Genomic DNA, 56,981 nt, shown 5'->3' with positions numbered 1-56,981 from the left:
GTCTCTTCGCCCTCGGCGCCGCGCTCGGCGTCCACCAGGACAGCTCGGCCCTGATGCTCGGCCTGGCGATCCTGCTCGGGGTCCGCTCCGGCATCCTCGTCTGGCGGGCGCAGTCCCTCCATACCGCCCCGTCCGCCGGCGGCCCTGCCCGGGCGTACCGTGACGGAATGGCCCGGGTCACCAGGAAGGAAGGGGTGTGACGGAGAACGCCTGGACGCGCTGGCCCTCGCGTGAAGCGCTGAGCCGCGCGGGGATCTCCCAGCCCAGGCGCATGCTCGCCTGGGGGGTGAGGCTGCTCGTCCTCGCCCTGCTGTTGTGGAGCGCCTTCAACCAGTCCCATGTCTGCGGCTGGGACGTGGCCGCGGCCGTGACGGGCGTTCTCGTGACCGCCGCGGCCTCCTGGGGCTTCTACCGGACGACCTACGCCCACCGGCTGGTGCCCTCCCTCGTCCTCATCGCCGTCCTCCTGGCCATCGCCGTGCTCGCGGAGGTCACGGGGTTCCGGGGCCCGGCGCTCGTGATCTGGTGCGGCTGCGGCATCTCGGCCCTGGAGCGGCTGCCGATCGCGGTCGCGGTGCCCGTCACCTCGGTGGCCCTGGCCTCGTACTCCGCGTTCAACAACGACGTGTGGCTGACCACCGCGGCCACCGTCGTCGGGATGGCCCTCGCCGGCTATGTCATGAGACTCGACGCCGAGGCCCGCGGTCACGCACAGCGGCTGCTGGCCCAGGAGCGTGCCGCGAGAGCGGCCGAGGCCGAGTCGGCGGCGCTCGCGGAGCGGGCCAGGATCGCCCGGGAGATCCACGACGTCCTGGCCCACAGCCTCTCGGCCCAGATGGTGCACCTGGAAGCCGCGCGACTGCTGATCGAGCGCGGCGCCGACCGGGAGCAGATCCTCGAACGCGTGGTGGCCGCCAGGGGAATGGCCCGCGACGGTCTGGCCGAGACCCGCCAGGCCCTGTCGGCGCTCCGTGGCGAGCTGACCCCGCTGGAGGACTTCCTCACCGAGCTCGTCGGCTCGGCCGACGGCGCGGAGGTCACCGTCACGGGCGAACGCAGAGCCCTGCCCGCCGAGGCCTCGCAGACGGTACGACGCGTCGCCCAGGAGGCGCTGACGAACGTCCGCAAGCACGCCCACGGCGCCAAGGTGCGGGTGCGGCTGGACTACGGCGAGCACGACGTGACGTTGAACGTGCGGGACTCGGGCGGACGTCCGGGCGAACTCACGGGCGCCGGCAGCGGGTACGGTCTGCTCGGCATGCGGGAGCGGGCCGAGCTGCTGGGCGGGTCGCTGGAGGCAGCACGTGATGACGAGGGGTTCGAGGTGCGGTTGAGGGTGCCTGTATGACGGAGGGCGGGAAGAAGCCCGCGCGGGTGGTGGTCGCGGACGACCAGACGGTGGTCAGGGAGGGCATCGTGATGCTCCTCGGGCTGCTGCCCGGTGTGGAGGTCGTCGGAGCGGCGGGCGACGGGGAGGAGGCGGTGCGGCTGGTCGGTGAGCTGGCCCCGGACGTGGTGCTGATGGACCTGCGGATGCCGCGCTGCGACGGGGTGGAGGCGACCCGGCGGATCCGCTCGCAGTACCCGGGGACCCAGGTCGTGGTGCTCACCACGTTCGCGGACGACGAGTCGCTGTTCCCGGCGCTGCGGGCCGGCGCCCGCGGCTACCTGACCAAGGACGCGGGTGGCGACGAGATCGTCCGGGCCGTGGAGAGCGTGCTCTCGGGAGACGCGGGACTCTCACCGAGCATCCAGCGACGGCTGCTGGAAAGACTGTCGCAGCCCGAGCAGCCGCCCCCGCCCGCGGCCGAGGCACCGGACGGACTGACCGTACGGGAGACCGAGGTCCTGGTGCTGATCGCCGAGGGGCTCAGCAACCAGGAGATCGCGCGGAGACTGCACGTCTCGACCGCGACGGTGAAGACACACATCAACAACCTGTTCGCCAAGACGGGACTCAAGGACCGCGCGCAGGCGGTGCGTTACGCCTACGGGAAGGGACTGGTGAGGCCACCGGCGAACTGAGTCACCTGATGGGGTGAAGAGACTTGAGAAGAGAGTCAGGGATCTTCCCGATCTGTCCATCCTTGGGCATGCAGTCAAGCAACGGACGTCACCGCGACGGCGGGGACGGCTCCGAGAGTTCGGCCGAACGGCACGCGGACCAGGGCGAGTACGGCACGACCTCCGGAGAAGTCAGGTACGAGGACCCCTGGTACGACGCGCTGGCCTCCGGCTGGGGCGATGTGGAGGGCGCCGGAAGGCCGGCCCCCGCCGTACCGCCGGCACGAACCGAGCCGGAAGGGCCGGCGGTCCGGGCCCGGGACGTGTATCTGGAGGTGCAGCGCAGCGCGGCCTTCCAGGAGGTGCGCGGCCGCTACCGGAGGTTCGTGGTGCCGGGGGCCGTCGTCTTCCTCACCTGGTACGTGGCGTACGTGGTCGCTGCGACGACCGCGCCCGGTCTGATGGCGAGGCCCGTCGCCGGAGCGGTGAACGTGGCGATGGTCGCGGGGCTCGGGCAGTTCCTCACGACGTTCGTTCTCACCTGGGCCTACGCACGGCACGCGCGGCTGCGCCGGGATCGTGCCGCGCTGGACCTGCGCTGGGACACCCAGGAACTGGCCCGTGGCGCGCGGGGCGGTGTCCTGTGACGCTCCATCATCAGACCCTGGCGCTGCTTCTGTTCAGCGCGTTCGTCGCGGTAACCCTGGGGATCACGACGTGGGTGAGCAGGAAACGGCATGGTTCGGCGGAGGAGTTCTATGCCGGCGGCCGGTTGTTCTCGCCGCTGGAGAATGGTTTGGCCATCGCGGGTGACTACATGTCGGCGGCCTCCTTCCTCGGTGTCACCGGGCTCATCGCGCTGTTCGGCTACGACGGACTGCTGTATGTGGTGGGTTTCCTGGTGGCATGGCTGGTCGTGCTGTTCGTGGTGGCCGAACTGGTCCGCAACTGCGGGCGGTTCACCCTCGCCGACGTGATCGCGGCGCGGATGACCGAGCGGCCGGTGCGGATCGCGGCGGGCACGTCCTCGGTCACGGTCTCCGTTCTCTACCTGGTGGCGCAGATGGTGGGGGCGGGCAGCCTGGTGGCCCTGCTGCTGGGACGGACCGGCGGGGCCGCCCAGGCGTGGACGGTCATCGGGGTCGGCGCGCTGATGGTGATCTACGTGTCGCTGGGCGGGATGCGGGCCACCACCTGGATCCAGATCGTGAAGGCGGTCCTGCTGATGGGCGGGACGGTGACACTGACCGTGCTGGTGCTGCTGCGCTTCCACGGCGACGTCGACCAGTTGCTGCTCACGGCCGCGGAGCGCAGCGGGCACGGCAAGGCGTTCCTCGCGCCGGGGCTCAAGTACGGCGGGACCTGGAGCGCGCGGCTGGACTTCATCAGCCTGGGCCTGGCGCTGGTGTTGGGCACGGCGGGGCTGCCGCACATCCTGTCGCGGTTCTACACGGTGCCGACCGCGAGGGCGGCCCGGCGGTCCACGGTGTGGTCGATCGGGCTGATCGGCGGCTTCTATCTGATGGCGATCGTGCTGGGCTTCGGAGCCGCCGCCGTCGTCGGGACGGACACGGTGCGCTCGTCGAACGAGTCGGGGAACACCGCGGTCCCCCTGCTGGCACTCGACCTGGGCGGCGGCGTGGGTTCCACCGGTGGAACGGTTCTGTTCGCGGTCGTCGCCGCCGTCGCCTTCGCGACCATCCTCGCCGTGGTCGCCGGGATCACCCTCGCCTCCTCGGCGTCCGTCGCCCACGACCTGTACGCCACGCTGCGCAGGCCGCACGCACGACAGCGCAGCGAGGTGGCGGTGGCGCGCACGGCCGCGGTGGGCATCGGGGTGGTGGCCATCGCCCTCGGCCTGCTGGCCCGTGACCTCAACGTCGCCTTCCTGGTGGGCCTGGCCTTCGCGGTGGCCGCCTCGGCCAACCTGCCGGTGCTGCTGTACTCGCTGTTCTGGGGAGGCTTCACGACCCGCGGCGCGGTGTGGGCCGTATACGGCGGACTCGTCCCCGCTCTGGTGCTGGTCGCGCTGTCCCCGGTGGTGTCCGGGAGCCCGGGGGCGCTCTTCCCGGACGTCGACTTCCAGTACTTCCCGCTGCAGAACCCGGGGATCGTCTCCATTCCGCTGGGTTTCCTGGCCGGCTGGCTCGGCACGGTCACCTCGGACGAGGTACCGGACGAGGGCAGGTACGCGGAGACCGAGGTGCGGTCGCTGACCGGGGCGGGGGCCGTGTAGGAGCTACGGCGCCACCCAGGCGTACCGGTGTTCCGGGCGGCCCGTGTCGCCGTACTTCAGGGTGAGGCGCAGCCGGCCTGCCTGTTCGAGGTGGCGGAGGTAGCGCTGGGCGGTCGAGCGGCTCAGACCGGTCTCGGCGGCGACCTCGTGGGCCGACAGCGGATGGCCGGCGCGGTGCAGGACACCGCAGATGAGGTCCGTGGTCGGCTCGGAGTGCCCACTGGGCAGCCCGGGTGCCGACGGGGCGGGTGAGGTGCGCAGGGCGCCGAAGATCCGGTCGACCTGCTCCTGCCCGGTCAGGCCCCGGCCGCCGACCCGGTCGACGGTGCGGCGCAGTGCCGCGTACGAGTCGAGGCGGGTGCGCAGCGCGGCGAAGGTGAACGGCTTGACCAGGTAGTGCAGGGCACCCAGGCGCATCGCGCGCTGGACGGTGGTCACGTCACTGGCCGCCGTGATCATGATGACGTCGGCGCCATGGCCGTGTTCGCGCATCCGGTGGACGAGTTCGAGACCGGTCTGGTCCGGCAGGTAGTGGTCCAGCAGGACCAGGTCGATGGTGCCGCGTTCCACGGCGGCCAGCGCCTGGGCAGCACTGTGTGCGCGGGCGGCCACCCGGAAGCCGGGAACCTTCCCCACGTACTTGGCGTTTATCTCAGCGACGCGGAAGTCGTCGTCGACCACCAGAACGTCAATCATCAGGCCTCTCCTTCAAGGCCGGCGAGCGTTAAGCCCGTGTTTCGTCTGCGCAGTTGTAGCGCGCGCAAAATGAGCACAACAGGTGCTTGCGAGCAAAAGAACGGCTTGCGCCCAGAAGACTGCTGCTGTGGTCCGTGCCACACCTACCGTCCCGGCCCATGAGCGCAGACACCAGCCCCGCCATCGAGCTACGGGGCGCGAGCAAGATCTTCAAGACCCCGTCGGGGGGTCTGCACACGGCTGTCCGCGACCTCGACCTCACCGTCGGACGTGGTGAGTTCGTGGCCGTGGTGGGGCCGACGGGTTGTGGCAAGTCCACCACGCTGACCCTGGTCAGCGGGCTGGAGGAGCCCACTGAGGGCGATGTCCTGGTGGCCGGTCAGCCGGTCGCCGGCGTCGGTGACAAGGTCGGTTTCGTCTTCCAGCAGGACGCCACCTTCCCCTGGCGGACCGTGCTGTCCAACGTGATGGCGGGACCCCGCTTCCGGGGCGTGCCCAAGGCGGAGGCGAAGGAGAAGGCCCGCGCCTGGCTGGCCAGGGTCGGCCTCGCCGCCTTCGAGGACCGCTACCCGCACCAGCTCTCCGGCGGCCAGCGCAAGCGGGTGGCGCTCGCCGCGACCTTCGTCAACGACCCCGAGATCCTGCTCATGGACGAGCCGTTCTCCGCGCTCGACGTGCAGACCCGGGCGCTGATGTCGGACGAACTCCTCGAGCTGTGGGAGGGCACCGGCGCCTCCGTCGTGTTCGTCACGCACGACCTGGAGGAGTCCATCGCGCTGGCCGACAAGGTGGTCGTCATGACCGCCGGGCCCGCGACCGTGAAGCAGGTCTTCGACATCGACCTGCCCCGCCCCCGCAAGGTCGAGTCGGTGCGTCTGGAGCCGCGGTTCATCGAGATCTACCGCGAGATCTGGGAGTCCCTCGGCGAAGAGGTCCGCATCACCCGTGAGAGGGGCGCCGCCCATGTCGCCTGACGTCCTCAGCACACCGGTCGTCGAGACGGCCAAGACCTCGGACCGCGCCCAGACGCGGGCCCAGGCCGCCCGCAGACGCAAGGTGATCGTGTACACCGTGCGGGTGCTGCTCCTGGTGGCCGTCCTCGGCCTGTGGGAGGTCCTGTCCCGGGCCGGTGTCATCGACCCGTTCAACTTCTCGATGCCGTCGAAGATCTGGGACCAGATCTGGACCTGGGTGACCCACGGCACCGCACTCGGCTCCCTCGGCGAGCAGATCTGGTACACGCTGTACGAGGCGCTGCTCGGCTGGGTCATCGGGGTCGCCGCCGGTGTCGTCTTCGGCATCGCCCTGGGACGGATCGCGTTCCTCGCCGACGTCCTCGGCCCCTACATCAAGGTGCTCAACTCGATCCCCAGGATCGTGCTGGCCCCGATCTTCGTGATCTGGTTCGGGCTCGGCGCCTCCTCCAAGGTCGCCTCGGCCGTCGTCCTGGTGTTCTTCCCGGTGTTCTTCAACGCCTTCCAGGGTGCCCGCGAGGTGGACCGCAACCTCGTCGCCAACGCCCGGATCCTGGGCGCCAGCGACCGCCGGGTGACCCTCCAGGTGGTCATCCCGTCCGCCACCTCGTGGATCTTCACCAGCCTCCACGTCAGCTTCGGCTTCGCCCTCATCGGCGCCATCGTCGGCGAGTACATCGGTGCCACCAAGGGCATCGGCCTGCTCGTCGCGCAGTCGCAGGGCACCTTCAACGCGGCCGGTGTGTACGCCGCGATGGTCATCCTCGCCGTCGTCGCGCTCGCCGCCGAAGGGCTGCTCACCTTCGCCGAGCGCCGCATCTTCCGCTGGAAGCCGTCGGACTCCGACAGCTGAACCCGGCCTTCTCCTCCCGCACCGCCACTCACAAGGACGTGAACGTCATGCGCAAGTCCGCCAGATACACCACCCTGGCCGCCGCCGGCCTGCTCGCCCTGTCCTCCCTCACCGCCTGTGCCAACGACGCGGCGAGCACGACCTCCAGCGGCTCCGCCGGCAAGGGCGACGGAAAGGGCACGAAGGTCAAGATCATGGTCGGCGGCCTGGACAAGGTCATCTACCTCCCGGCGATGCTCACCCAGCGGCTCGGCTACTTCGACGCCGAGGGACTCGACGTGGAACTGCTGACCGAGCCGGCCGGTGTGCAGGCCGAGACGGCCCTCGTCGCCGGGCAGGTCCAGGGCACGGTCGGCTTCTACGACCACACGCTGGACCTCCAGACCAAGGGCAAGGCGGTGGAGTCCGTCGTGCAGTTCTCCCGGGCGCCCGGCGAGGTCGAGATCGTCTCCACCAAGGCCGCCGGTGACATCACCTCGCCCAAGGACTTCAAGGGCAAGAAGCTCGGCATCACCAGCCTCGGTTCGTCGACCGACTTCCTGACCAAGTACCTCGCCGTCAAGAACGGCGTGAAGGTCAGCGACTTCTCGCCGGTCGCCGTCGGTGCGGGCGCGACCTTCATCTCGGCGCTCCAGCAGGGGTCCATCGACGGTGGGATGACGACGGATCCGACCGTCGCGACCATCCTGGACAAGAAGGCGGGCAAGATCCTCCTGGACATGCGGACGCCGGAGGGTTCCCAGAAGGCGCTCGGCGGTCCGTACCCGTCGTCCAGCCTGTACATGCAGACGGACTGGGTCAACAGCCACAAGGACACCGTCCAGAAGATGGTCAATGCGTTCGTCAAGACGCTCAAGTGGATGTCCACCCACAGCGCCGCCGAGATCGCGGCCAAGATGCCGGCCGACTACGCCCAGGGCGACAAGGCCCTCTACACGCAGTCCATCAAGAGCACGCTGCCGATGTTCACCGACGACGGTGTGATGCCCGAGAACGGCCCCGAGACCGTGGAGAAGGTGCTCAAGGCGTTCAACACGAACATCCAGAACCACGATGTCGACCTCAGCAAGACCTACACGACGGAGTTCGTCAAGGCTGCCAAGTAGCAGTACGTCTCAGCCGCGGGTCGCCCACACGTAACGGTGTTCGGGGCGGCCCGCGTCGCCGTACTTGAGGGTCAGCCGGGCCCGTCCGGTGCGCTCCAGGAGCTTGAGGTAGCGCTGGGCGGTCTGCCGGCTCACCCCGGTCCGCTCGGCGATCTCCTGGGCCGACAGCGGGCTCTCGGCGTTCATCAGCGACCGGCGGACCAGCTCGGCGGTGGTGGGGGAGTGCCCCTTGGGCAGCTCCGGCTCGGACGGCGCGGACAGGGCGCCGAAGATGCGGTCCACCTCGGCCTGTTCGGCCTCGCCGCCGCCGTCCAGGGTGCGCCGCAGCTGCGCGTACGCCTCCAGCTTGGTCCGCAGCCCCGCGAACGCGAACGGCTTCACCAGGTACTGCAGGGCACCCTGGCGCATGGCCGCCTGGACGGTCGAGACGTCCCGGGCCGCCGTCACCATGATCACATCGGTCTGGTGGCCGCGCCGCCGCATCTCCTGGACCACCGCGAGGCCCGTGTCGTCGGGCAGGTAGTGGTCCATCAGGACCAGGTCGAGGCAGGGGAGCGCCTCCAGCTGGCGCAGCGCCTCGGCCGCGTTGTGGGCCTCGCCGGCCACGTGGAAGCCGGGCACCTTCTCGACGTAGGCCGCGTTGACCCGGGCGACCCGGGTGTCGTCGTCCACGACCAGGACCTCGATCACGGCGCTTCCTCGTCCCTCGGTCATCGTGCGTCCTCGTCGGCCGGTACGGGCACCGGTTCCAGCTCCGGCTCGGTCAGCGCCTCGGGCAGCACCACCGTGAACTGCGCGCCGCCGCCGTCCGCGTCGCCCACGGACGCGCTGCCGCCCTGGCGTTCGGCGAGCCGGCGCACCAGGGGGAGTCCGATGCCGCGCTTGCCGTGCGCGGGCGGCTTCTTGGTGGACCACCCCTCGGTGAACGCCAGCTCCCGTTGTTCCGCCGGGATCCCCGGCCCGGTGTCGCGCACCCTGAGGACGACCGCGCGTCCCTCGGTGCGCAGTTCGACCTCCACGCGCGCGTGCGGAGTGCCGGCGACCGCGTCCAGCGCGTTGTCGACGAGGTTGCCCACGACCGTGACCAGCCCCCTGGGGTCCACCAGCCGGTCCGGCAGCCAGGTGCGGTCCGACACCCACAGGGCGACCCCGCGCTCGGCCGCGACGGTCGCCTTGCCGACCAGCAGCGCGGCCAGCAGCGGGTCCTGGATCTTCTCCGTGACCTGCTCGGCGGTGACCCGGTGGTCGCCGACCACCTCGCCGACGAACTCCACGGCGTCGTCGTACATCTCCAGTTCCAGCAGCCCGAGCAGGGTGTGCATGCGGTTGGCGTGCTCGTGGTCCTGGGCGCGCAGGGCGTCGATCAGCCCGCGCGTGGAGTCGAGTTCGCGGCCCAGCTGTTCCAGCTCGGTGCGGTCGCGCAGGGTGGCGACGGCGCCGCCGTCGTCGGTGGGCATCCGGTTGGCGACCAGGACCCGCTGACCGCGCACGGTGAGCAGGTCGGTGCCGGTCACCCGGCCGGCCAGCACATCGGTGGTACGGCCCGCGCCGAGCGCCTCGTCGGGGGACCGGCCGACGGCCTCGTCACCGATGCCGAGCAACCGGCGGGCCTCGTCGTTCAGCAGCCGAATCCGGCCGCCGCGGTCGAGGGCGACGACGCCTTCCCGGATGCCGTGCAGCATCGCCTCGCGCTCCGCGAGCAGCGCTGAGATGTCGGAGAAAGCCAGGTCACGGGTCTGCCGCTGGACCCTCCGGGAGATCAGCCAGGCGGCCAGCGCACCGACCGCGAGAGCGCCGCCGGCGTACGCGAACAGTCCCGGGATCGTGCTGAGCAACCGGGCCCGGACGCTGTTGTACGCGATTCCGACCGAGACCGCCCCGATGATCCGGTGCTTCGAGTCGTACAGCGGCACCTTGCCCCGTGCGGAGCGGCCCAGGGTGCCGTCGTCGATCTGCATGACCTCCTGGCCGTCCAGTGCCTCCTTGGGGCTGGTCGACACATGCTGGCCGATCTCCGAGGGCGTGGTGTGCGACCAGCGGAATCCGCCCTTGTCCATCACCACGATGTACTCGGCGCCGGTGGCCTTCCGGATCCGCTCCGCCTCCTTCTGCACCGGACCGCTCGCGCTGGGCGGGGTGGTCAGGACACCTTCGGCGATCTGCGGGTCCTGGGCCGTGGTCTGGGCGATGGCCAGGGCCCTGTGCATGGCCTCCTGGTCCAGCTGCTTGCTGAGCGGCGCGAGAAAGAGCCCGGTCGCGAGCACCGCCACCCCCGCGGCGATCGCCAGCTGCATCAGCAGGACCTGCGAGAACACCTTTCGGGGCAGCCGGGGGCGCAGTCGGCGCGCGGGGGGCGTGGGGCTCATACCCACGACGGTACGTGCGCGGGTGCGCCGTACCTAAGAGGTGTGGTGTGGATCTCTTGACCAGATCTTGGGAAAGCCGGGACCGCCGAGATCAGCCCGATCCGTGAGATCGGCGGGATCAGGCGAGATCAGCTCGCCAGGGCCGACGCCGTCCGCAGCTCCCGCAGTGACACCACGTCCATCCGGGCCGGGGATCCGAGCACGGAGACCCCGCAGCTCTCCGGGCGGGGCGGCAGGGACGCGCCCTGGGCCACCTCCACCCGCCAGCGGCGGCCGTCGGCGTGGTCGACGGTGACCTGCCAGCGCGGGGCCGCGCCCTCGGTCCGTACGACGCTCAGCGCGCCCGCCGCGTACTCGCCCGCCGCCTCGCGGACGGCCAGCTCGGCCGCCTGGCCGGGCCGCCCCCAGGCGGAGCACCCGCGGCACCCCTCCAGCACCACACGGCCCTCCTGGGCGCCGTGCAGGACCTCCTTGATGGCATGGGCCTCGGCGCGCCCGTACGCGTAGCCGTACGGCAGCACGAGCACCGTCGGTGAGAAGCGATGACCACCCAGATGGGTGACCTCCCAGGTGCCCCGTACGCCGGACGCGGCCAGTTCGGCGGCGAGCGGGCGGCCCAGCAGGGCGCAGCAGCGGTCACGCTTGCCGTTGGTGCAGACGAGGGCGAGCGGGCTGCCGGAGTGCGGCCGGCCGCCGAGCGCCGTGCCGAAGGAACGGTGGTCGCCCGCGCCGAGCGCGGCGAGGTCGAGGTCGAGCAGCCGGCGGGGATCGCGGGTCTCGGCGCTGTGCAGCCACAGGTTCCCGGGAACGGTGTGGGCCGCGTACACCTGCCGAACGGCGGGCGTGCCCGGGTCGGCATGGCGGCCGGGGCGGCGGATGAGCGCGATCCGCACGCCGGTCCCGTCGGCGGCGGCCTCCAGGGCGCGGCCGAGCGCGGGGTCCAGATGGCTCGAAGTGAGCGCCTTGGCACCCCAGGGGCCCGGCTGTTCCAGCAGCAGCCACGTCGTCGCTGTGGCGGCGGTGCCAGAGACGGGCTCGTCGAGCATCCGGGAGACGGTTGCGCACCTACTCACAGAGGTGAGCCTAACCTGACTTTGCCCGGACCGACTTCCGGGCCCCGCCCGTTCGGCCGCCGAAGGGGTTACTCCGGCAGCGGCTGCGGCGGTCTGGGGCCGACGTAGTGGCCGCTGGGGCGCATGCGGAGCGGGCGTTCGCCGTACTCCTCCAGGGTGTGGGCGATCCAGCCCGCCGTCCGGGCGACGGCGAAGATCGTCTCGCCCGCGGTGGCGGGCATCCCGCAGGAGGCCGTGAACACGGCCAGCGCCAGGTCGACGTTGGCGTGCAGCGGAGCGTGCCGGGCGGTCGTGGCCACGATGTCCCGCGCGGCGAGGAGGGCGGGCTCCGCGCGCGGGATCCCCTCCAGGAGGTCGAAGAGCACGCGCGCGCGTGGATCCTCCCCCTGGTAGAGCCGGTGACCGAGGCCCGGGATACGGCGGCCGGCCCGCAGTTCGTCCGCGATCACCGGCACGGCGGTGCCCTGGTCCAGGACGTCGAGCAGCAGCCGGTGCGCGAGTCCGCTGGAGGCGCCGTGCAAGGGGCCTTCGAGTGCGCCGAGGCCGGCCGACACGGCCGCGTACGTGTGGGCGCGCGCGGAGGCGGCCACCCGGACCGCGAGGGTGGAGGCGGCCAGGTCGTGGTCGACGAGCAGCGCGAGGGCGGTGTCCAGGACGCGCAGGGCGGCCTCGGTGGGTTCGACACCGGTCAGCCGGCGCCACAGCCGGTGGGCCAGCGGGCCGTCGTCGGGCCCGCGCCGTTGCTGCGGCGGCAGCGCGGCGACGAGGGTGGGGATCAGGACCCGCGCGGTGCCGAGGACGGCTTCCTCGGACAGGTCGAAGCGCAGTGGATCCTCGGCGGCCGCGGCGATCGTGGCGACCCGCAGCCGGTCGGTGGGGGTGGTGTGCTCGGGCAGCGCGTCGACGGCCCGGCGGGCGACGGCGACCGTGGCCTTCGGTGCGGTGAAGGTCGTGCCCCGTTCCATCCGGCCCGTCCACAGCCACTCGGCCACCTCCTCGTAGGAGTGGCGGGCGGCCAGTTCGGTGGCGTCGACGCCCCGGTAGAAGTACCGGTCACCGTCGATCAGCGTGATCCGGGTGCGTACCGAGAGGTCGCCGCCTCCGGGTGCGGAACCGGCCGCCGTCTCCCGCCGGTTGCGCCGGGCCAGCGCCGCCACCTCCGCGGCGTCGAAGGTGCTGGCCCGGCCACCGGGCTCGCGCCTGCTGCTGAGCTGACCGCGGCTCACATAGGCGTACACGGTCTCGGGTTTCACGCCGAGCAGTTCGGCGGTCTCCTTGGTGCTCAGCCGCCGCGCGGAGCTGTCGGGAGCGGGGTGTTGATCGCGCATGCCGCCACCGTAGCCGTCCTGACACATATTGATTCAATCAATGTTGACAGGAGTTGAGTCAAGCATAGACAGTCGAATCAAGTTCAGGCTGGACAGCGGAGGCACGTCATGACCGTCAACAGGACCGCGTCGACCCTTGTCGAGGTGCCGCGCGGACTCGCCGGTGTCGTCGTCACGGACACCGAAGTGGGAGATGTGCGGGGGAGCGAGGGCTACTACCACTACCGGCAGTACTCGGCCGTGGAACTCGCCCGCACCCGGAGCTTCGAGGACGTCTGGCACCTGCTGGTCCACGGCGACCTGCCGGACCCCGGACGCGCCGCGGCCTTCGCCGCGGAGACCGCCGCACTGCGGCGGCTGCCCGAGGAGGTCCGTACCGCCCTGCCCGCGGTGGCGGCGGCGAGTGCTGTCTCCGGTCCGCTCGCCGGGATGCGCACCGCGCTCTCCCTGCTCGGCGCGGCCAGAGGACTGCGGCCGGTGTACGACATAGACGCGGACCGGCGGCGGGCCGACACGGTCGCCGCGTGCGCCGCCGTACCCACGCTGCTCACGGCGCTGTACCGGCTGGGGCGGGGGCTCGAGCCGGTGGAACCGCGCGCGGACCTCCCGTACGCGGCCAACTACTTGTACATGTTGACGGGCTCGGAACCGGATCCCCGAAGGGCCCGTGCGGTCGAGCAGTACTTGATCTCAACCATTGACCACGGATTCAATGCGTCAACCTTCACCGCACGTGTCATCGCGTCGACCGGCGCGGATGTCGCGGCCTGCCTCGTGGGAGCGGTCGGTGCGCTGTCCGGGCCGCTGCACGGGGGCGCGCCCAGCCGGGCACTGGACACCCTGGACGCGATCGGGACGCCGGACCGGATCGACCCGTGGATCCGCGACCGGGTACGCGCCGGTGACCGCGTGATGGGCTTCGGGCACGCGGTCTACCGCACGGAGGACCCGCGTTCCCGCATGCTGCGCGAGATCGCCCAGGGCTTCGGCGGCCCCCGGGTCGAGTTCGCCGTCGAGGTCGAGCGCCAGGTGGAACGCATCCTCGCCGAGCTGAAGCCTGGCCGTGAACTCCACACCAACGTCGAGTTCTACGCGGGCGTCGTCATGGAACTGTGCGGCCTGCCCCGGGAGATGTTCACGCCGACGTTCGCGGCCGGGCGGGTGATCGGCTGGAGCGCGAACATCCTGGAGCAGGCGGCCGACTCGAAGATCATCCGGCCGGTGGCGCGGTACGTGGGGCCCGAGCCGGAGGTGACCGTCGAGGTCACCGTGTAGGGCACGCCGTCGACCGCCGGCGGCGGCTGTGGCGGGGGCGCGGATCCCGGCCCCGGCCGTTTCCTATCCTGGACCGGCCCGCCACCGTCACCGCGTCAGAGAGGCCGCCCCTTGGAGCAGCACCACCCTTCCCCGCAGATCCCGGTCGTGGTCCTCGCCGGATTCCTGGGCTCCGGGAAGACCACGCTCCTGAACCACCTGCTGCACCGCAGCGGAGGCAGCCGGATCGGAGCGATCGTCAACGACTTCGGGGCCATCGAGATCGACGCGATGGCGGTGGCCGGTGCCCTCGGGGACTCGACCGTCTCGCTCGGCAACGGCTGCCTGTGCTGCGCCGTCGACGCCAGTGAACTGGACCTGTACCTGGAGCGGCTCGCCAACCCGGCCACCGGGATCGACGTCGTCGTCATCGAGGCCAGCGGACTCGCCGAACCCCAGGAACTCGTCCGGATGCTGCTCGCCAGCGAGCACCCCGGGATCGTCTACGGCGGCCTCGTCGAGGTCGTGGACGCCGCCGAGTTCGACGACACGCGCGCCAAGCACCCCGAGATCGACCGGCACCTCGCCCTCGCGGACCTCGTCGTCGTGAACAAGCTCGACCGGGCCGAGCAGAACGGCGAGCGCGTCCTGGGGCTCGTGCGGTCGCTCACCGACGCGGCCGCCGCCGTCGTACCGGCCACCTATGGCCGGATCGACCCGGAGTTCCTGTTCGACTGCCGGCCCGTCGAAGACCGCATCGGCCAGCTGTCCTTCGACGATCTGCACGAGCACGAGCACGAGAACGAGCACGGCGACGGGAACCGGCACCGGCACGGGGACGGAGACGGCAGCGGGCACGTGGGGCACCTGCACAGCTCCTACGAGAGTCTGTCCTTCGTCTCCGGGCTGCCGCTGGACCCCCGCCGGCTCATGGCCTTCCTCGACAGCCGGCCCGAGGGGCTTTACCGGATCAAGGGGTACGTCGACTTCGGGCCGTACGACCCAGGGAACCGGTACGCCGTGCACGCCGTCGGGCGCTTCCTGCGGTTCTATCCGGAGGCCCGGGAGCCCGGCGGGGCACGGCTCACGCAGCTCGTGCTGATCGGTGCCGGCATCGACGCGGCCGCGCTCCGCAAGGAGCTGGAGGCGTGCACGAACGACGCCCCGCACGCCGACGAGCACGGCATGTGGGGCGTCCTGCGCTACGTACAGGGCCTCTCCGAAGGCCCGGACGAGGCGTAGACCGGACCTGGACTGGACCCGGACCGGACCTAGACCGGGCCGGCCACCACCCACACCGTCTTCGCCAGGGAGACACCGGAGCCGTCGCGGCGGGGGTCGGCCTCCGGGAGGTCGGCCGGGGTGCCGTTCTTCTGGGCCGCCTTCGCCGGCACCGGACCCGCCCAGCCGAAGGACAGGCAGTCCTCGCCCTTCAGGAAACGCTGGCAGCGCACCCCGCCGGTGGCCCGGCCCTTGCGCGGGTACTGGTCGAACGGGGTCAGCTTGGCCGTCGTCTGCACCGAGTCGTCGAGAGTGCCACGCGAGCCGGCCACCGTGAAGACCACCGCGTCGGCCGCCGGGTCCACCGCGGTGAAGGAGATGACCTTCGCGCCCTCGGCGAGCTTGATGCCCGCCATGCCGCCCGCCGGACGGCCCTGCGGGCGCACCTGGGAGGCCTGGTAGCGCAGGAGCTGCGCGTCGTCCGTGATGAAGACCAGGTCCTCCTCGCCGGTCCGCAGTTCCACCGCGCCGACGATCCGGTCGCCCTCCCTGAGGGTGATGACCTCCAACTCGCCCTTGTTGGACGGGTAGTCGGGCACCACCCGCTTGACGACACCCTGCGCGGTGCCGAGGGCCAGACCGGGCGAGGACTCGTCCAGCGTGGTCAGGCAGACCACGCTCTCGCCGTCCTCCAGGGAGAGGAACTCCGACAGGGGAGCGCCGCCCGCGAGGGTGGGCGCGGCCGCCGTCTCCGGGAGCTGCGGCAGGTCGACCACGTTGATCCGGAGCAGACGGCCCGTCGAGGTCACCGCGCCGATCTCGCCGCGCGCGGTCGCCGGGACCGCCGAGACGATCACGTCGTGCTTGGCCCGCTTGCCGTCGGCGTCGGCCGGGAAGGGCTCGCCGTTCATCGTGCGCGCCAGCAGACCCGTCGAGGACAGCAGCACCCGGCACGGGTCGTCGGCCACCTGGAGCGGCACCACGGCCGCCGGGGCGCCCGAGGCCTCCAGCAGGACCGTGCGCCGCTCGGTGCCGAACTTCTTCGCCACCGCGGCCAGTTCGGCCGAGACCAGCTTGCGCAGCTCCGCGTCCGAGTCCAGGATCCGGGTCAGCTCGGCGATCTCCGCGGTGAGCTTCTCCTTCTCCGCCTCCAGCTCGATACGGTCGTACTTGGTGAGGCGCCGCAGCGGCGTGTCCAGGATGTACTGGGTCTGGATCTCCGACAGCGAGAAGCGCTCCATCAGGCGCTCCTTCGCCTGCGCGCTGTTCTCGCTGGAGCGGATCAGCCGGATGACCTCGTCGATGTCCACCAGGGCGGTGAGCAGGCCCTCGACCAGGTGCAGACGGTCGCGGCGCTTGGTGCGGCGGAACTCGCTGCGGCGGCGGACCACGTCGAAGCGGTGGTCCAGGTAGACCTCGAGCAGTTCCTTGAGGCCCAGCGTGAGCGGCTGGCCGTCCACCAGGGCCACGTTGTTGATGCCGAAGGACTCCTCCATCGGCGTCAGCTTGTAGAGCTGCTCCAGGACCGCCTCCGGCACGAAGCCGTTCTTGATCTCGACGACCAGGCGCAGCCCGTGCTCGCGGTCGGTGAGGTCCTTGACGTCGGCGATGCCCTGCAGCTTCTTGGCGTTGACCAGGTCCTTGATCTTGCCGATGACCTTCTCGGGACCGACCGCGAAGGGCAGTTCGGTGATGACCAGGCCCTTGCGGCGGGCCGTCACCGTCTCCACCGCCACCGTGGCCCGGATCTTGAAGGTGCCACGGCCCGTCTCGTACGCGTCCCGGACGCCCTCCAGGCCGACGATCCGGCCGCCGGTGGGCAGATCGGGGCCCGGGACGTGCTTCATCAGCGTGTCCAGGTCCGCGTTCGGGTAGCGGATCAGGTGCCGGGCGGCGGCGATCACCTCGCCGAGGTTGTGCGGCGGCATGTTGGTGGCCATGCCGACGGCGATGCCCGAGGATCCGTTCACCAGCAGGTTCGGGAACGCGGCGGGCAGCGCCACCGGCTCCTGCTCCTGGCCGTCGTAGTTGGGCGCGAAGTCGACCGTGTCCTCGTCGATCGACTCGGTCATCAGGCTGGTCGCCGCGGCCATCCGGCACTCGGTGTACCGCATGGCGGCCGGCGGGTCGTCGTTGCCCAGGGAGCCGAAGTTGCCGTGGCCGTCGACCAGCGGGACACGCATCGAGAACGGCTGGGCCATCCGCACCAGCGCGTCGTAGATCGACGAGTCGCCGTGCGGGTGCAGCTTGCCCATCACCTCGCCGACCACGCGCGCGCACTTCACGTAGCCGCGCTCGGGGCGCAGCCCCATCTCGTTCATCTGGTAGACGATCCGGCGGTGCACCGGCTTGAGCCCGTCCCGGGCGTCCGGCAGGGCGCGCGAGTAGATGACCGAGTACGCGTACTCGAGGTAGGAGCCGCGCATCTCGTCCACGACGTCGATGTCGAGGATCCTCTCCTCGAACGAGTCGTCGGGCGGCGGGGTCTTCGTGCTGCGGCGGGCCATCGCTGCCGGCTCCTTGCTCATGCGTGAACGGGATCTGACGCGGACCATTGTGGACCGCCGTACTGACAACCCGGGTCAGGACCCGGTCTCCGCGGCCCGCTCCGCCGCCCGGTGGCGTTCGAGAGCGGGTCTGACGCAGGCTACGCGATCCGCTGTGGGCGTACGTCGTGCGGGAACTTCGCCGGGTCCCCGCACGCTTGCATACAGTGGCAGGACCGGCAGAAAAACCGCGGTTCGAGACCGCTTCCGCGAGCGAAGGGACGTACATGCCCATGGGTCACACGACCACGGCCGAGACAGGCTCCGGAGGCCTGACAGCGACCGAGCACCGCTTGGCCAACGGTCTGCGCGTGGTGCTCTCCGAGGACCACCTGACCCCGGTCGCGGCGGTCTGCCTCTGGTACGACGTCGGTTCCCGGCACGAAGTCAAGGGCCGTACCGGCCTGGCTCACCTTTTCGAGCACTTGATGTTCCAGGGCTCGGCCCAGGTGACGGGCAACGGCCACTTCGAGCTGGTGCAGGGCGCCGGCGGCTCGCTCAACGGCACCACGAGCTTCGAGCGGACCAACTACTTCGAGACCATGCCCGCCCACCAGCTGGAGCTCGCCCTCTGGCTGGAGGCCGACCGCATGGGCTCGCTGCTCGCCGCCCTGGACGACGAGTCGATGGAGAACCAGCGCGACGTCGTCAAGAACGAGCGCCGCCAGCGCTACGACAACGTGCCCTACGGCACGGCGTTCGAGAAGCTGACCGCGCTCGCCTACCCGGAGGGCCACCCCTACCACCACACGCCCATCGGCTCGATGGCCGACCTGGACGCGGCCACCCTGGAGGACGCGCGCGCGTTCTTCCGCACCTACTACGCGCCCAACAACGCCGTCCTGTCGGTCGTCGGTGACATCGACCCGCGGCAGACGCTCGCCTGGATCGAGAAGTACTTCGGCTCCATCCCGGCCCACGACGGCAAGCCCACCCCGCGCGACGGCTCGCTGCCCGAGATCATGGGCGAACAGCTGCGCGAGGTCGTCGAGGAGGAGGTCCCCGCGCGGGCGCTGATGGCCGCCTACCGGCTCCCGGAGGACGGCACGCGCGCGTCCGACGCGGCCGACCTGGCCCTCACCGTCCTCGGTGGCGGCGAGTCCTCCCGCCTCTACAACCGTCTGGTGCGCCGCGACCGTACGGCCGTCGCGGCCGGCTTCGGCCTGCTGCGGCTCGCCGGCGCGCCCTCCCTGGGCTGGCTGGACGTGAAGACCTCCGGTGACGTCGAGGTACCGGTCATCGAGACCGCCATCGACGAGGAACTCGCCCGGTTCGCCGAGGAGGGCCCCACGCCGGAGGAGATGGAGCGCGCCCAGGCCCAGTTGGAGCGCGAGTGGCTGGACCGGCTCGGCACGGTGGCCGGCCGCGCGGACGAACTGTGCCGGTTCGCCGTCCTGTTCGGTGACCCCCAGCTCGCCCTGACCGCGGTCCAGCGTGTCCTCCAGGTCACCCCCGAGGAGGTCCGGGAGGTCGCCAAGGCCCGGCTGCGCCCCGACAACCGCGCGGTGCTCGTGTACGAGCCCAAGTCCCCGGAGACGGCCCAGGACGCCGACGTACCCGAGGACCCGGAGGCCGAAGCCACGGTCGAAGCCGGCGACAACGATGAGGAGGCGGCCAAGTGACCGAGCTCGCCAGCATGGACTTCCACCCGCAGCCACAGCCGGGCGAGGCCAGGCCCTGGGCCTTCCCCGCCCCCGAGCGCACCACCCTGGACAACGGCCTGACCGTGCTCCGCTGCCACCGCCCCGGCCAGCAGGTCGTCGCCGTGGAGGTGCTTTTGGACGCCCCCCTGGACGCCGAACCGGCCGGCCTGGACGGCGTCGCCACGATCATGGCGCGCGCCTTCTCCGAGGGCACCGACCGGCACTCCGCCGAGGACTACGCCGCCGAGCTGGAGCGGGCCGGGGCGACCCTCGACGCGCACGCCGACCACCCCGGCGTCCGCATCAGCCTGGAGGTCCCGGCCTCCCGCCTCGGCAAGGGCCTCGGCCTGCTCGCCGACGCCCTCAGGGCGCCCGCCTTCGCCGACAGCGAGGTCGAGCGGCTGGTCCGCAACCGCCTCGACGAGATCCCGCACGAGCTGGCCAACCCGAGCCGCCGGGCCGCCAAGCAGCTCTACAAGGAGCTGTTCCCGGCGACCGCGCGGATGTCCCGTCCGCGCCAGGGCACCGAGGACACCGTCGAGAAGATCGACGCGGCCGCCGTACGGGCGTTCTACGACCGTCATGTGCGCCCCGCGACCGCCACCGCGGTGGTCGTCGGCGACCTGACCGGCATCGACCTGGACGCGCTGCTCGGCGACACCCTCGGCGCCTGGAGCGGCTCCGCCGCCCAGCCCCGTCCGGTCCCGCCGGTGACCGCCGACGACACCGGCCGGGTCGTCATCGTGGACCGCCCCGGCGCCGTCCAGACGCAGCTGCTCATCGGCCGCGTCGGACCCGACCGGCACGACCGGGTCTGGCCCGCCCAGGTGCTCGGCACCTACTGCCTGGGCGGCACCCTCACCTCCCGCCTGGACCGCGTCCTGCGCGAGGAGAAGGGCTACACCTACGGCGTCCGCTCCTTCGGGCAGGTCCTGCGTTCCGCCCCGGACGGCACCGGCGCGGCCATGCTGGCCATCAGCGGCTCGGTGGACACCCCGAACACCGGCCCGGCCCTGCTGGACCTGTGGACGGTCCTGCGGACCCTCGCCGCCGAGGGCCTCACGGACGCCGAGCGCGACGTCGCCGTGCAGAACCTCGTCGGTGTGGCGCCGCTCAAGTACGAGACGGCGGCGGCCGTCGCGGGCACCCTGGCCGACCAGGTCGAGCAGCACCTGCCCGACGACTTCCAGGCCACGCTCTACCGGCAACTGGCCGCCACCGGCACGGTGGAGGCCACCGCGGCGGTCGTGAACGCCTTCCCGGTGGACCGTCTGGTGACCGTCCTCGTCGGCGACGCGGCGCAGATCAAGGAGCCCGTCGAAGCCCTCGGCATCGGGGAAGTGACCGTCGTCGCGGCGGAGTAACTCCACGCGCGCGTACGGAGCCCTGGTGGCCGTCGGCCACCAGGGCTCTCGAATGTCCGAATTGGGGCGGAGGTTGCCTGTCTGCCCTGTGGGATGCGCTACAAAAACCGCGATCCGTTTGAGTCTTGAAAGAACGCCCCCGTAGGTTCCTTCGGGCTGTCCGTCAGGCACCGCGCCGCATCCGCGGCACCGGACAGTCATCGCCGAGTCCCCGTCCGGCGCGAGCCAGGGGAGCCGGGGACCCACGCAGTCCCTGGGGTGAATCGGGCGCCCGCGTGTCTCGCGAGGGGGCCCGTAGGAGACCTTCCTGCTCCGAACCCGTCAGCTAACCCGGTAGGCGAGAGGGAAGGAAAGGACCAGCCTCTACATGGCGTTCATGTGCGCCTCCGGGAAGCACCGTCGTCCCGGCCGGGTGAAGCGCACCACCGCGCAGGCCGCCGGCATCGCGGCCCTCACCACCACCGGTGTCATCGGCACCGTCTCCGCCGCCCCGGCGCTCGCCGCCGAGAACTCCGTCGAGCAGACCGGCCTCACCCCGGTCATCACGGTCAGCGACTCGGTCGCCGACCAGATCGACGCCCAGGCCGCCGCCCAGCAGGCCGCCGCCGAACGCAAGGCCGCCGAGCAGGCCGCCCGCGAGGAGGCCGCGGCGCGGGCCAAGAAGGAGCGCGAGGCCAAGGCACGCGCCGCGCGGGAGGCCGAACGCAAGCGCCTCAACGCCTTCGTCGCGCCGATCAGCGGCTCGTACGTCTCCACCGGCTACAAGACCGGCGGCTCCCTGTGGTCCTCCGGCTCCCACACCGGCATCGACTTCCACGCCGCCAGTGGCACGGTCGTGCACGCGGTCGGCACCGGCACGGTCGTCTCCACCGGCTGGGGCGGGGCGTACGGCAACCAGATCGTCATCAAGATGGCCGACGGCATGTACACCCAGTACGGCCACCTGTCGTCCATAGGCGTCTCGGTGGGCCAGCGGGTCACCCCCGGCCAGCAGATCGGCCTCTCCGGTTCCACCGGCAACACGACCGGCCCCCACCTCCACTTCGAGGCCCGCACGACCGCGGAGTACGGCTCCGACGTCGACCCGGTCGCCTACCTCCGCAAGCACGGCGTGAACGTCTGACGTCCGCTCTTACGGCGACACCTCCGAAGCCCCGGCAGCCCGCCGGGGCTTTCGCCGTTTTCGCGCCGTCCGCTGTCCAAAAAATACGCATGGATTCCGACCCGCCTTCGGAAATTCCCGCCCATTGCAATAGAGTCACGGAACCGGCGTCACTCGGCGGCGTTTCACGGGGATTAAGGCGGAGGTCGGACATGCGTATTCCGGCGCACTCGGTATGCACGGCGATCCGGGACGACATCGTCGCGGGTGTCTACGAGCGGGGCGGCCGGCTCACCGAGGAACTCCTGGCCCGCCGCTACGGCGTCTCGCGCGTCCCCGTCCGCGAGGCGCTGCGCACCCTGGAGGCCGAGGGCTTCGTCGTGACCCGCCGGCACGCGGGCGCGTGCGTCGCCGAACCGACCGAGCACGAGGCCGCCGACCTGCTGGAGATGCGCCTCCTGCTGGAGCCGCTCGGCGCCGCCCGGGCCGCCCAGCGCCGCACCGAGGCCCACCTCAAGGTGTTGCGCGGGCTGGTCAGGCTGGGTCAGGAGCGGGCCAGGAGGGGCAACAGCGACGATCTGCGCTCACTGGGCGGCTGGTTCCACGAGACGCTCGCCCAGGCCTCCGGCAGCCAGGCACTGACCTCGACGCTCACCCAGCTGCGGCACAAGATCGCCTGGATGTACACCGTGGAGGCACCGGTCAGCCCGGCGGACTCCTGGGCGGAGCACGGCGTGATCGTGGACGCGGTGGCGCGCGGCGACGGTGAGCGCGCGCGGGCGGTCACGGCCCTGCACACCGAGCGCTCGACGGCCGCCCACCGGCTCCGTTTTCCCGGCGCCACCGAACGCGCGAACGGTGTGAGGACTTCGCAACACCCCGTAAACATGTCGGGCCTGCGGCATTAACACGCGAGCCGTATACAAAGAGGTGCTATTCGGTGGGGCGTTATTCCGCTGCCCCAATTCAGGCCTGCCGTGAATTCACGGAGGTTCCGCTTTCGCGCGCCCTTCGTAAAGTCACGCTCGCGTTCGCCGTAAAGCCGCGTCCGCACTTGTCGTAAAGCCGCGCCACGCTCGTCATATCGAGGTGCGCGCTCGTTGTGGAGCCGTGCGCGCGGTTGCCGCAGAAGTAGGGCGCGCGGTGGCTTCGTGGAACGGGCGAGGCCGCGCCGGCCCCGGAGGGGCGACGCGGCCTCGGCCGTGGTGCGCGGGTGCTCAGACGGTCTCGGGGAGTTCCTCGAGGCCCTCGGCGACCAGCTTGGCCAGGCGGTCGAGGGCGGCGTCCGCGCCCTCGGCGTCGGAGGCGAGGACGATCTCCTCGCCGCCCCGGGCGCCCAGGCCCAGGACAGCCAGCATGGAGGCCGCGTTGACGGGGTTGCCGTCGGCCTTGGCGATCGTCACCGGGACGCCTGTGGCCGTGGCGGCTCGGACGAAGATGGAAGCGGGGCGGGCGTGAAGGCCCTCGGCCCAGCCGACGTTGACGCGGCGCTCAGCCATGTGATGCTGCCCTTCGGTTTTCAGGGTTGTCTAGACCAGTTTCCCATATCGTGAAGCATGCCCGGAGGGGACACGGATCCCGTCCGGGTGTGTCGTCGGACCGCGGCCTCGGCCCGACTTCCGTCCTCCACAGACTGCCTCGCGCCGTTGTCGGACGCGAGCCGTACTCTGGGGCCCATGCAGACCCCGGCGGACCGGCAGGACCGGCACGAGTACCCCGCCCACTGGGAGGCGGACGTGGTGCTGCGCGACGGGGGTACCGCGCGCATCCGGCCCATCACCGTCGATGACGCCGACCGTCTGGTCAGCTTCTACGAGCAGGTGTCGGACGAGTCGAAGTACTACCGCTTCTTCGCGCCCTACCCCAGGCTCTCCGCCAAGGACGTCCACCGCTTCACGCACCACGACTTTGTGGACAGGGTGGGACTCGCGGCCACCATCGGCGGCGAGTTCATCGCCACCGTACGCTATGACCGCATTGGCGCCGACGGGACGCCCGCCTCGGCCCCCGCCGACGAGGCCGAGGTCGCCTTCCTCGTCCAGGACGCCCACCAGGGCCGTGGGGTCGCCTCCGCCCTCCTGGAGCACATCGCGGCCGTCGCGCGGGAGCGCGGGATCCGCCGGTTCGCGGCCGAGGTGCTGCCCGCCAACAGCAAGATGATCAAGGTGTTCACGGACGCCGGCTACACCCAGAGGCGCAGCTTCGAGGACGGCGTGGTCCGCCTGGAGTTCGGCCTGGAGCCCACGGACCGCTCGGTCGCCGTCCAGCGGGCCCGGGAGCAGCGCGCCGAGGCCCGTTCGGTACGACGGCTGCTGGCGCCCGGCTCCGTGGCCGTGATCGGGGTGGGCCGGGCGCCCGGCGGGGTCGGCCGCGGCGTCCTCGGCAACCTCCGGGGCGCCGGGTTCACCGGCAGCCTGCACGCCGTGAACCGCGCCTTCCCGGAGGACCTGAAGGAGGTCGACGGGGTACAGGCGCACCGTTCCGTGCGGGAGATCGACGCACCGGTGGACCTCGCGGTCGTCGCCGTACCGGCCGACCAGGTCCTGGACGTCGTCACCGAGTGCGGGGAACACGGGGTCCAGGGCCTCGTCGTCCTGACCGCCGGCTACGCGGAGAGCGGGCCCGACGGCCGCGAACGCCAGCGTGAACTGGTCCGGCACGCGCGCACGTACGGGATGCGGATCATCGGGCCCAACGCCTTCGGCGTCGTCAACACCGCGGACGACGTCCGGCTGAACGCCTCCCTCGCCCCCGAGATGCCCCGCCCCGGCCGCATCGGCCTGTTCGCCCAGTCCGGCGCCATCGGCATCGCCCTGCTGTCCCGGCTGCACCGGCGGGGCGGGGGAGTCACCGGCGTCACCGGCATCTCCACGTTCGTGTCGTCGGGCAACCGCGCGGACGTCTCCGGCAACGACGTCCTCCAGTACTGGTACGACGACCCCGAGACCGACGTCGTCCTCATGTACCTGGAGTCCATCGGCAACCCCCGCAAGTTCACCCGGCTCTCGCGGCGCACGGCCGCGGCCAAACCACTGGTCGTGGTGCAGGGCGCGGGCTCGGCGCCGCAGGGGCACGCGGTACGGGCGACGCGGCTGCCGCACGCCACGGTGTCCGCGCTGCTGCGGCAGGCCGGGGTGATCCGCGTCGACACGATCACCGAGCTGGTCGACGCGGGGCTGCTGCTCGCCCGGCAGCCGTTGCCCGCCGGGCCGCGGGTGGCGATCCTCGGGAACTCCGAGTCGCTGGGGTTGCTCACGTACGACCGCTGCCTGGCAGAGGGGCTGCGCCCGGACCGGCCGCTGGACCTCACGACCGGGGCGACCGCGGCCGACTTCCACCGGGCGCTGGCCCGGGCGCTGGCGGACGAGTCCTGCGACGCGGTGGTGGTGACGGCGATACCGGCGATCGGGGAGGGCGCGGTCGAGGACGCGGAGCTGGCGGAGGCGCTCAGGTCGGCGGCCGAGGCGGTGCCCGGGAAACCCGTGCTGGTGGTGCACGTGGAGCTCGGTGGCCTCGCGGAGGCACTCTCGGCAGCGGGCCGCACCGCCCCCCAGACACCCGCACCCCCCACCACCGCCACACCGGCACCCACCACCGCCACCACCACGCCCCCCGGCCCCGGCACCACGGCACCCGCCACCCCCGGCGCCACGCCCCCCGGCCCCGGCGGCGCGACGACGCCCGTCGTCGGCGGCGGTGGTGACCTTCGTCCCGCGGAACGTGTGTCCGCCGTCGTGAGCCATTCGTACTCCCGGCTCATCCCCGCCTACCCCGCCGCCGAGAGGGCCGTGCGGGCCCTCGCCGAGGCGGTGAAGTACGCGCGGTGGCGGCGGGAGGCCGCCGAGCCCGGACGAGTGCCCGAGTACGACGACATCGACGAGAAGGGGGCCGCCGAGCTGATCGGCGCGCTGCTGGAGCATGGGCAGGGGCTCACCCTCGGTGTCGAGGAGACCTGCGCGCTGCTCGGCAAGTACGGCATCGACGTGCACCGAGCGCTGCCCGCGGCCGACCCCGACGCCGGCGTCCGGGCCGCCCGGGACCTCGGCTACCCCGTCGCCCTCAAGGCTACCGCTCCTCATCTGCGCCACCGCGCCGACCTGGGCGGTGTCCGCCTCGAGCTCGCCGACGAGGAACAACTGCGCAGGGCCTACGCGGAGTTGGCACAGCTGTTCGGGCCGCCGGAGGAGCTGCGCCCGGTGGTGCAGCGGATGGCGCCCCGGGGCGTGGACACCGTCGTACGGGCCGTGATCGACCCGGCGGCCGGAGCCGTGCTGTCGTTCGGGCTCGCCGGGGCCGCCTCGGAGCTGCTCGACGACATGGCGCACCGGCTGGTTCCGGTCACCGACCGGGACGCGGCCTCACTGGTGCGGTCGATCCGGACCGCACCCCTGCTGTTCGGCTGGCGCGGCTCGGCCCCCGCCGACACGCCCGCCCTGGAGGAGCTGCTGCTCCGGGTGTCCCGGCTGGTCGACGACCACCCGGAGGTGGTGGCGGTCACCCTGGAGCCCGTCGTGGTCGCCCGGCACGGGGTGAGCGTCCTGGGTGCCACGGTCCGCCTCGCACCCCCGCCGGCCCGCGACGATCTCGGCCCCCGCACGCTCCCCGCCTACTGAGGGCCGCGAACGCCCGCACCCGGCGGCGGCGTTCGAGGAGGTCCGCGCGACTGGCCCGGGCCCCCTTGCCCACGGATTAGGATGGACGCCATGGCCAAGACCAGTACGACGACCCAGGGGCTGCGCGTCGCGATCGAGCGCAGCGGCTACTACCCGGCCCTCGTGGCCGAGGCGGTGGAGGCTGCCGTGGGCGGTGAGCCGATCCGGTCGTACCTGGTCCACCAGGAGACGACGTTCGACCAGAACGAGGTGCGGCGGCACGTCACCGTGCTCGTCCTCACCGGCAACCGCTTCATCGTCAGCCACACCGACGAGCAGGCCGCCGACAGCACCTCCCCGACGCCGTACGCCACCACCTCGACGGAGTCGGTCAAGCTCGGCCGGATCTCGTCGGTCGTGGTCAGCCGGGTGGTGGCCAACCCGGAGCAGTACACGCCGGGCACCCTGCCGCGCGAGATCGTGCTGACCATCGGCTGGGGGGCCGTCGCCCGGATCGACCTGGAGCCCGCCGCCTGCGGCGACCCCAACTGCGAGGCCGACCACGGCTACACGGGCAGCTCCACGGCGGACGACCTCAGCCTGCGCGTGAGCGAGGCCGGGGACGGCCCGGAGACGGTGCGTCAGGCACTCGCCTTCGCACAGGCCATCTCCGAGGCGACCGCGGACGTCACCCGCTGATGGCGTACGCCGCCTGGGACCATCCGGAACCCCTCACCCTCGGCTCCGCGCCGCTGCCCGAGTACGGCAGCGGTTCCCTCGCCGACCTCCTGCCCACCCTGGCCGCGGGCATGTCCGTCCCCGGAATGACCGCGTCGATCACCGAGCTGACGCCCGCCGACCGCAACTGCGTCTTCCTGATCGACGGGCTGGGCTGGGAGCAGATCAGGGCCCACCCGGACGAGGCGCCCTTCCTGACCTCGCTGCTCGGCAGCTCGCGCGGCGGGACGGGACGGCCGATCACCGCCGGCTACCCGGCGACCACCGCGACCTCCCTCGCCTCCGTGGGCACCGGCCTGCCGCCCGGCGCGCACGGCCTGCCCGGCTACACGGTCCGCAACCCGGAGACCAGGGAGCTGATGAACCAGCTCCGCTGGCAGCCCTGGACCGACCCGGCCGCCTGGCAGCCGTACCCCACCGTCTTCCAGCTCGCCCAGGCCGCCGGTGTGCACTCCGCCCAGGTGTCCTCGCCGACCTTCGAGCGCACCCCGCTCACCAAGGTCGCGCTCAGCGGCGGAACGTTTCACGGGCGGCTGACCGGCGAGGAGCGGATGGACCTCGCCGCGGAGCAGCTCGCCGCCGCCGACCGTGCCCTCGTGTACACGTACTACGCCGAACTGGACGGCGCCGGGCACCGCTACGGCGTCGACTCCGACACCTGGCGCGGCCAGCTGATGCACGTCGACCGGCTGGTGCAGCGGCTCGCCGAGCAGTTGCCGTCGCGCAGCGCGCTCTATGTCACCGCCGACCACGGCATGGTCGACATCCCGTTCGACGAGCAGCACCGCATCGACTTCGACGAGGACTGGGAGCTGCGGGCCGGGGTCGCCCTGCTCGGCGGGGAGGGCCGGGCCCGGCACGTGTACGCGGTGCCGGGCGCGGAGAACGACGTGCTGACCTGCTGGCGCGAGGTCCTCGGCGAGCAGTTCTGGGTGGCCTCGCGGGAGGAGGCGATCACAGCGGGCTGGTTCGGCCCGCCGGACCGGTTCGACGACCGGGTGTACGAGCGGATCGGTGACGTGGTCGCGGCCGCGCACGACGACGTCCTGATCATCGCCTCCGAGCGGGAGCCCAAGGAGTCGGCGATGGTCGGCAACCACGGTTCCATGACCCCCGCCGAGCAGCTGGTGCCGCTGCTCGAAGTACGCTCCTGACCCCCACTGACCCACATCTCGCCGAAAGGTGCTCGATCCTCCATGCCCGAGCTGGTGTTCTTCTCCGGAACGATGGACTGCGGGAAGTCGACGCTTGCTCTGCAGATCGAGCACAACCGCTCGGCGCGCGGTCTCGTCGGCATGATCTTCAGCCGCGACGACCGCGCGGGCCACGGCAAGCTGTCCTCCCGCCTGGGCCTGGTCACGGACGCCGTGGAGGTCGAGGACGAGCAGGACCTGTACGCCTACCTCGTCGACCATCTCTCCCAGGGCGGCCGTGCCGACTACGTCATCGCCGACGAGGCGCAGTTCCTGGCACCGGAGCAGATCGACCAGCTCGCGCGCGTGGTGGACGATCTGGGGCTGGACGTCTACGCGTTCGGCATCACCACGGACTTCCGGTCCAAGCTGTTCCCCGGCTCCCAGCGGCTGGTGGAGCTGGCCGATCGCGTCGAGGTCCTCCAGGTCGAGGCCCTGTGCTGGTGCGGTGCCCGCGCCACCCACAACGCCCGTACGGTCGGCGGGGAGATGGTCGTCGAGGGTGCGCAGGTGGTCGTGGGCGACGTCAACGGGTCGGCCGGGGAGGTCGGTTACGAGGTGCTCTGCCGGCGCCATCACCGGCGCCGGATGACCGCGGCGTCGGCCCGCGCGGCGGCCCTGTCCCCGGACGTGCTCCCGGTCACCACCTAGGGCGACGCGGCACCGACCGGCGCGTCAGCGCGGGCTCTGGATCACCGAGAAGACCGCGCCCTCCGGGTCGGACACCGTGGCGACCCGGCCGTGTGCGCTGTCCCGGGCCGGCTTCAGGACCAGCCCGCCCAGCGCGGTGACCTCGCGCACCGTCGAGTCCGCGTCGGCCACCTCGAAGTAGGTGAGCCAGTGCGGCCCCCGGTCGCGGGGCAGGGAGAGGCCGACGCCGTGGATGCCGGCCACCGGGCGGCCTCCGACGTGCAGGGTGACGTAGTCGAAGTCGGCGGACACCACCGGCTCCTCCTCGTAGCCGAACACGGTCTCGTAGAACTTGGCGACGCCGCCGGTGTCATAGGTGAGCAACTCGTCCCAGACGGGGGTGCCGTGGACTCCGCTGACCGCCGTGCCGAGGTGGGCCGACGCCTGCCAGATGCCGAACACCGCGCCCGACGGGTCCGAGCCGATGGCCATCCGCCCGGCCTCGGCCGCGTCCAGCGGGCCGACACCCACGGTGCCGCCGCACAGCCGTACCGTCTCGGCCGTATGGTCCACGTCGTCCGAGGCGAAGTAAGGGGTCCAGGCGATCGGCAGCTCTAGGTCCGGCGGCAGTTGGCCGATGTCCGCGACCTCCCGTCCGTCGAGCAGGGCCCGGACACTGGGGCCGAGTTGCTGGGGGCCGGGCTCGAACTCCCAGCCGAACAGCGCTCCGTAGAACTCCTCGGTCGTGGTCAATCCGTGCACCATCAGACTCACCCAGCAGGGGGTGCCGGGTGCGCGCCGGGCGTGCGTGCCGTTCGCGCCGGCCGATCCCCGTACCTCGGTCATCGTCACTCTCTCCTCGGCCCCTCGCGGTGGCCGTGTCGCTTCCGCGCTGCGGACCGGTCGTACCGCAGCCGCGGGCACGCCCCGTGGCTGGGCTCGCACCCTCCGTGGCGACTTGTGTCCACGGCTGGGGGGCGGCTTCGCCGCGAGGATGCCTGGTCTGCCGTTTCTCGCCCGTTTCCGGTCGACTGTCGCCGGGTGTCCATCAGCTGTACAGCACGTGCCCGATCCCGTACGCGGGGTGATCGAGCCTGTCCGGCCGAGCAGAGTAGTCGTACCTGGACGCCGCGGCCACCCCTGGCGTAAGGATGGGGCCATGGAAGCCATCATCACCGCAACCGAACTCGCCGACGCCCTGACGGGGCCGAACCCGCCCGTCCTGCTGGACGTCCGCTGGCGGTTGACCACACCCGGAGCCCCGGCCTTCGACGGCCGGGCCGCGTACACGGAGGGCCATCTGCCGGGCGCCGTCTTCGTGGAGCTGGACGGGGAACTCGCCTCCGCGCCCGGCGAGAACGGCCGGCATCCGCTGCCCGACCTGGCCGTCTTCGGCGCGGCGATGCGCCGCGCGGGCGTCTCGGCGGACCTGCCGGTCGTCGTCTACGACGGGGGGCAGGGCTGGGCCGCAGCGCGCGCCTGGTGGCTGCTGCGCTGGACGGGTCACCCGGACGTGCGGGTCCTCGACGGCGGGTTGCCGTCCTGGCAGGGCGCTCTTTCGACTGACGTGCCCGCCCCGGTCCAGGGTGACTTCGAACCGGCGCCGGGCGCCACCGAGTTGCTCGACGCCGACGGGGCGGCCGCACTGGCCCGCTCGGGTGTGCTGCTCGACGCCCGCGCGGGGGAGCGGTACCGAGGTGAGGTGGAGCCGATCGACCGGGTCGGCGGACACATCCCGGGTGCGGTGTCGGCGCCGACCACCGAGAACGTCGGCCCGGACGGCCGTTTCCTGCCCGCCGCCGAACTCCAGGACCGTTTCAAGGGCTTGGGCGCCGCCCAGGGGGCCGAGGTCGGGGTGTACTGCGGTTCGGGCGTATCGGGCGCCCACGAGGTGCTGGCGCTGGCCGTCGCCGGGATCCCCGCCGCGCTCTACGTCGGTTCCTGGTCGGAGTGGTCGGCCGACCCGTCCCGCCCGGTCGCGGTCGGCCCCGACCCGCAGTAGGCCGGTACGGCCCGCCACGGGACGGCATGAGGAAGGGGGCACGCGCGCGTGCCCCCTTCCTCGTACGGTCACAGGACCGCTGTCACTCCTGCTTCTTGCGGCGCGTACCGAAGACGATCTCGTCCCAGCTCGGTACGGCGGCCCGGCGCCCCGGGCGGACGCCGTCGGCCTCGGCCTGGCGGTCGGTGGCGCCGATCAGCCGGTCGCGGTGGGCGCCGACGGAACGGGGCATGAGGACGTCCGCGTAGGCGGACCCGGCCGAGGCCGCGGGGGCCGGCGGCTCCTCGGGCACCGGTTCCTCGACGGGCTCCTCCTGGGGCTCCGCCGGGCGTTCCGGCACCACCATGTCGCCCCGGAAGCTCGGCACCGCCTCCAACAGGCTGGTCAGCGAGTCGCGTTCACCGACCGTCTCCTCGACCGGCTCGGACGACTGTGCGGGCAGGCTCGGCCGCTCGCGGTCCCGGTCGCCGGGGCGGTCCAGCGGCCGGTCACGCGGCAGCCGCGCGATCCGGGGCACGAACGGAAAGCTGGGCTCCGGTACGGCGAGGTCGTCGGACTCGCCGATCAGCGAGCGCGCCTCGTCGTCGACCGCCTGGACGAGCCGCCGGGGCGGGTCGTAGGTCCAGCTCGCCGAGTGCGGTTCGCCCGCGACCCGGTAGACGAGCAGGACCTCCCAGGTGCCGTCGTCGCGGCGCCAGGAGTCCCACTGGACGGTGTCCTTCTCGGCGCCGCGCAGCACCAGCCGCTCCTGCACGGCCTCGCCGAGCAGCGGACCGGAGTTCTCGCCGGGCCGGCGGACGGGCGTCTTGCGGGCCCGTTCGGCCATGAAGGCGCGTTCGGCCAGTACCGGACCCTCGAAGCGCCGCACCCGGTCGACGGGGATCCCGGCGAGCTGCGCGACCTCTTCCGCCGTCGCGCCCGCACGTATCCGCGCCTGGATGTCTCGCGGCCGGAGATGGCTCTCGACCTCGATCTCGATCTGACCGAGCCGGGGCCGGTCGCCGCGTACGGCGGCCCGGAGCCGTTCGTCGATCGGAAGGGTGTACTCCGTAGAGTCGGCAGCCTTGAGCACCAGCCGTGTGCCGTCATTGGAGACGGCCACGACACGCAGTTCGGGCATGGGGACCTCCCGGGTGGTGCCTGCCGACGTCACGTGCGTCGCTGCTTCCGCTAGTCGAGTGTGGCCTGCCCGGGTGCAGCCTGCCACAACCTTGCCGAGTTGCCCGGCGTGTCGGGCACGGGCCCGGGAACGCCGTTATGGCACGGTTACCTATTCGCAACGCTAAGTGACCAACTCCGTCACCCTGTGCAACGAGCCCCCCTCCCGGCGGTCCTGCAAGGCCCCGGACACCCTGGCGGGAGACCGGACCCAGGGCTCGCAACAGTACTCCATTTGGGCCACGTGCGTGGATTGGCGCGCCGCCGAACTTCTGGCAACAACCGCTCTCCGGCCGTCGGTTGCCCGTTTCCAGGAATCTTGAACGTGGCGTACTTCACGTAATCCCCGGAAACGGAACCAATTGTTTCGTTCGTACGTCCCCTTCTTGCGTGGCCGGTCGAACAAGTACCGGAAGGCCGGGGCCACTTCACCTGCCCGTCGTCGCCCCGGTCGCCGGCGCTGCCTACTGCCCCAGAACCCGCCGCAGGTAGTCGTTCTGGAACAGCCGGTCCGGGTCGAGCCGGTCCCGCAGTGCCGTGAACTCGCCGAAGCGCGGGTAGACCTCGGCGAAGTAGCCCGCGTCGCGGGTGTGCACCTTGCCCCAGTGCGGGCGCCCCTCGTGCGCGGTGAAGATCCGCTCGGCGGCCGTGAAGTAGGCCTGGTACGGGGTGCCCCGGTACATGTGCACGGCGATGTAGGCGCTGTCGCGGGCGGACGCGGTGGACAGGGCGATGTCGTCGGCGGGGGCGGTGCGGACCTCCACCGGGTAGCTGATCCGGAGATCCGAACGGTCGACCATGGCCTTGAGTTCCCGCAGCGTGTCCACCAGGGCCGCGCGCGGGACGGCGTACTCCATCTCGACGAACCGTACCCGGCGGGGTGACGTGAAGACCTTGTAAGGGATGTCGGTGTACGTCCGTGCGGACCACGCCCGGGTGGAGATCCGCGCGATGGCCGGGATGCTGGCGGGGGCCGCGCGGCCGACCGTGTTCACCGCCTGCCAGAGGCCGTTGGCGACGAACTCGTCCTCGAACCAGCCGGACAGCCGGCCCACCGGCTGCGCCGGACCGGCGCTGCGGTTGTTGCGCTTGGTGTTGGTCGACGCGGTGTGCGGGAACCAGTAGAACTCGAAGTGCTCGTTCTCCGTGCTGTGTTCCTCGAACTCGGCGAGCACCCGGTCGAAGGGCATCGGCTCCTCGCGCGCGGTGAGCAGGAAGAGCGGCTCCACGGCGAAGGTGATCGCGGTGACGATGCCGAGGGCGCCCAGCCCGATCCGGGCGGCCGCGAAGACCTCCGGATTCTCCTTCTCCGAACACGTGAGCACCGACCCGTCGGCGGTGACCAGTTCGAGTTCCCTGATCTGGGCGGCGAGCGAGGCGGACTCGCGGCCGGTGCCGTGGGTGCCGGTGCTGGTGGCCCCGGAGACCGTCTGCTCCATGATGTCGCCCATGTTGGTCAGCGACAGGCCCTCACGGGCCAGGGCCACGTTGAGTCTCTTGAGCGGGGTGCCGGCCTCGACCGTGACGGTCATGGCCTTGCGGTCGATGTCGCGGATGCCCGTCAGCAGTTGAGGGCGGATCGAGAGACCGTCGGTGGCGGCGATCGCGGTGAAGGAGTGGCCGCTGCCGACCGCCTTCACCTTCAGGCCGTCCTCCGCCGCCTGCCGTACGGCCGCGGCCAGCTCGTCCACGGAGGCGGGGGTGGCCTCCCGGGCGGGGCGGACGGTGACGTTCCCTCCCCAGTTACGCCACGTGCCGCTCTTGCCGCTCGCTGTGCTGCCCAACGGTGCCTCCCCGACGCGTGACCGGCCTGTTGAGCCGGCGGTACCCGAGGAAACCGACCGCGACCGCGACGGCCCCGGACACGGCCGGGACCCCGTACCCGGCACGGGCGCCGGCCGCGTCGATCACCCAGCCGGCGACCGAGGAGCCGAGCGCCACCCCGACCGCGAGGCCGGTGCTCACCCAGGTCATGCCCTCGGTGAGCTTCGCGCGTGGTACGTGCTCTTCGATGAGGGACATCGTCGTGATCATCGTCGGTGCGATGGACAGGCCCGAAACGAACAGCGCCACGGCCAGAAGCGGCAAGTTTCCGACCAGTAGGAGGGGGATCATACTCACGGCCATCGCACATATGCCCAGCAGCCACCTGCGTTCCGGCTTCCCCGCGAACCGCATCAGGCCGAAGACCACGCCCGCCGCGCAGGAGCCGGCCGCGTACAGGGCCAGGACCACGCTGGAGGCCCCCTTGTGGCCGCGCTCGTCGGCGAAGGCGACGGTCACCACGTCCACCGCTCCGAAGATCGCTCCGGTGGCCACGAAGGTCGCCACCAGCACCTGGAGGCCGGGGGCGCGCAGCGCCGAACCGCCGCCGTGGTGCTCGCGCGGGTGCGGCCGCGGTTCGGTGGCGTGCTGGGCGGTGAGCCAGAGGACGCCGGCCGCGAGGAAACCGGCGGCCAGCAGCGGGCCCGCCTCCGGGAACCAGGTCGTGGACAGTCCGATGGAGATGATCGGCCCGAAGATGAAGCAGATCTCGTCGACCACCGACTCGAACGAGTAGGCGGTGTGCAACTGCGGGGTGCCCCGGTACAGGGTGGCCCAGCGGGCCCGGATCATCGCGCCGAGGCTCGGCACCGCGCCGATCCCGGCCGCGCACACGAACAGCGCCCAGTCCGGCCACCCGTAGTGCGCGGCGGACAGCAGCCCGGCGGCCGCCGCGAGCGCGAGCAGCGTCGCGGGACGCAGCACCCGGCGCTGGCCGTACTGGTCGACCAGCCGGGACACCTGCGGGCCGATCGCGGCGGCGGACAGCGCGATGGTCGCGGAGAGCGCACCCGCGAGGCCGTACCGCCCGGTCAGCTGGGAGATCATCGTGACCACGCCGATGCCCATCATCGACAGCGGCATCCGGCCGACGAAGCCCGCGGCGGAGAAGGCCTTGGTGCCGGGTGCGGCGAACAGGGCGCGATAGGGGCTGGGCACGGGGGTCTCCGACGGCTGGGTAAGGCGTGACTGCGGCTGATACAGCTTACGAGCGGGGAGGGCCGGACGCACCTGCCGGGCGCCGGGGATAAACCTCCCGAATCCGACTCTTCACCCTCCTGTTTCCGGGCCGTCAGTGCCGGGTGGCAGGATCGGCTCATGCCAGACGCGCTCGATGCCACCCCCTACGACGCCCTGCTCCTGCTCTCCTTCGGCGGCCCGGAAGGCCCGGACGACGTGGTTCCGTTCCTGGAGAACGTGACCCGCGGGCGCGGTATCCCGAAGGAACGCCTCAAGGAGGTCGGGCAGCACTACTTCCTGTTCGGCGGGATCAGCCCGATCAACGACCAGAACCGCGCCCTGCTGGACGCCCTGCGCAAGGACTTCGCCGAGCACGGCCTGCACCTGCCGGTCTACTGGGGCAACCGCAACTGGGCCCCGTACCTGACGGACACCCTGCGGGAGATGGTCGCCGACGGCCGCCGCCGCGTCCTGGTGCTCGCCACCAGCGCCTACGCCTCCTACTCGGGCTGCCGCCAGTACCGCGAGAACCTCGCCGACTCGCTGGCCGCGCTGGAGGCCGAGGGCCTCGAACCGCCGAAGGTCGACAAGCTGCGGCACTACTTCAACCACCCCGGCTTCCTCGCCCCGATGATCGACGGCGTGCTGGACTCGCTCGCGGACCTCCCCGAGGACGTCCGCGCGGGCGCCCACATCGCGTTCACGACCCACTCCATCCCGACCGCGAGCGCCGACACCTCGGGCCCCGTCGAGGCCCACGGAGAGGGCGGTGCCTACGTCGAGGAGCACCTGGAGGTGGCCGAGCTGATCGCCGCCGCGGTCCGCGAGCGCACCGGCCGTGACCACCCCTGGCGGCTCGTCTACCAGTCCCGCTCCGGCGCCCCCCACATCCCCTGGCTGGAGCCCGACATCTGCGACCACCTGGAGGACCTGCACGGCGCCGGCGTCCCGGCCGTCGTCATGGCCCCCATCGGCTTCGTCTCCGACCACATGGAGGTCCTCTACGACCTCGACACGGAGGCCAGGGCCAAGGCCGAGGAGCTGGGGCTGCCGGTACGGCGGTCCGCGACCGTCGGGGACGACCCGAGGTTCGCCGCCGCCGTCCGGGACCTGGTCCTGGAGCGCGCGGCGGTGGAGAGCGGGCGCGAGGTCACGCCGTGCGCCCTCGGAGCGCTCGGCGCGAGCCACCACCTCTGCCCGGTCGGCTGCTGCCCGGCGCGGTCCGCCCGCCCGGCCGCCGCGGGCGCCGACAGCCCCTACGCGTAAGGAGCCCCGTGACCGACCCCCTGCACACGGAGCTGCTGGGCCTCGCCCGGGAGGCGGCCGCCCGCGCGGGCGAGCTGCTGCGGGACGGCCGCCCGGCCGATCTCTCCGTGGCCCGGACCAAGTCCAGCCCGATCGACGTCGTGACCGAGATGGACATCGCGGCGGAGAAACTCATCACCGACCTGATCTCCGGCCACCGCCCCGACGACGGCTTCCTCGGTGAGGAGGGCGCCTCGTCCGAGGGGACCAGCGGGGTCCGCTGGGTGATCGACCCGCTCGACGGCACGGTCAACTACCTGTACGGGCTGCCGACCTGGGCGGTGTCCATCGCCGCGGAGGTCGGCGGGCAGACCGTGGCCGGGGTGGTGGCGGCGCCGATGCGCGGCGAGACCTACCACGCGGTGCGCGGGGCCGGGGCCTGGGCGACCGGGGCGTGGGAAGGCGAGCGGGCACTGGTCTGCCGGCCGGCCGCGCCCCTGTCCGAGGCCCTGGTCTCCACGGGCTTCAACTACGTGACGAACGTCCGCACCCACCAGGCCGAGGTGGCCGCCCGGCTGATCCCCCTGCTCCGTGACATCCGCCGCAGCGGCTCGGCGGCGATCGACCTGTGCGACGTGGCCGGCGGCCGGCTGGACGGGTACTTCGAGCGCGGCCTGAACGCGTGGGACTGGGGCGCGGGCGACCTGATCGCGCGGGAGGCGGGCGCCCTGACGGGTGGCCGCCCCGGAGAGCGCCCGAACCGCGATCTGACGGTCGCGGGTACCCCCGGGGTCTTCGAGCCCCTCCAGCGCCTGCTGGAGGACTTCGGAGCCTGGCACGACTGACGGCCGGGTGACCGGAGATCGAACACCGTGACGCCGGCAGGAATCGAACGCATGGCGGCGGGTAGAGGACCGGATACGAGCAGGGCCCCGGCGCTGGATTCGCCGGGGCCCTGCTCTCGTGCCGGTGTGCTGCTGCGGAGCTGTCAGACGCTGGTCGCGCCGACTTCCACGCCGTGTTCGGCGGCGAGGCGGCGCAGGTCGTCGAGCTCGGCCTGCTCCACTTCGACGAGGAAGTCGTCGCCCTCGTCGCGAGCTCGGGTGATGTCGGACTCGGTCGCCTTTATGCGCTGCAGAAGTCCTGTCGTGAATGCGTCCATGCTGCGCCCCCTCGTCCTGGGTCGTGGGTCGGTGGCACGGGGGTGTGCCGTCGGGAAGGGGCGATCACGTCTTCGCGGGTGCCCAGCGCTGCCCTGCTGGGCGGCGACGGTGCCGGACACCCCCATCGTCCGCTCTGCCGTAGCGGCGACGTACGTACCGCATGGTGCTGCGGCACATGCAGAGCGTGATCGCGGGGTGTACATGCCGTCCTCCCCCCGCTCCCCTCCGTGGAAACCTCAACCGCAGGAGAAAATCTCGCATTCCCGCCCCACGGCCCCGGATCCGGCTGCCGGCCCCCGTCTTACTGCCGACTTATGGCCGAAAAGGGCAGGATGGACGCACCACATCCCATGGAGATCCCTGCCCGGGTGCGCCGGTGCGCGCTACGCGGGTGGACAGAGGAAGGACAAGCGACGTGCGCGTACTCGTCGTCGAGGACGAGCAACTGCTCGCCGATGCGGTGGCCACCGGACTGCGCCGGGAGGCCATGGCCGTCGACGTCGTGTACGACGGTGCGGCCGCCCTGGAGCGCATCGGCGTCAACGACTACGACGTGGTCGTCCTCGACCGCGACCTCCCCCTCGTGCACGGCGACGACGTCTGCCGCAAGATCGTGGAGCTCGGCATGCCCACGCGCGTGCTGATGCTCACCGCGTCGGGCGACGTCAGCGACCGCGTCGAGGGCCTGGAGATCGGCGCCGACGACTACCTCCCCAAGCCTTTCGCGTTCAGCGAGCTCATCGCGCGCGTGCGTGCCCTCGGCCGCCGTACCAGCGTGCCGCTGCCGCCCGTCCTGGAGCGGGCCGGCATCAAGCTCGACCCGAACCGCCGTGAGGTCTTCCGGGACGGCAAGGAAGTGCAGCTCGCGCCGAAGGAGTTCGCCGTCCTGGAGGTGCTGATGCGCAGCGAGGGCGCGGTGGTCAGCGCCGAGCAGCTCCTCGAGAAGGCCTGGGACGAGAACACCGACCCCTTCACCAACGTGGTCCGGGTGACGGTGATGACCCTGCGCCGCAAGCTGGGCGAGCCCCCCGTCATCGTCACCGTGCCCGGCTCGGGTTACCGGATCTGATGAACGTGGCGACCACTCCCGCACCCCCGCAGGCACCCCCGAAGCCCACCTGGGACCCCCGGCGGCCGCAGCCGGTCCTCCCGTGGCTGCGCCCGACCATCCGGATACGGCTCACCCTGCTGTACGGCGGCATGTTCCTGATCGCGGGCATCCTGCTGCTGTCGATCATCTACCTGCTGGCCGCGCAGGCGATCAGCACCGGCAACCAGCCGCTGTTCAAGATCGTCGGCTTCGAGAAGCTCCAGGTCTCCAGCGACAACTGCCCGACGGTCGCCAGTTCCAGCCTCCAGCTGTCGGACTTCAACTCCGCGATCGCCCAGTGCATGGACCACCAGCGCCAGGCGGCCCTGGACAACCTGCTCAGCCGCTCGCTGCTGGCCCTGCTGGGCCTGGCCGTGATCGCCTTCGCGTTCGGCTACGCGATGGCCGGCCGGGTGCTGTCCCCGCTCGGCCGGATCACCCGCACCGCCCGCGCGGTGGCCGGCTCGGACCTGTCCCGCCGTATCGAGCTGGACGGCCCGGACGACGAGCTCAAGGAGCTCGCGGACACCTTCGACGACATGCTGGAGCGGCTGCAACGCGCCTTCACGGCCCAGCAGCGCTTCGTCGGCAACGCCTCCCACGAGCTGCGCACCCCCCTGGCGATCAACCGCACGCTCCTGGAGGTGCACCTCTCCGATCCGGACGCGCCCGTGGAACTGCAACAGCTCGGCAAGACCCTGCTGGCCACCAACGAGCGCAGCGAGCAGCTCGTGGAGGGACTGCTGCTGCTCGCCCGCAGCGACAACCAGATCGTCGAGCGCAAGCCGGTCGACCTGGCCGAGGTGGCCTCCCAGGCCGTCGACCAGGTGCACGCCGAGGCGGAGGCCAAGGGCGTCGAGATCAGGGGGCAGCGCAAGCCCGCCGTCGTCCAGGGCAACGGTGTGCTGCTGGAGCGGATCGCGCTGAACCTGTTGCAGAACGCGGTGCGCTACAACGTGGCCGAGGACGGCTGGGTGGAGGTCACCACCGAGGTGCAGCACGGGCAGGCGGTACTGTCCGTGTCGAACACCGGTCCGGTGGTGCCGGCGTACGAGATCGACAACCTCTTCGAACCCTTCAGACGGCTCCGTACCGAGCGCACGGGCAGCGACAAGGGTGTGGGCCTGGGGCTGTCGATCGTCCGCTCCGTGGCGCGGGCCCACGGCGGTCACATCACCGCCCAGCCGCGCGAGGGCGGTGGGCTGGTGATGAGGGTCACGCTGCCGGTCTGACGCCGTTGCAAGATCGCGACACTCGCGAGGGATGTTCGCTTTGCGCGGAATTTTTCTCCGGCGTGGCGCGCTCCCTCGTGTGTGATCGATCACAACGGCGGATTTCCGGCCATCTACTCTCCGTGATCATGGCCAGGGGAATAAAGGCGGGAAAATCCCTGTTTTCAGGGGTCTTGATCACGGGAAGTACAGGGTGAGGCGCCTTTGAGGTGTCTCGTCAGGACCGTGTACGGTCCCCATCGCCATTCAACCTGATCACTCTTGAGGGGTCCGGTTGGGTGTCGATTGAGTAACAGACCTTGATGTGAGGCAAAATCTCCGCCTCGGGTCGGGCACAAGTCCGGCCTCTCACGCGTTACGTGCGCTGGAGACACCGCAGACACCCAGAGGGGGAGAGCGACATGGCAACCGATTACGACACTCCACGCAAGACCGACGATGACGTCGACTCGGACAGCCTTGAAGAGCTGAAGGCCCGGCGGAACGACAAGTCCACGTCCGCAGTGGACGTCGACGAGTTCGAGGCCGCGGAAGGCCTGGAGCTGCCCGGCGCCGACCTCTCGAACGAGGAACTGGCCGTCCGGGTGCTGCCCAAGCAGCAGGACGAGTTCACCTGCATGAGCTGCTTCCTGGTGCACCACCGCAGCCAGCTGGCCCGGGAGAAGAACGGTCAGCCGATCTGCCGCGACTGCGACTGAGGGCGGGTCGGGCATGACTGGCTCGACCCCACCTCGGAAGCGCCGTTTCCCCCTGCGGGGAGCGGACTCAGGGCCGTCCGACGGCCCGCGCGCGCGTGACATCGAGCGGGGCTCGTCCGATCCGGGAGCCTCGCTCGAACCGGCGGCCGGCCGGGATGATCTCCCGGCGCCGGCGGACGAACCCGCGCCCGTCGCCAGACGACGGGCGGCGGCCATCGGCGGCAAGGCCGTGCAGATGGCCCGGGAAGGGGCCCGTAAGGGCGGCAGCCGGGCGAAAGCAGGGCTGGCGTACCTGGCGGACCGGATCATCGAGATCGCCCCGCGTGTACCCGTACGTGACCTCGCGACCCTGCGTCGGCAGTTCCCGGGCCTCGGTCCCGAGCAGCTCGCCGACAAACTGGTGGCGGGCGCCGCGGGCGCGACCTCGGCGGTCGGAGCCGGGGTCGGCGCCGCGGCGATGCTGCCCGTGCCGCCGGCCATGCCGACCGAGCTGGCCGCGGAGATCACCGGGGTGGCGGCGATCGAGCTCAAACTGATCGCCGAGCTCCACGAGGTGTACGGCGTGCGGCCGCCGGGGAACGTGAAGGCCCGCAGTACCGCGTACCTGTCCTCCTGGTCGGGGGAGCGCGGGATCGACGTGATGAAGCCGTCGACCATCAACAACGCCCTCGGCGGGCAGATGAAGCGCGAGCTGCGCCAGCAGATCATGAAGCGGGTGGTCCGGGACCTGCCCAATCTGATGCCGTTCATGGTCGGCGCCGCGGTGGGCGCGGTCATGAACCGCCGGGACACCCGGAAGCTCGCGGACCGCATCCGCAAGGACCTGAGGAAGATCCAGGTGTCGTGGGAGGACCTGCCGGAGCTGCCGCCGCTGGAGAAGCCGGCCGAGCCGCTGCCGATCGCCCAACTGCCGGAGGACTTCGGCGCCTGAGCGCCTGCCGGGCCGCCCCCGGGCGCCCTACGCCCGTGGCGTCCGCGTCACGCCTGTGCCGTCCGCGCGGTCCCCGCGGTCCGGGCTTCCTCGATCGCCGCCGCCAGCGCCTCCGGCTGCCGCGTCGACAGGTACAGGTACGGCGTCGGGTCCTGCGGGTCGGTGACCTCGACGCGCAGGGCCGTGGGGATGTAGGCGCGCAGCAGCAGGAACGCGCGCACGTCGGCCTTGTAGGTGCGCCAGGCGCGCGCCTCCTCGGGGTCCATGACGTGCGACTCGCCCAGCGCCGACACCGGGATCTTCGCCTCGCCCGCGATCAGCGAGTCGCCCACCAGACGGATCCGCTGGGAGCCGTACGAGCTGGCCACCACCGCCGCCGCCGCCGTGCCGCCGGCCAGGCCGCCGAGCGCCGGCAGGGTGCCGAAGGGCAGCAGGATCAGCGCGAACGAGACGCCGACCAGGAAGCTGATGAACCACCACGACCGGGGCGCGGTGAGGCGTTCTTCGTACGGGGTGGCGGAGAGCTGCATGGAACAAGCTTGGCACGGTGTCCGGATTCACCGGACGCGCGGGTAAGGTCTGCGGCTGTGAGTGGTAGTTCCGCAGCTCTTCAGCCTCCCGCCAGTGCCCGGAAACCGGAGCGGCACCCCGATGCGCCCGCGCCCGGCGAGGTCATCGGCGCACACTACGAACACTGTTTCGGCTGCGGTCACGGGCAGGCGCACGGGCTGCACCTGGAGGCACGGGCCGGCGAGGGGGTCTCCCTCACCGCGGAGTTCACCGTGCGCCCCGCCCACCAGGGCGCTCCGGGCCTCGCCCACGGCGGGGTGCTCGCCACCGCCCTGGACGAGACGCTGGGCTCGCTGAACTGGCTGCTGCGGAAGATCGCCGTCACCGGACGTCTGGAGACGGACTTCGTGCGGCCGGTGCCCGTGGGCACCACGCTCCACCTGGCGGCCGAGGTCGTCGCCGTGGCCGGCCGGAAGATCTACTCGACCGCCACCGGCCGGGTGGGCGCACCGGAGGGCCCCGTCGCCGTCCGCGCGGACGCCCTCTTCATCGAGGTGCCGGTGGAGCACTTCACCGACCACGGCCGCAAGGAAGAGATCCGGGCCGCCATGAGCGACCCGGACCAGATCAGGCGCGCCCGCGCCTTCGAGGTGAACCCGTGAGCCCCGCCCCCCTGAACGTGCTGCTCCGCCGCGTCGACCCCGAGGTACCGCTTCCGGCGTACGAGCACCCCGGTGACGCGGGCGCCGACCTGCGCACCACCGAGGCGTGCGAGCTGGAGCCGGGAGAACGGGCCGTACTGCCCACGGGGGTGTCGATCGCCCTCCCGGACGGGTACGCGGCCTTCGTGCACCCGCGTTCGGGGCTCGCCGCCCGGTGCGGTGTGGCCCTCGTGAATGCCCCGGGGACGATTGATGGCGGGTACCGTGGGGAGATCAAGGTGATCGTGGTGAATCTCGACCCGCGCGAGGCCGTGCGGTTCGAGCGCTTCGACCGGATCGCCCAACTGGTCGTCCAGCAGGTCGAGAGGGTCCGCTTCCAGGAGGTCGCGGAACTTCCCGGATCTGTGCGGGCCGACGGGGGCTTCGGGTCCACCGGCGGTCATGCCGCGGTGGGCGACGTGAGCGGCACAAACGGTCAGGCCGCCGAGGGCGGTCGGACGGGTGGGAATCGATACGCTTCGGTCGTATCCGACCGGGAAGGACAGTGACGTGTTCGGACGTCGCAACAAGAAGGGTGCCGCCGAGGACGCGGCCGGCGAGGCCGAGCAGGTCGTCGACAGCGTCGACACCGAGGCGGACGAGGAAGAGGGCGAGCGCGAGCGCGTTCGCCTGGAGCCGGAGCCCCGGCCCGACGGGCCGTGGGACGCCACCGAGGTGCGCGATCCCGGCGAGGGCCGGGTGGACCTCGGCGGTCTGTTCGTGCCCGGCGTGGACGGCATGGAGCTCCGGGTCGAGGTCGCGGGCGACGCGATCGTCGCGGCGACCGTCGTCCTGCGCGACAGCGCCGTCCAGCTCCAGGCCTTCGCCGCGCCCAAGCGCGAGGGCATCTGGAGCGAGGTGCGCGAGGAGATCGGCTCCGGCATCACCCAGCAGGGCGGCATCGTCGACGAGGTCGAGGGTCCGCTGGGCTGGGAGCTGCGTGCCCAGGTGCCGGTGCAGCTGCCGGACGGCACCGGCGGCTTCCAGGTCGTGCGGTTCGTGGGTGTGGACGGGCCGCGCTGGTTCCTGCGCGGTGTGATCTCCGGGCAGGGAGCGGTGCAGCCGCAGGCCGCCGGGCTCCTGGAGCAGATCTTCCGGGACACCGTCGTGGTCCGCGGCGACGGCCCGATGGCTCCCCGGGACCCGATCGTCCTGAAGCTCCCGAACGACGCGCAGATGGTCCCCGAGGGCGTCCAGCAGGAGGAGTCCTCGCGTTTCTCCGGTGGCATGGGCCAGCTCCAGCGCGGACCGGAGATCACCGAGGTCCGGTAACCGGCGGACGCCGGAAGCGGCAAGGGCCGTACCCCGCACAGGGGGTGCGGCCCTTTCGTGTGCGTGACCCCTTGACGGCCCATTGGTCTGTACCTACCGTCTCGGCCCAACGCGCCTGTTCATAAAGGCGCTTTGCGTTCACATACGAGAACGGAAGGCCTTCACGCATGCGCAGCATCCCCCTCCGCAGAACCCCACTCCTCGCGGCGGTCGTCGCCCTCGTCGCCGCCTTCCTGTCCTGGCCCGCCCAGGCCGCCCCCAGCACCTTCGTGCACCCCGGCGTCACCGTCTCCAGGGCTCAACTGGACTTCGCCCGCACCGAGGTGCTGGCCGGCGCCCAGCCCTGGAAGGCGGCCTACGACCAGATGATGGCGAGCAAGTACGCCGACCTGAACCGCACGCCCGCGCCCCGGGCGACGGTCGAGTGCGGGTCGTACTCGAACCCGAACTACGGCTGCACCGACGAGCGCGAGGACGCGATCGCCGCCTACACCGACGCCCTCGCCTGGTACATCACCAAGGACGCCCGGTACGCCCAGAAGGCCATCCAGATCATGGACGCCTGGTCGGCCACCATCACCAGCCACACCAACAGCAACGCGCCCCTGCAGACCGGCTGGGCCGGCTCCTCCTGGCCCAAGGCCGCCGAGATCATCAAGTACACGTACACCGGCACCTGGACCAACCAGGCCCGCTTCGCCACCATGCTCCGCAACGTCTATCTGCCGGTGGTCATCAAAGGCTCCAACTCCAACGGCAACTGGGAGCTCACGATGATGGAGGCCGCCGTCGGCATCTCCGTCTTCCTCGAGGACAAGACGTCGTACGACACGGCCATGGCCAAGTTCCGCACCCGCGCGGCCGCCTACGTCTACCTGGCCTCCGACGGGTCGGTGCCGAAGACCGTACCCAGCCAGAACCTCGACACCACCGCCAAGATCGTCTCCTACTGGCAGGGCCAGTCCACCTTCGTCACCGGCCTCACCCAGGAGACCTGCCGGGACTTCACGCACACCGGGTACGGCATCTCCTCGATCTCGCACATCGCCGAGACCAGCCGGATCCAGGGCGAGGACCTCTACGGCACGGACGTCGGCGAGCGGCTGCGCCAGGCGCTCGGCTTCCAGGCCAAGTACCAGCTGGGCACCGCCGTCCCCAGCTGGCTCTGCGGCGGCTCACTCAACCTCGGCCTCGGTCCCGTCACCGAGGTCGGCTACAACGCCCTCCACAACCGGCTCGGCATCGCCATGACCAACACCCAGACCCTGACCCAGAACAACCGCCCCGCGGGCACCAACAACCTCTTCGTCGCCTGGGAGACCCTCACGCACGGCGACAACCCCAGCTGAGTCCGCGCACCGGGGCGCCGGACCCGGCACCGGCGCCCATCAGGGTTGCGTCAAAGATGCCCGCCCTCCCGCCCTCCGTCCCGTTCACCGCGACGGTTGGCCGTAAGGTCGACGCTGCGTAGGCGGCAGTCACGGGAAGACAATGGGACCATGGCACGCGGCAGGCTTCGGATCTATCTCGGTGCGGCACCGGGCGTGGGCAAGACCTACGCCATGCTCTCCGAGGCGCACCGGCGCGTGGAGCGCGGCACCGACTGCGTGGTCGCCTTCGTCGAGCACCACGAGCGGCCGCGCACCGAGGTGATGCTGCACGGCCTGGAGCAGGTGCCGCGCCGGGAACTGGAGTACCGGGGCGCCGCCTTCACCGAGATGGACGTCGACGCCGTACTGAGCCGCGCCCCCGCCGTCGCGCTGGTGGACGAACTCGCCCACACCAACGTCCCCGGCTCCCGCAACGCCAAGCGCTGGCAGGACGTCGAGGAACTGCTGGCCGCCGGGATCGACGTCGTCTCGACCGTCAACATCCAGCACCTGGAGTCCCTCGGCGACGTCGTCGAGTCCATCACGGGCGTGCGCCAGCGCGAGACCGTGCCCGACGAGGTGGTACGGCGCGCGGAGCAGATCGAACTGGTCGACATGTCGCCCCAGGCGCTGCGCCGGCGCATGGCGCACGGCAACATCTACCAGCCGGACAAGGTCGACGCGGCCCTGTCCAACTACTTCCGGCCCGGCAACCTGACCGCCCTGCGCGAACTCGCCCTGCTGTGGGTCGCCGACCGGGCCGACGAGTACCTGAAGCAGTACCGCAGCGAGCACCGGGTGTCGGCGATCTGGGGCTCCCGGGAGCGGATCGTCGTCGGCCTCACCGGCGGCCCCGAGGGGCGCACGCTGATACGACGGGCCGCCCGGCTCGCCGAGAAGGGCGCCGGCGGCGAGGTGCTGGCCGTCTACATCTCCCGCAGCGACGGCCTGACCTCGGCCTCCCCGAAGGAACTCGCCGTCCAGCGCACCCTCGTCGAGGACCTCGGCGGCACCTTCCACCACGTCGTCGGCGAGGACATCCCCGCGGCCCTCCTCGACTTCGCGCGCGGGGTCAACGCCACCCAGATAGTCCTCGGCTCCTCGCGCCGCAAGGCCTGGCAGTACGTCCTCGGACCCGGCGTCGGCGCCACCGTCGCCCGCGAGTCCGGGCCCGACCTGGACGTCCACATCGTCACCCACGGCGAGGCCGGCAAGGGGCGCGGGCTGCCGGTGGCCCGGGGCGCGCGGCTCGGCCGCGGCCGGATCATCGCCGGCTGGACCGTCGGCCTGGCCGGCCCGGCCGTCATGGCGGTGCTGCTGAACACCGTCGACCTCGGCCTCGCCAACGACATGCTGCTGTTCCTGACCCTCACGGTCGCGGCCGCGCTGCTCGGCGGGCTCTTCCCGGCGCTGGCCTCGGCGGCCTTCGGCTCGCTGCTGCTGAACTACTTCTACACCCCGCCCCTGCACCGGCTGACCGTCGCCGACCCGAAGAACATCGTCGCCATCGTGATCTTCTTCGGGGTCGCGCTGTCCGTCGCCTCGGTCGTGGACCTCGCCGCCCGCCGCACCCACCAGGCCGCCCGGCTGCGCGCCGAGTCCGAGATCCTCTCCTTCCTCGCCGGCAACGTGCTGCGCGGCGAGACCAGCCTGGAGGAACTTCTCGAACGGGTCCGGGAGACCTTCGGCATGGAGTCCGCGGCCCTGCTGGAGCGGGCGGGCGACGTCGAGCCCTGGACCTGCGCCGGGCGCGCCGGCTTCGGACCCGCATTGGAGAAACCCGAGCAGGCCGACGTCGACATGCCTGTCGGCGACCACATGGCCCTCGCGCTGACCGGCCGGGTGCTGCCCGCCGAGGACCGCAGGGTGCTCGCCGCCTTCGCCGCCCAGGCCGCCGTCGTACTGGACCGCAGGCGCCTCCAGGAGGAGGCCGAGCAGGCCCGGGCGCTCGCCGAGGGCAACCGGATCCGCACCGCGCTGCTGGCCGCCGTCAGCCACGACCTGCGCACGCCCCTCGCCGGGATCAAGGCGGCGGTCACCTCGCTCCGCTCGGACGACGTGGCCTGGTCCGAGGAGGACCAGGCGGAACTCCTCGAAGGCATCGAGGAGGGCGCCGACCGGCTCGACCACCTCGTCGGCAACCTGCTCGACATGTCCCGGCTGCAGACCGGCACCGTCACCCCGATCGTCCGCGAGATCGACCTCGACGAGGTGGTCCCGATGGCGCTGGTCGGCGTACCCGAGGGCAGCGTGGACCTGGACGTGCCGGAGACCCTGCCGATGGTCGAGGCCGACGCCGGGCTCCTGGAGCGGTCGGTGGCCAACCTGGTCGAGAACGCCGTCAAGTACAGCCCGTACGACCGGCCCGTGCTCGTCTCCGCCAGTCCCATCGCGGACCGCGTGGAGGTGCGGATCGTGGACCGCGGGCCCGGCGTGCCCGACGACGCCAAGGAGCGCATCTTCGAGCCCTTCCAGCGTTACGGTGACGCTCCGCGCGGTGCCGGGGTCGGACTCGGGCTCGCGGTCGCCCGGGGCTTCGCCGAGGCGATGGGCGGCACCCTCAACGCCGAGGACACGCCCGGCGGCGGGCTGACCATGGTGCTCAGCCTCCGCGCGGCAGGATCGGTCACCGCGGCGGAAGCGGTGGCGGAAGCGGCGGACGAAGCGGCGGCAGCCGTGGCAGAACCGGAAAGGCAGGCCTCATGACCCGTGTGCTCGTGGTCGACGACGAGCCGCAGATCGTGCGTGCCCTCGTGATCAACCTGAAGGCGCGCAAGTACGAGGTCGACGCGGCCCCCGACGGCCGTACCGCCCTCGAACTGGCCGCCTCCCGCCACCCCGACGTGGTCGTCCTCGACCTCGGCCTGCCCGACATGGACGGCGTCGAGGTGATCAGGGGGCTGCGCGGCTGGACCCGGGTGCCGATCCTGGTCCTGTCGGCCCGCCACTCCTCCGACGAGAAGGTCGAGGCGCTCGACGCGGGCGCCGACGACTACGTCACCAAGCCCTTCGGCATGGACGAGCTGCTGGCCCGCCTGCGGGCCGCCGTCCGGCGCGCCGAGCCGGTCGCCGGGGGCGGCGAGGACGACGTCCTGGTGGAGACCGCGGGGTTCACCGTCGACCTGGCCGCGAAGAAGGTCAACCGGGCCGGCCGGGATGTCCGGCTCACTCCGACCGAGTGGCACCTGCTGGAGGTGCTGGTCCGCAACACCGGCCGGCTGGTCAGCCAGAAGCAGCTGCTCCAGGAGGTGTGGGGGCCGTCGTACGGGACGGAGACCAACTACCTGCGCGTGTACATGGCCCAGCTGCGCCGGAAGCTGGAGGCGGACCCCTCACACCCGAAGCACTTCATCACGGAACCGGGCATGGGCTACCGGTTCGAGAGGTGAGGGGTGGGTTCGGCCGGGGGGCCGGGGTTGTCCCGGGGGGACGGGGTGTCACGGAATCGGGGATGGGCTGTCGGTTCGAGAAGTGCGCTGGACTTCGGTGGTGTCATCCGGCCCCGGTAGGCTTTCAGACATGAGTGCTGTTCCTCGTCCCGAAAAGCCGGCCGGCCGGTTCCGGCGCATGCTCGACCGGCTCTCCTCGTCGCAGGAGGACCTGGAGTCGGAGGAGCTGCGCGAGGACGCCGACACGGCGGGCTGCACCCGGATCGGTGACTGTCAGGACCGGCAGATCGTCACCGTTACTGGTACCTTGCGCACGGTCACCCTGCGGCCGCGCGCCGGAGTCCCGGCCCTGGAGGCCGAACTGTTCGACGGCTCCGCCGCACTGGACGTGGTGTGGCTCGGCAGGCGCTCCATCGTCGGCATAGAACCGGGGCGCAGGCTGATCGCATCGGGCCGGATCTCGCTGAGCCGGGGCCGCCGGGTGCTGTTCAATCCCAAGTACGAACTGAGACCCCTCGGTAGGGAGTAGCCGGTGACGTCGCTCGACAAGCCGACCGAAGACACGCAGACGGAGGCCGACGCGCGGGCCGTGACCGAGGCCGCGCTGTTCGAGGCCTTCGGCGGGGTACGCGGCATGGTCGAGACGGTCCTGCCCGGCCTGCTGTTCGTCACGATCTTCACCATCAACAAGGACCTGCACTGGTCGGCGATCGCCGCCCTCGCGGTCTCCGTGGTGCTGGTCGTGGTGCGGCTCGCCATGAGGGACACCGTCAAGCACGCCTTCAGCGGTGTCTTCGGGGTCGCCTTCGGTGTCGTCTTCGCGATGATGACCGGCAACGCCAAGGACTTCTACCTGCCCGGCATGCTCTACACGCTGGGCCTGGCGCTGGCGTACATCGTCACCACCCTGTGCGGGGTCCCGCTGATCGGCCTGATCCTCGGCCCGGTCTTCAAGGAGAACCTGTCCTGGCGCACCCGCAACCCCGGCCGCAAGAAGGCGTACGCCAAGGCCAGCTGGGCGTGGGGCCTGATCCTGCTCGCCAAGTGCGCGATCCTCTTCCCGCTGTACTGGTGGGCGAACGCCGCCCAGCTCGGCTGGGTGCTGGTCGCGTTGAAGATCCCGCCGTTCCTGCTCGCCGTCTGGCTGACCTGGGTCTTCCTGGCGAAGGCGCCGGCGCCGATCGACGTCTTCGCGGAGATGGAGGCGGAGGAGAAGGCGGCGGAGGAGAAGGCCGCCGAGGAAAACCAAGCCGCGGCTGGGGCCGCGGGTGCGCGGCACCGTCGCGAGGGATGACCGTCCCCGGGGGCTCCGCCCCCGGACCCCCGAGACCTCGCCCGCCCGCCTCTCGACTCGGTGAGTCGAGAGGCGGGCGGGTTCGTTCTTGTCCGCGTCAGCTGTCCTCGCGCCGGACCGACAGCAGGTCCTCCAACTGCTCCTCGCGGGCCTGCGCCGCCACGAAGAGGAGTTCGTCGCCCGCCTCCAGGGAGTCCTCCCGGGAGGGGGTGAGCACCCGGGTGCCGCGGATGATCGTGACCAGGGAGGTGTCCTCCGGCCACGCCACGTCACCGACCTGGGTCCCGGCCAGCGCCGACTCCTCGGGGAGGGTCAGCTCGACGAGGTTGGCGTCGCCGTGGCTGAAGCGCAGCAGCCGGACCAGGTCGCCGACGCTCACCGCCTCCTCGACCAGGGCCGACATCAGACGCGGGGTGGAGACGGCGACGTCCACGCCCCAGGCCTCGTTGAACAGCCACTCGTTCTTCGGGTTGTTCACCCGGGCGACGACGCGCGGAACGCCGTACTCCGTCTTCGCGAGGAGCGAGACGACCAGGTTCACCTTGTCGTCGCCCGTCGCGGCGATCACGACGTTGCAGCGCTGCAACGCCGCCTCGTCCAGCGAGGTGATCTCGCAGGCGTCGGCCAGCAGCCACTCCGCCTGCGGGACCCGCTCCACCGAGATGGCGGTCGGGGCCTTGTCGATCAGCAGGACCTCGTGGCCGTTCTCCAGCAGCTCGCCCGCGATGGAGCGGCCGACGGCGCCGGCCCCGGCAATGGCGACCCTCATCAGTGACCGCCCTCCTCGTCCGGACCCCCGGCGAAGGCGGCCTCGACCTTGTCGACGTCGTCCGTCCGCATCATCACGTGCACCAGATCGCCCTCCTGCAGCACCRTCTGCGAGGTGGGCAGCATGGCCTCGCCGAGCCGGGTCAGGAACGCCACCCGGACCCCCGTCTCCTCCTGCAACTTGCTGATCTTGTGCCCGACCCACTTCGGGGAGGCGTGCACCTCGGCGAGCTGGACCCCGCCGGTGGGGTCGCGCCACAGCGGCTCCGCCCCCGAGGGCAGCAGCCGGCGCAGCATCTGGTCGGCGGTCCAGCGGACCGTGGCGACGGTCGGGATACCGAGGCGCTGGTAGACCTCGGCACGGCGGGGGTCGTAGATCCGGGCCGCGACGTTCTCCACGCCGAACATCTCGCGGGCCACCCGCGCGGAGATGATGTTGGAGTTGTCGCCGCTGGAGACGGCGGCGAAGGCACCGGCCTCCTCGATACCCGCTTCACGCAGGGTGTCCTGGTCGAAGCCGACCCCGGTGACCCGGCGACCGCCGAACCCCGGGCCCAGCCTGCGGAAGGCGGTGGGGTCCTGGTCGATCACGGCGACCGTGTGCCCCTGTTGCTCCAGGGTCTGGGCGAGAGCGGAACCCACTCTGCCGCAGCCCATGATGACGATGTGCACGACCGTCCTTCCGGTGTCCAAAAGTTACTGCTCAGCCACATCAGGGTCTCAGACCGAGGCCCAAGCTACACACGCACCGTCCCGGCCGGGCACCCCTGTGCCGCGCTCATCGCCGAGTGATGCTGCGCACGCTCCAGGCAGTGAGGATTCCGAGGCCGACGAGCGCGACCGCGGCGCCGATCAGCTCAGCGGTAGCGGGCATAAGACCTCCGAAGTGCGATGACGGGCGGGGTCTGCCATCTAGGCACGGATCGGGCGTAGGCTGCGGAATCCGTAGTTCCATACGTCTCCTTTTTCACCCGTGAGGCAGATCCGGTACTGCGGCTGGAGACCTGCCAGGTGGAAGGCCTACGATCCTCTCTCGTGTCCAAACTGACCGACGTGCCCAAACGGATCCTGATCGGGCGGGCTCTGCGCAGCGACCGGCTGGGTGAAACGCTCCTGCCGAAGCGCATCGCGCTTCCCGTCTTCGCTTCCGACCCGCTGTCCTCCGTCGCCTACGCGCCGGGGGAGGTCCTGCTGGTCCTGTCCATCGCGGGTGTGTCGGCGTACCACTTCAGCCCCTGGATCGCCGTCGCGGTCGTCGTGCTGATGTTCACGGTGGTCGCCTCCTACCGGCAGAACGTGCACGCCTACCCGAGCGGCGGCGGTGACTACGAGGTCGCCACCACCAACCTCGGCCCCAAGGCGGGCCTCACCGTCGCCAGCGCGCTGCTCGTCGACTACGTCCTGACCGTCGCCGTCTCCATCGCCTCCGGCATCGAGAACCTCGGCTCCGCGGTCCCCTTCGTCGTCGAGCACAAGGTGTTCTGCGCGGTCACCGTGATCGTGCTGCTCACCCTGATGAACCTGCGCGGCGTGAAGGAGTCCGGCAAGCTCTTCGCGATCCCGACGTACGTGTTCGTCGGCGGCGTCTTCATCATGATCGCGTGGGGCGCCTTCCGGGGTCTGGTGCTGGGCGACACGATGCGCGCCCCGACCGCGGCCTACCACATCAAGGCGGAGCACCAGGGGCTCGCGGGCTTCGCCCTGGTCTTCCTCCTGCTGCGCGCCTTCTCCTCCGGCTGTGCCGCGCTCACCGGCGTCGAGGCCATCTCCAACGGCGTTCCCGCCTTCCGCAAGCCGAAGTCGAAGAACGCGGCGACCACGCTGGCCATGATGGGCCTGCTGGCGGTCACGATGTTCTGCGGCATCATCGCGCTCGCCGCCGTCACCAAGGTCCGGATGGCCGAGAACCCGGCGACCGACCTGATCCACAACGGTGTCCCGATCGGCTCCGGCTACGTCCAGAACCCGGTGATCTCCCAGGTCGCCGAGGCCGTCTTCGGCAAGGGCAGCTTCCTGTTCGTGCTGCTCGCCGCCGCCACCGCCCTCGTCCTCTTCCTGGCCGCCAACACCGCGTACAACGGCTTCCCGCTGCTCGGCTCGATCCTCGCCCAGGACCGCTACCTGCCGCGCCAGCTGCACACCCGCGGCGACCGCCTCGCCTTCTCCAACGGCATCGTGCTGCTCGCCGGCGCCGCCGCCCTGCTGGTGGTCATCTACGGCGCCGACTCGACGCGCCTGATCCAGCTGTACATCGTCGGCGTGTTCGTGTCCTTCACGCTCAGCCAGACCGGCATGGTCCGGCACTGGAACCGGCACCTGGCGGTGGAGAAGGACGCGGCCAAGCGCAGCCACATGATCCGCTCCCGCGCGATCAACGCCTTCGGCGCCTTCTTCACCGGCCTGGTGCTGGTCGTCGTCCTGGTCACGAAGTTCACCCACGGCGCCTGGGTGGCGCTGCTCGGCATGTGCATCTTCTACGCCACGATGACCGCGATCCGTAAGCACTACGACCGGGTCTCCGAGGAGATCTCGGCCCCCCAGGAGCCCGACGACGACCTGGTACGGCCGTCCCGCGTGCACTCGGTGGTCCTGATCTCCAAGATCCACCGTCCCACCCTGCGGGCCCTCGCCTACGCCAAGCTGATGCGCTCGGACACCCTGGAGGCGCTCACCGTCAACGTCGACCCGGCCGAGACGAAGGCGCTGCGCGAGGAGTGGGAGCGGCGCGGGATAGACGTGCCGCTGAAGGTCCTCGACTCGCCGTACCGCGAGATCACCCGCCCGATCATCGAGTACGTCAAGGGCCTGCGCGCCCAGTCCCCGCGGGACGCGGTGTCCGTGATCATCCCGGAGTACGTCGTCGGCCACTGGTACGAGCACCTCCTGCACAACCAGAGCGCGCTGCGGCTGAAGGGCCGGCTGCTGTTCACGCCGGGCGTGATGGTGACCTCCGTGCCCTACCAGCTGGCGTCCTCGGAGGCGGCGAAGAAGCGGGCCCGCAAGCGGCAGGAGTGGAACGCGCCGGGTTCGGTACGGCGTGGTCCGGCGGAGCAGCGGGCGAAGGAGCACAGCGGCAGTAACTAGGGGTTCGCCGGAGCACGTAGACTGGTGGGCTGTCGTCGGTCCGTGCCCGGGCCGTTTCCCTCCCCCCCGATCTGGAGTCACCCCGCCATGCAGGCAGAACCGAGGAAATCGCTGGTGGGGACGGAGTACGAGGTCGAGGTCGGCCCGGTCGCGCACGGCGGGCACTGCATCGCCCGCACCGCCGAGGGCCAGGTTCTGTTCGTCCGGCACACGCTGCCCGGCGAGCGGGTCGTGGCCAGGGTGACCGAGGGCGAGGAGGGGGCCCGTTTCCTGCGCGCCGACGCGGTCGAGATCGTGGAGGCGTCCAAGGACCGGGTCGAGGCCCCCTGCCCCTACGCCGGTCCCGGCCGCTGCGGCGGCTGCGACTGGCAGCACGCCAAGCCGGGCGCCCAGCGCCGCCTCAAGGGCGAGGTGATCGCCGAGCAGCTACAGCGGCTCGCGGGCCTCACGCCCGAGGACGTCGGCTGGGACGGCACCGTCATGCCGGCCGAGGGCGACAAGCTGCCCGCCGGTGAGGTGCCGCAGTGGCGGACCCGGGTGCAGTACGCCGTCGACGCCGACGGCAACGCGGGACTGCGCCGGCACCGCTCGCACGAGGTGGAGCCGATCGAGCACTGCATGATCGCGGCGCCGGGCGTCAGCGAACTGGGCATCGAGGAACGCGACTGGTCGGGCATGGTCTCGGTCGACGCGATCGCCGCGACCGGCTCCCAGGACCGCATGGTGATCCTGGAGCCCCGCCCCGGCGCCCGCCTCCCCCTGGTCGAACTCGACCGGCCCGTCTCCGTCATGCGGGTCGACGAACACGACGGCGGAATCCACCGCGTCCACGGCCGCGCGTTCGTGCGCGAGCGTGCCGACGGGCGTACCCACCGGGTCGGCAGCGGCGGCTTCTGGCAGGTCCACCCGAAGGCGGCGGACACCCTGGTCACCGCGGTCATGCAGGGTCTCCTGCCGCGCAAGGGCGAGATGGCCCTCGACCTCTACTGCGGCGTCGGCCTCTTCGCCGGCGCGCTCGCCGACCGCCTCGGTGAGAAGGGCGCGGTCCTCGGCATCGAGTCCGGCAAGCGCGCGGTCGAGGACGCCCGCCACAACCTCGCCGACTTCCCGCGGGTCCGCGTGGAGCAGGGCAAGGTCGAGTCGGTCCTCCCGCGCACCGGCATCACCGAGGTCGACCTGATCGTCCTCGACCCGCCCCGCGCGGGCGCGGGCCGCAGGACGGTGGAACACCTGTCGTCCCTCGGCGCCCGCCGCATCGCCTACGTGGCCTGCGACCCGGCGGCCCTGGCCCGCGACCTGGCGTACTTCCGGGACGGCGGCTACCGGGTACGCACACTGCGCGCGTTCGACCTGTTCCCGATGACGCACCATGTGGAGTGCGTGGCGATTCTGGAGCCGGCCGGAAAGGCTGTCTGACCTGCGGGTTCGGGTGATGTGCGGTACGTGCGGTGTGCGCGTTACGGGCGATGTCCTGACGCTGCGATGACGCTCTCCGAGGTGTCTTGACGCCCGTTCGACGCCTGTTCTGGCGGGGTGTCAGGCGCGATGCCGGCCTGGTCGAGCCAGGTGAATCGGCGTGCTCGCAGAGGTCCGACTCGTACAAGGAGTCGGGGCCAAGGGGTCGTGAGTTCCGGGCGTTTTCCGTGATCCGGGTCACATGCTGTGGGTTGGGTGGAAACACCTGTGGGTTTCCGTGCGTCGGCCCTGCCGACCGCTGCCCGGGTGCCAGGATGTGGCGCCATGACAGCCGGGTGGAGTTCGCGCGCGTTACGGGCTGCGGTGTTCGCGGCCGTGTGCGTGCTGCTCGCTGCCCTGGGCCACGTGCTGATGTCCGGCAGCGAGGTGCCCGTCCGGGCGCTGGCCGCCGGGGTCGCCGTGACCGGCGCCGTCGGCTGGTGCCTGACGGGGCGTGAGCGGGGGCCGCTGCCGGTGGTGGGGGCCGTGGTCGCCGCCCAGGCTGTGCTGCACGAGGGGTTCTTGTTCGCGCGGTCGGTGGCCGTGGCGTCCGGCACCGCGGCTTCCCTGCACATGAGCTCGATGCGCGGTGACACCACGGGCATGGTCCCCATGGAGCACATGCGGCACATGGACAGTCCGGGCCACTTGATGGCCGGCACCTCCCCTTCGTCCGGCATGGTTGCTCCTTCGGCCGGCATGGTCGCCGTCCACCTGGTGGCGGCGCTGCTGTGCGGTGTGTGGCTGGCGTACGGCGAGAAGGCCGCCTTCCGCATCATGCGGGCGGTGGCCGGATGGCTGACCGCGCCGCTGCGACTGCTGCTCACCCTGCCCGGTGCCGCGTACCGCCCGCTCGGCCACCCGCGTCGGCGCGATGCGGACCGGGCGCCGTATCCGCGTCTTCTCGTTCACGCGATCACTTCCCGGGGCCCGCCTGTGCGGGCCGCTGTCGTCTGAGGACAGCTGGTTTCCCGGGGCCGCCCCTGTCGTGGTGCCTCGGGCCACGGCCGTACGACTCCGCAGTGCCGCAGCTCCGCGGCGTCACCGGGGCGTAGGCCGTCTCCCACTTCACCGGACCCCCGCGTCTTCGCGCCCTGGTCCGGATCAAGGTCGAACCGAGAAGGACATCAGGTGATCACCTCTGCCCTGCCCGCCGTGCGTGCCAGGAACGGCAGGACGGCGGCTCTCGACGCATCGATCACCGCGTGGGCGCTGGCCGCCGGACGCGGTGACACCGAGGCGGTCGAGCAGTTCGTCGGCGCCCTGCACCGGGACGTCCGGCGCTACGTCGCCCAGTTGTGCGGCGACCCCCAGGCCGTGGACGACCTGGCACAGGACACGTTTCTGCGGGCGCTCGGCAGCCTGCATCTGTTCGAGGGGCGTTCCTCGGCCCGCTCGTGGCTGCTGTCCATCGCCCGCCGCGCGGTGATCGACAGCTACCGGCACGCCGCGGCCCGGCCGCGTCCGAGCGACGTACCGGACTGGCAGCTGGCCGTCGAGCTCGCGCAGCCGCGTGATCTGCCGGGCTTCGACGACGGCATCGCGCTGCTGGATCTCCTGGACGCGCTGCCGGGCGAACGCCGTGAGGCGTTCGTCCTCACCCAACTGCTCGGCCTGCCCTACGAAGAGGTCGCCGAGGTCGGCGACTGTGCGATCGGCACGGTCCGCTCCCGCGTCGCCCGTGCCCGCGCGGCTCT

The 56,981-nt window shown here is 71.5% G+C and carries 52 protein-coding genes and 1 riboswitch (2 of these 53 cut by a window edge); of the genes, 37 read left to right on the top strand and 15 right to left on the bottom strand.

The genetic code is table 11. From position 1 onward, the window contains the following. The 5 genes from MB828_RS21025 to MB828_RS21005 form a co-directional block, all read left to right on the top strand. Nucleotides 1–200: the 3' portion of a CcdC protein domain-containing protein gene (locus MB828_RS21025; protein WP_301649534.1), read on the top strand. The gene continues 334 nt to the left of window position 1, outside the view; 200 of the gene's 534 nt are visible here — the last part of the coding sequence; its start codon lies beyond the left edge, outside the window; it ends in the stop codon at nt 198–200. Continuing rightward, a complete protein-coding gene (locus MB828_RS21020; RefSeq protein WP_301649533.1) occupies nt 197–1,348 on the top strand; it encodes a sensor histidine kinase in 1,152 nt (383 codons plus the stop codon). Before MB828_RS21025 ends, MB828_RS21020 begins: the two co-directional genes overlap by 4 nt. After that, a complete protein-coding gene (locus MB828_RS21015) occupies nt 1,345–2,025 on the top strand; it encodes a response regulator transcription factor (protein WP_133028107.1) in 681 nt (226 codons plus the stop codon). The genes MB828_RS21020 and MB828_RS21015 overlap by 4 nt, the downstream gene beginning before the upstream one ends. 68 nt (nt 2,026–2,093) lie before the next feature. Further along, the gene (locus MB828_RS21010; protein WP_301649532.1) at nt 2,094–2,651 is read left to right on the top strand and encodes a DUF485 domain-containing protein; all 558 of its coding nucleotides are present in this window, start codon (nt 2,094–2,096) and stop codon (nt 2,649–2,651) included. After that, entirely contained in the window at nt 2,648–4,240 is a 1,593-nt protein-coding gene (locus MB828_RS21005) for a solute symporter family protein (protein WP_301649531.1), read from the top strand. Before MB828_RS21010 ends, MB828_RS21005 begins: the two co-directional genes overlap by 4 nt. 3 nt (nt 4,241–4,243) lie before the next feature. Here the strand turns inward: MB828_RS21005 and MB828_RS21000 are convergent, their stop codons facing one another. Beyond that, nucleotides 4,244–4,936, bottom strand: a complete 693-nt coding sequence (locus MB828_RS21000) for a response regulator (RefSeq protein ID WP_301649530.1) — start codon at nt 4,934–4,936, stop codon at nt 4,244–4,246. A 158-nt stretch (nt 4,937–5,094) separates the two neighbouring features. On the opposite strand from MB828_RS21000, the gene MB828_RS20995 reads away from it, so the two are divergent. Genes MB828_RS20995 through MB828_RS20985 form a run of 3 tightly spaced genes read left to right on the top strand, consistent with a single transcriptional unit; the run spans nt 5,095 to nt 7,869 of the window. Continuing rightward, nucleotides 5,095–5,910, top strand: coding sequence for an ABC transporter ATP-binding protein (locus MB828_RS20995; RefSeq protein WP_046728675.1), 816 nt, complete (start codon nt 5,095–5,097; stop codon nt 5,908–5,910). Further along, nucleotides 5,900–6,763 carry an ABC transporter permease gene (locus MB828_RS20990; protein ID WP_133028103.1) on the top strand — a complete coding sequence of 288 codons (864 nt, stop codon included), beginning with the start codon at nt 5,900–5,902 and terminating at the stop codon, nt 6,761–6,763. The genes MB828_RS20995 and MB828_RS20990 overlap by 11 nt, the downstream gene beginning before the upstream one ends. Before the next feature lie 47 nt (nt 6,764–6,810). After that, nucleotides 6,811–7,869 carry an ABC transporter substrate-binding protein gene (locus MB828_RS20985; RefSeq protein ID WP_301649529.1) on the top strand — a complete coding sequence of 353 codons (1,059 nt, stop codon included), beginning with the start codon at nt 6,811–6,813 and terminating at the stop codon, nt 7,867–7,869. 9 nt (nt 7,870–7,878) lie between these two features. Here the strand turns inward: MB828_RS20985 and MB828_RS20980 are convergent, their stop codons facing one another. The 4 genes from MB828_RS20980 to MB828_RS20965 all read right to left on the bottom strand — a co-directional run bounded on the left by MB828_RS20980 (nt 7,879) and on the right by MB828_RS20965 (nt 12,636). Further along, complete coding sequence (locus MB828_RS20980) at nt 7,879–8,559, bottom strand: response regulator (RefSeq protein ID WP_301649575.1); 681 nt, start codon at nt 8,557–8,559, stop codon at nt 7,879–7,881. Nucleotides 8,560–8,579: 20 nt separating this feature from the next. Continuing rightward, on the bottom strand, nt 8,580–10,235 hold the full coding sequence (locus MB828_RS20975; RefSeq protein WP_133028101.1) for an ATP-binding protein: 1,656 nt from the start codon (nt 10,233–10,235) through the stop codon (nt 8,580–8,582). A gap of 128 nt (nt 10,236–10,363) precedes the next feature. After that, on the bottom strand, nt 10,364–11,308 hold the full coding sequence (locus tag MB828_RS20970) for a sucrase ferredoxin (RefSeq protein ID WP_301649528.1): 945 nt from the start codon (nt 11,306–11,308) through the stop codon (nt 10,364–10,366). Nucleotides 11,309–11,376: 68 nt separating this feature from the next. Continuing rightward, the gene (locus MB828_RS20965; RefSeq protein ID WP_301649527.1) at nt 11,377–12,636 is read right to left on the bottom strand and encodes a citrate synthase family protein; all 1,260 of its coding nucleotides are present in this window, start codon (nt 12,634–12,636) and stop codon (nt 11,377–11,379) included. Nucleotides 12,637–12,744: 108 nt separating this feature from the next. On the opposite strand from MB828_RS20965, the gene MB828_RS20960 reads away from it, so the two are divergent. Together MB828_RS20960 and MB828_RS20955 are read left to right on the top strand one after the other, a co-directional pair. Beyond that, nucleotides 12,745–13,911 (top strand): citrate synthase/methylcitrate synthase, encoded by a 1,167-nt coding sequence (locus MB828_RS20960; RefSeq protein WP_301649526.1) that lies wholly within the window; start codon nt 12,745–12,747, stop codon nt 13,909–13,911. A 111-nt stretch (nt 13,912–14,022) separates the two neighbouring features. Continuing rightward, complete coding sequence (locus MB828_RS20955; protein WP_301649525.1) at nt 14,023–15,132, top strand: CobW family GTP-binding protein; 1,110 nt, start codon at nt 14,023–14,025, stop codon at nt 15,130–15,132. A 29-nt stretch (nt 15,133–15,161) separates the two neighbouring features. On the opposite strand, the gene MB828_RS20950 is transcribed toward MB828_RS20955, so the two are convergent. Next, nucleotides 15,162–17,618: a DNA gyrase/topoisomerase IV subunit A gene (locus MB828_RS20950; protein ID WP_301649574.1), complete on the bottom strand. Its 2,457-nt coding sequence runs from the start codon at nt 17,616–17,618 to the stop codon at nt 15,162–15,164. A 266-nt stretch (nt 17,619–17,884) separates the two neighbouring features. Between MB828_RS20950 and MB828_RS20945 the strand changes: the two genes are divergently transcribed. The 4 genes from MB828_RS20945 to MB828_RS20930 all read left to right on the top strand — a co-directional run bounded on the left by MB828_RS20945 (nt 17,885) and on the right by MB828_RS20930 (nt 22,674). Beyond that, entirely contained in the window at nt 17,885–19,279 is a 1,395-nt protein-coding gene (locus tag MB828_RS20945; RefSeq protein WP_301649524.1) for a M16 family metallopeptidase, read from the top strand. After that, entirely contained in the window at nt 19,276–20,664 is a 1,389-nt protein-coding gene (locus MB828_RS20940; protein WP_133028095.1) for a M16 family metallopeptidase, read from the top strand. Before MB828_RS20945 ends, MB828_RS20940 begins: the two co-directional genes overlap by 4 nt. Before the next feature lie 191 nt (nt 20,665–20,855). Next, nucleotides 20,856–21,019, top strand: a riboswitch (cyclic di-AMP (ydaO/yuaA leader). 12 nt (nt 21,020–21,031) lie between these two features. Further along, nucleotides 21,032–21,787 (top strand): M23 family metallopeptidase, encoded by a 756-nt coding sequence (locus tag MB828_RS20935; RefSeq protein WP_133028094.1) that lies wholly within the window; start codon nt 21,032–21,034, stop codon nt 21,785–21,787. 191 nt (nt 21,788–21,978) lie between these two features. Next, the gene (locus MB828_RS20930) at nt 21,979–22,674 is read left to right on the top strand and encodes a GntR family transcriptional regulator (protein WP_301649523.1); all 696 of its coding nucleotides are present in this window, start codon (nt 21,979–21,981) and stop codon (nt 22,672–22,674) included. A gap of 309 nt (nt 22,675–22,983) precedes the next feature. Here the strand turns inward: MB828_RS20930 and MB828_RS20925 are convergent, their stop codons facing one another. Beyond that, entirely contained in the window at nt 22,984–23,265 is a 282-nt protein-coding gene (locus tag MB828_RS20925; protein ID WP_046728689.1) for an HPr family phosphocarrier protein, read from the bottom strand. Between the two features lie 177 nt (nt 23,266–23,442). On the opposite strand from MB828_RS20925, the gene MB828_RS20920 reads away from it, so the two are divergent. The 4 genes from MB828_RS20920 (at nt 23,443) to MB828_RS20905 (ending at nt 28,940) form a co-directional block, all read left to right on the top strand. Then, nucleotides 23,443–26,379 (top strand): bifunctional GNAT family N-acetyltransferase/acetate--CoA ligase family protein, encoded by a 2,937-nt coding sequence (locus tag MB828_RS20920; protein WP_301649522.1) that lies wholly within the window; start codon nt 23,443–23,445, stop codon nt 26,377–26,379. An 81-nt stretch (nt 26,380–26,460) separates the two neighbouring features. Then, nucleotides 26,461–27,057 carry a DUF5998 family protein gene (locus MB828_RS20915; protein WP_046728691.1) on the top strand — a complete coding sequence of 199 codons (597 nt, stop codon included), beginning with the start codon at nt 26,461–26,463 and terminating at the stop codon, nt 27,055–27,057. Continuing rightward, nucleotides 27,057–28,250: an alkaline phosphatase family protein gene (locus MB828_RS20910; RefSeq protein ID WP_430381407.1), complete on the top strand. Its 1,194-nt coding sequence runs from the start codon at nt 27,057–27,059 to the stop codon at nt 28,248–28,250. Before MB828_RS20915 ends, MB828_RS20910 begins: the two co-directional genes overlap by 1 nt. A 42-nt stretch (nt 28,251–28,292) precedes the next feature. Continuing rightward, complete coding sequence (locus MB828_RS20905; protein ID WP_133028090.1) at nt 28,293–28,940, top strand: thymidine kinase; 648 nt, start codon at nt 28,293–28,295, stop codon at nt 28,938–28,940. Nucleotides 28,941–28,964: 24 nt separating this feature from the next. On the opposite strand, the gene MB828_RS20900 is transcribed toward MB828_RS20905, so the two are convergent. After that, nucleotides 28,965–29,765 carry a VOC family protein gene (locus tag MB828_RS20900; protein ID WP_301649521.1) on the bottom strand — a complete coding sequence of 267 codons (801 nt, stop codon included), beginning with the start codon at nt 29,763–29,765 and terminating at the stop codon, nt 28,965–28,967. Between the two features lie 313 nt (nt 29,766–30,078). On the opposite strand from MB828_RS20900, the gene MB828_RS20895 reads away from it, so the two are divergent. Beyond that, nucleotides 30,079–30,921, top strand: coding sequence for a sulfurtransferase (locus tag MB828_RS20895; RefSeq protein ID WP_301649520.1), 843 nt, complete (start codon nt 30,079–30,081; stop codon nt 30,919–30,921). Nucleotides 30,922–31,003: 82 nt separating this feature from the next. On the opposite strand, the gene sepH is transcribed toward MB828_RS20895, so the two are convergent. The 3 genes from sepH to MB828_RS20880 all read right to left on the bottom strand — a co-directional run bounded on the left by sepH (nt 31,004) and on the right by MB828_RS20880 (nt 35,061). Then, nucleotides 31,004–32,041, bottom strand: a complete 1,038-nt coding sequence (sepH, locus tag MB828_RS20890) for a septation protein SepH (RefSeq protein WP_046728696.1) — start codon at nt 32,039–32,041, stop codon at nt 31,004–31,006. Nucleotides 32,042–32,543: 502 nt separating this feature from the next. Next, nucleotides 32,544–33,863: a D-arabinono-1,4-lactone oxidase gene (locus MB828_RS20885; RefSeq protein WP_133028087.1), complete on the bottom strand. Its 1,320-nt coding sequence runs from the start codon at nt 33,861–33,863 to the stop codon at nt 32,544–32,546. Next, entirely contained in the window at nt 33,823–35,061 is a 1,239-nt protein-coding gene (locus MB828_RS20880) for an MFS transporter (protein WP_301649519.1), read from the bottom strand. The genes MB828_RS20885 and MB828_RS20880 overlap by 41 nt, the downstream gene beginning before the upstream one ends. 159 nt (nt 35,062–35,220) lie before the next feature. Here MB828_RS20880 and MB828_RS20875 point away from each other — a divergent pair, with 159 nt between their 5' ends. Both MB828_RS20875 and MB828_RS20870 read left to right on the top strand, forming a co-directional pair. Further along, on the top strand, nt 35,221–36,348 hold the full coding sequence (locus MB828_RS20875) for a ferrochelatase (protein WP_133028085.1): 1,128 nt from the start codon (nt 35,221–35,223) through the stop codon (nt 36,346–36,348). An 8-nt stretch (nt 36,349–36,356) separates the two neighbouring features. Beyond that, the gene (locus tag MB828_RS20870; protein ID WP_133028084.1) at nt 36,357–37,172 is read left to right on the top strand and encodes an inositol monophosphatase family protein; all 816 of its coding nucleotides are present in this window, start codon (nt 36,357–36,359) and stop codon (nt 37,170–37,172) included. A 143-nt stretch (nt 37,173–37,315) separates the two neighbouring features. On the opposite strand, the gene MB828_RS20865 is transcribed toward MB828_RS20870, so the two are convergent. After that, nucleotides 37,316–37,489, bottom strand: a complete 174-nt coding sequence (locus MB828_RS20865; protein ID WP_165939545.1) for a hypothetical protein — start codon at nt 37,487–37,489, stop codon at nt 37,316–37,318. A 416-nt stretch (nt 37,490–37,905) separates the two neighbouring features. Between MB828_RS20865 and MB828_RS20860 the strand changes: the two genes are divergently transcribed. The 4 genes from MB828_RS20860 to MB828_RS20845 all read left to right on the top strand — a co-directional run bounded on the left by MB828_RS20860 (nt 37,906) and on the right by MB828_RS20845 (nt 41,441). Then, on the top strand, nt 37,906–38,559 hold the full coding sequence (locus tag MB828_RS20860; RefSeq protein ID WP_003993508.1) for a response regulator transcription factor: 654 nt from the start codon (nt 37,906–37,908) through the stop codon (nt 38,557–38,559). Nucleotides 38,560–38,564: 5 nt separating this feature from the next. Continuing rightward, a complete protein-coding gene (locus tag MB828_RS20855) occupies nt 38,565–39,812 on the top strand; it encodes a sensor histidine kinase (RefSeq protein WP_133028083.1) in 1,248 nt (415 codons plus the stop codon). A 401-nt stretch (nt 39,813–40,213) separates the two neighbouring features. After that, nucleotides 40,214–40,510 carry a DUF4193 domain-containing protein gene (locus MB828_RS20850; protein WP_005481602.1) on the top strand — a complete coding sequence of 99 codons (297 nt, stop codon included), beginning with the start codon at nt 40,214–40,216 and terminating at the stop codon, nt 40,508–40,510. 13 nt (nt 40,511–40,523) lie between these two features. After that, the gene (locus MB828_RS20845; protein ID WP_301649518.1) at nt 40,524–41,441 is read left to right on the top strand and encodes a hypothetical protein; all 918 of its coding nucleotides are present in this window, start codon (nt 40,524–40,526) and stop codon (nt 41,439–41,441) included. A 47-nt stretch (nt 41,442–41,488) separates the two neighbouring features. On the opposite strand, the gene MB828_RS20840 is transcribed toward MB828_RS20845, so the two are convergent. Beyond that, nucleotides 41,489–41,971: a DUF3093 domain-containing protein gene (locus MB828_RS20840; protein ID WP_133028082.1), complete on the bottom strand. Its 483-nt coding sequence runs from the start codon at nt 41,969–41,971 to the stop codon at nt 41,489–41,491. Between the two features lie 57 nt (nt 41,972–42,028). On the opposite strand from MB828_RS20840, the gene MB828_RS20835 reads away from it, so the two are divergent. The 8 genes from MB828_RS20835 (at nt 42,029) to MB828_RS20800 (ending at nt 49,977) form a co-directional block, all read left to right on the top strand. After that, nucleotides 42,029–42,613 carry a PaaI family thioesterase gene (locus MB828_RS20835; protein WP_301649517.1) on the top strand — a complete coding sequence of 195 codons (585 nt, stop codon included), beginning with the start codon at nt 42,029–42,031 and terminating at the stop codon, nt 42,611–42,613. Continuing rightward, complete coding sequence (dut, locus tag MB828_RS20830; RefSeq protein WP_301649516.1) at nt 42,610–43,161, top strand: dUTP diphosphatase; 552 nt, start codon at nt 42,610–42,612, stop codon at nt 43,159–43,161. The genes MB828_RS20835 and dut overlap by 4 nt, the downstream gene beginning before the upstream one ends. Before the next feature lies 1 nt (nt 43,162). Further along, the gene (locus tag MB828_RS20825; protein ID WP_133028079.1) at nt 43,163–43,924 is read left to right on the top strand and encodes a DUF3710 domain-containing protein; all 762 of its coding nucleotides are present in this window, start codon (nt 43,163–43,165) and stop codon (nt 43,922–43,924) included. Between the two features lie 167 nt (nt 43,925–44,091). Continuing rightward, the gene (locus tag MB828_RS20820) at nt 44,092–45,273 is read left to right on the top strand and encodes an alginate lyase family protein (protein WP_301649515.1); all 1,182 of its coding nucleotides are present in this window, start codon (nt 44,092–44,094) and stop codon (nt 45,271–45,273) included. Between the two features lie 150 nt (nt 45,274–45,423). After that, nucleotides 45,424–48,000 carry a sensor histidine kinase gene (locus MB828_RS20815; protein ID WP_301649514.1) on the top strand — a complete coding sequence of 859 codons (2,577 nt, stop codon included), beginning with the start codon at nt 45,424–45,426 and terminating at the stop codon, nt 47,998–48,000. Further along, complete coding sequence (locus MB828_RS20810; RefSeq protein WP_133028076.1) at nt 47,997–48,683, top strand: response regulator; 687 nt, start codon at nt 47,997–47,999, stop codon at nt 48,681–48,683. Before MB828_RS20815 ends, MB828_RS20810 begins: the two co-directional genes overlap by 4 nt. 130 nt (nt 48,684–48,813) lie before the next feature. Beyond that, nucleotides 48,814–49,212 carry an OB-fold nucleic acid binding domain-containing protein gene (locus MB828_RS20805; RefSeq protein WP_071659509.1) on the top strand — a complete coding sequence of 133 codons (399 nt, stop codon included), beginning with the start codon at nt 48,814–48,816 and terminating at the stop codon, nt 49,210–49,212. A gap of 3 nt (nt 49,213–49,215) precedes the next feature. After that, the gene (locus tag MB828_RS20800; protein WP_301649513.1) at nt 49,216–49,977 is read left to right on the top strand and encodes a DUF3159 domain-containing protein; all 762 of its coding nucleotides are present in this window, start codon (nt 49,216–49,218) and stop codon (nt 49,975–49,977) included. 97 nt (nt 49,978–50,074) lie between these two features. Here MB828_RS20800 and MB828_RS20795 read toward each other — a convergent pair whose 3' ends face one another. After that, a complete protein-coding gene (locus MB828_RS20795) occupies nt 50,075–50,746 on the bottom strand; it encodes a potassium channel family protein (RefSeq protein WP_046728710.1) in 672 nt (223 codons plus the stop codon). Continuing rightward, nucleotides 50,746–51,417, bottom strand: coding sequence for a potassium channel family protein (locus MB828_RS20790; protein WP_301649512.1), 672 nt, complete (start codon nt 51,415–51,417; stop codon nt 50,746–50,748). Before MB828_RS20790 ends, MB828_RS20795 begins: the two co-directional genes overlap by 1 nt. A 363-nt stretch (nt 51,418–51,780) precedes the next feature. Here MB828_RS20790 and MB828_RS20785 point away from each other — a divergent pair, with 363 nt between their 5' ends. The 4 genes from MB828_RS20785 to MB828_RS20770 all read left to right on the top strand — a co-directional run. Continuing rightward, nucleotides 51,781–53,829, top strand: a complete 2,049-nt coding sequence (locus MB828_RS20785) for an APC family permease (RefSeq protein ID WP_133028073.1) — start codon at nt 51,781–51,783, stop codon at nt 53,827–53,829. 87 nt (nt 53,830–53,916) lie between these two features. Further along, nucleotides 53,917–55,245, top strand: a complete 1,329-nt coding sequence (locus MB828_RS20780; protein ID WP_301649511.1) for a class I SAM-dependent RNA methyltransferase — start codon at nt 53,917–53,919, stop codon at nt 55,243–55,245. A gap of 324 nt (nt 55,246–55,569) precedes the next feature. Next, entirely contained in the window at nt 55,570–56,241 is a 672-nt protein-coding gene (locus MB828_RS20775; protein ID WP_301649510.1) for a hypothetical protein, read from the top strand. 174 nt (nt 56,242–56,415) lie between these two features. Continuing rightward, nucleotides 56,416–56,981, top strand: partial view of a sigma-70 family RNA polymerase sigma factor gene (locus tag MB828_RS20770; protein ID WP_301649509.1) — the 5' portion only. It continues 58 nt past the right edge of the window; 566 of the gene's 624 nt are visible here — the first part of the coding sequence; it begins with the start codon at nt 56,416–56,418; the stop codon falls past the right edge of the window.

The organism is Streptomyces arenae (assembly GCF_022343545.1).
Classification (GTDB): Bacteria; Actinomycetota; Actinomycetes; order Streptomycetales; family Streptomycetaceae; genus Streptomyces; species Streptomyces humi.
The sequence above is the reverse complement of the archived record's forward strand: the minus strand, read 5'-3'. Positions and strand labels throughout refer to the sequence as shown.

Coding starts and splice junctions, on each gene's coding strand:
- MB828_RS21015 (WP_133028107.1), top strand. CDS start 1,345: ATGACGGAGGGCGGGAAGAAGCCCGCGCGGGTGGTGGTCGCGGACGAC.
- MB828_RS21010 (WP_301649532.1), top strand. CDS start 2,094: ATGCAGTCAAGCAACGGACGTCACCGCGACGGCGGGGACGGCTCCGAG.
- MB828_RS21000 (WP_301649530.1), bottom strand. CDS start 4,936: ATGATTGACGTTCTGGTGGTCGACGACGACTTCCGCGTCGCTGAGATA.
- MB828_RS20995 (WP_046728675.1), top strand. CDS start 5,095: ATGAGCGCAGACACCAGCCCCGCCATCGAGCTACGGGGCGCGAGCAAG.
- MB828_RS20990 (WP_133028103.1), top strand. CDS start 5,900: ATGTCGCCTGACGTCCTCAGCACACCGGTCGTCGAGACGGCCAAGACC.
- MB828_RS20985 (WP_301649529.1), top strand. CDS start 6,811: ATGCGCAAGTCCGCCAGATACACCACCCTGGCCGCCGCCGGCCTGCTC.
- MB828_RS20975 (WP_133028101.1), bottom strand. CDS start 10,235: ATGAGCCCCACGCCCCCCGCGCGCCGACTGCGCCCCCGGCTGCCCCGA.
- MB828_RS20965 (WP_301649527.1), bottom strand. CDS start 12,636: ATGCGCGATCAACACCCCGCTCCCGACAGCTCCGCGCGGCGGCTGAGC.
- MB828_RS20960 (WP_301649526.1), top strand. CDS start 12,745: ATGACCGTCAACAGGACCGCGTCGACCCTTGTCGAGGTGCCGCGCGGA.
- MB828_RS20950 (WP_301649574.1), bottom strand. CDS start 17,618: ATGGCCCGCCGCAGCACGAAGACCCCGCCGCCCGACGACTCGTTCGAG.
- MB828_RS20945 (WP_301649524.1), top strand. CDS start 17,885: ATGCCCATGGGTCACACGACCACGGCCGAGACAGGCTCCGGAGGCCTG.
- MB828_RS20935 (WP_133028094.1), top strand. CDS start 21,032: ATGGCGTTCATGTGCGCCTCCGGGAAGCACCGTCGTCCCGGCCGGGTG.
- MB828_RS20930 (WP_301649523.1), top strand. CDS start 21,979: ATGCGTATTCCGGCGCACTCGGTATGCACGGCGATCCGGGACGACATC.
- MB828_RS20925 (WP_046728689.1), bottom strand. CDS start 23,265: ATGGCTGAGCGCCGCGTCAACGTCGGCTGGGCCGAGGGCCTTCACGCC.
- MB828_RS20920 (WP_301649522.1), top strand. CDS start 23,443: ATGCAGACCCCGGCGGACCGGCAGGACCGGCACGAGTACCCCGCCCAC.
- MB828_RS20915 (WP_046728691.1), top strand. CDS start 26,461: ATGGACGCCATGGCCAAGACCAGTACGACGACCCAGGGGCTGCGCGTC.
- MB828_RS20910 (WP_430381407.1), top strand. CDS start 27,057: ATGGCGTACGCCGCCTGGGACCATCCGGAACCCCTCACCCTCGGCTCC.
- MB828_RS20905 (WP_133028090.1), top strand. CDS start 28,293: ATGCCCGAGCTGGTGTTCTTCTCCGGAACGATGGACTGCGGGAAGTCG.
- MB828_RS20900 (WP_301649521.1), bottom strand. CDS start 29,765: ATGACCGAGGTACGGGGATCGGCCGGCGCGAACGGCACGCACGCCCGG.
- MB828_RS20895 (WP_301649520.1), top strand. CDS start 30,079: ATGGAAGCCATCATCACCGCAACCGAACTCGCCGACGCCCTGACGGGG.
- sepH (WP_046728696.1), bottom strand. CDS start 32,041: ATGCCCGAACTGCGTGTCGTGGCCGTCTCCAATGACGGCACACGGCTG.
- MB828_RS20875 (WP_133028085.1), top strand. CDS start 35,221: ATGCCAGACGCGCTCGATGCCACCCCCTACGACGCCCTGCTCCTGCTC.
- MB828_RS20865 (WP_165939545.1), bottom strand. CDS start 37,489: ATGGACGCATTCACGACAGGACTTCTGCAGCGCATAAAGGCGACCGAG.
- MB828_RS20850 (WP_005481602.1), top strand. CDS start 40,214: ATGGCAACCGATTACGACACTCCACGCAAGACCGACGATGACGTCGAC.
- MB828_RS20845 (WP_301649518.1), top strand. CDS start 40,524: ATGACTGGCTCGACCCCACCTCGGAAGCGCCGTTTCCCCCTGCGGGGA.
- MB828_RS20840 (WP_133028082.1), bottom strand. CDS start 41,971: ATGCAGCTCTCCGCCACCCCGTACGAAGAACGCCTCACCGCGCCCCGG.
- MB828_RS20820 (WP_301649515.1), top strand. CDS start 44,092: ATGCGCAGCATCCCCCTCCGCAGAACCCCACTCCTCGCGGCGGTCGTC.
- MB828_RS20815 (WP_301649514.1), top strand. CDS start 45,424: ATGGCACGCGGCAGGCTTCGGATCTATCTCGGTGCGGCACCGGGCGTG.
- MB828_RS20810 (WP_133028076.1), top strand. CDS start 47,997: ATGACCCGTGTGCTCGTGGTCGACGACGAGCCGCAGATCGTGCGTGCC.
- MB828_RS20805 (WP_071659509.1), top strand. CDS start 48,814: ATGAGTGCTGTTCCTCGTCCCGAAAAGCCGGCCGGCCGGTTCCGGCGC.
- MB828_RS20795 (WP_046728710.1), bottom strand. CDS start 50,746: ATGAGGGTCGCCATTGCCGGGGCCGGCGCCGTCGGCCGCTCCATCGCG.
- MB828_RS20780 (WP_301649511.1), top strand. CDS start 53,917: ATGCAGGCAGAACCGAGGAAATCGCTGGTGGGGACGGAGTACGAGGTC.
- MB828_RS20775 (WP_301649510.1), top strand. CDS start 55,570: ATGACAGCCGGGTGGAGTTCGCGCGCGTTACGGGCTGCGGTGTTCGCG.